Genomic DNA, 57,671 nt, shown 5'->3' with positions numbered 1-57,671 from the left:
TCTCTCACAGGCAGGTGTAACACGGATTGTTGTGGCCGGAGGCGAGACCTCCGGTGCGGTCGTCTCCGGTGTCTCAGCCAACACGCTTGAGGTTGGACCGAGGATTGCGGCCGGTGTGCCCGCGCTCAAGGTTACCGGAAGCGAACTCGTCCTTGCTCTGAAATCGGGCAATTTCGGAGGCCCAGATTTCTTCCGCGAAGCACTGGCGGTGCTGGAGGGGCGCGCATGAGTGAAATCACCACTGTTCGCGACCAGATCGCCTCTTGCGCGAAGTCCATGTTCGACAGGGGCCTTACCCATGGCTCGACGGGCAACATCTCCGCCCGTTTGTCGGACGGTAGCCTGTTGGTGACGCCGACGGGGTCGTCAATGGGATTCCTCGATCCAGGGCGGATCAGTCATCTTTCAGCGAGCGGCGACCTTCTGTCGGGAGACCGTCCCACCAAGGAAATGCCCCTTCACTCTGCCTTTTATGATACCCGCGCAATGACAGGTGCAGTCGTTCACCTGCATTCCTGTCATTCGGTCGCCCTGTCATTGCTACCGGACATCGACCCGGAGAATGTGCTCCCGCCCTTGACGGCCTACGGGATCATGCAACTCGGAAAGGTCCGGCTGCTTCCCTTTTTCGTACCAGGGGATCCAGCCATGGGCGACGCAGTCCGGGGCCTTGCAGGAAAACGGTCGGCAGTCCTGCTGGCCAATCATGGGCCGGTCGTTGCGGGCAAAAGTCTCGAGGCCGCAGTGAATGCGATGGAAGAGCTTGAGGCGACGGCAAGACTTGCAATGCTGTTGCGCGGTGCAAACGCCACCGTATTGAACGCAGATCAGATCGACCGGATTGTTGACCGGTTCGACGTTGACTGGACGTAAGGACTGAAAAAATGAGAATTGCCCTGATCAAAGGCGACGGTATCGGCGTGGATGTTGCGGAGGCAGCAATGGCCGTTGTTGAAGCTGCCCTGCGCAGAACCGGCCAGACACTGCCTCACTATGACAACATTTGTGCAGGAGCCGGACACTACAAGGACACCGGTCTTGATATCGAAGCCGACGGAGAACAGCGCGCCGGGGCCGCTGATGCGATCTTTCTCGGTGCGATCGGTCTTCCCTCGATCCGTCACGATGACGGCACCGAAATTTCCCCTCACCTGCGCTTGCGTGACCGTTTCGGCCTGTATGCCGGTGTCAGACCCGTCAAGGCCTATCCGAATGCCCCGCAACGGCTGGCCGATCCGCGCGCGGCCGGGATCGACCTTGTCATCTTGCGCGAGTCGACGGAGGGCCTGTTCTACTCGGCCGCCACCCACAAGCGCAGCCTCGTGGTGAACGACGACGAAGTTCAGGACATACTCAGGATCACGCGCAAAACCACGACGAAACTGCATCAATTCGCTTTCAATCTCGCTCGCAAGCGTCGCGAAAGGGGCAGTCCCGGCCATCTGACCTGCGTCGACAAGGCGAATGTGTTCACTTCCCTCGCCTTTTTCCGGCAATTGTTCGACGAGGTAAAGGGAGCCTTCCCGGATGTTCCGGTCGGTTACAATTATGTCGACGCCCAGGCCCTCGATCTCGTACGCAAACCCTGGGATTTCGATGTGCTGGTGACCGAAAACATGTTCGGAGACATCCTGTCCGACCTTGCCGGCGGGCTTGTGGGCGGCATGGGCATGGCGGCCTGTGCCGAAATCGGAGATACCACCGGGCTCTTCCAGCCGGCGCATGGCAGTGCGCCCGACATCATGGGACAGGACAAGGCCAATCCACTTGCTGCAATTTTGAGTGGTGCACTGATGCTGGATTACCTGTCGGAAAAACTCGACCGGCCTGTGCTGAGCGAGGCTGCCGAACTCATCAACAGCTCGGTGGAAACCGGCTTTCAGCAAAACAACCTTCGACCCATGGAATTCGGGGGTGACATGGGAACCCGCGATGTGACCCGGCAGGTTCTGTCCTACATTGAGGAAACTGCGGGCGCCCGCGCTTCCATCGGAGCATGAATTCAGACTACTTCCGCTGTCTGGAGACACCGGCACAGCTTTCGCGCACGATCAGATCGCCGTGGAGAAGGTGGCTCCTTGTTTCCAGCAAACGGTTGGCAAGGCGGTTCAGCAGGATGTTCATTGCCTTTTCACCGATGTGATGTCGCGGTTGACGAATGGTCGTCAGGCCGGGCGAAAAGTTACTGGCAAAGGGAATGTCGTCAAAACCAAGCACAGAAAAATCTTCCGGAACCCGGTATCCACGCAACTGCAGCGCTGAAATGACACCGATTGCGGTATTGTCATTGAAACAGAAAAAAGCGGTGGGCAGGTCATCCTTGATAAAGAGGCGTTCAACTGCCGCCCGTCCGCTTTCACTCGTACCGTCTCCTTCCACGCGCCAGTCGCGCAGGTCCTCGGGCGATTCCCGCAGCCCCTGCCTGTAGCCGGAATGGCGCAGATCGCTGCGGATGTCGGAAGGGCCACCCGAAATGAAAGTGATTTTGCGATGACCAAGCGAAATCAGATATTCCGTTGCCATCTTGCATGCAGCAACATCATCCACCCCCACATAGCTGATCTCTCTGTTGGAGACAGGCCGTTCGGTGGCAACGATCGGCGGCAACGTTGTCAATGGCGTCTGGGGCTCACCGGCGACCGGTATGTGTCCGGTCAGAAGAACCAGGCCATCTGCCATCCCCGTTGACAGGAAACGAAGGTAGTTCTGCTCCAGTCCGGTTGTTCCCTCGGTGTTGCCAATCAGGACACCATAGCCACGGTCGTTTGCAGCCTTCTCAAGCCCGGTCAGGAGCCCGGCGAAATTCGGATCAGCGATGGACGAGGCCAGCACAAGAACCATCTTGGACCGCTGCATCCGAAGGTTCTGTGCCATGGCATTGGCCGTGTACCCCGTCCGCGCAATAGCCGCGGTTACCTTCTTGCGCGTGCTTTCCGCCACCTTCTCCGGCGAACGCAATGCCCGGCTGACGGTCGCAATCGAGACACCCGCCAGTTTTGCCACATCTTCAATTGTTGCCGGCTTGTCGACCGGTTCACTCATTTTAAGGCCCCGATCATGCTGCGCTGCGGGCTGCGATTAAGTGCATGAAATTCAATACTCTCCTAGCTGTATAGACTCTGAACTGATTCATGAAAAGGTTTACAAACCTCAATGTAAAGGTTTACATCGATCATGAAAACGTTTACACGAGTTTCATGGCATCAAAGTGACTGAAGCTGATGGTGCCTGGGAGGAACTTCAAATGGATTTTGGGACGTCCGCTCCGGCGGCGATCGTCGAAGCTGTGAACATCAGCAAGTCATTCGGCCCGGTACCTGTCCTGTTCAGCGTGAGCATGGACATCCGACCCGGAGAAGTGCATGCGCTGATCGGCGAGAACGGTGCCGGTAAATCAACATTGATGAAGATCCTTTCGGGTTTCCACGACCCGACTTCAGGCCAGATCCGCCTCGACGGAAAACAGACCACCCTCCCTCCCAACGGTGCGGCCGAGAAACTCGGCATCGTTCTCATCCACCAGGAACTCAATCTCGCGGAGCAAATGACCGTTGAGGAAAATGTGTTTCTAGGACGGGAGGCCAGATCGAACGGCTTTCTGGATCGCAAAGGCATGCGGGAGGCAGTTCAGGGACTGCTGGACGAGATCGGACTTGAGATATCGCCAACAGACCGGATTTCAGACCTCACGATTGCGCAGAAGCAGATGGTCGAAATTGTCAAGGCAGTCAGCCGGAATGCCCGCATCCTGATCATGGACGAACCAACCGCCGTACTCACGGAGGAAGAAACCGAGGTGTTCTTCCGACAGGTTGAAAAATTGAAGGAAAGTGGCGTCGGCATCGTTTTCGTCTCCCACAAGCTGAACGAGGTCAAGGCAATCGCAGACCGGATCACCATCCTTCGCGATGGTCAGTGGATCGATACACGCCTGTCCCGTGACCTGACGCCCGATACGATGGCGCAGATGATGGTCGGTCGCGAACTTTCGGATCTCTATCCGCCCATGCATGAGGCAGATGTCGATGCGGAAATGGTCCTTGAAGTCCAAAACCTCAGGGCGCCCGGCATAGACGATGTCAGTTTCAGCTTGCGCAAGGGAGAGATTCTCGGCTTTTCGGGTCTGATCGGCTCAGGCCGGACTGCCGTCTTCGAAGCCGTTTGTGGCCTTGCTCCAATCGATAGAGGCACGATCAGGCTGTTCGGCAGCGAGACTGCTCCCCTGAGCGTTGCCCGGGCACGCGATGCAGGCCTTGCCTATCTTACCAAGGATCGCAAGGAGAAGGGGTTGCTGCTTGACAAGAAGATGCAGCCAAACCTGACCCTTTTTGCCCTGCCGAAGTTCGTGAAGAACTTTGCCATAGACAAAAAAGCGGAAGAAAGTGCACTTGAGCGCGCTATCCGCCGGTTCGACGTCAGAGCACGCGATCCCGGCATCACCGTCGGCAAACTGTCCGGCGGCAACCAGCAGAAGCTGCTTCTTGCCAAGATCATGGAATGTGATCCGAGGATCGTGATCATCGACGAGCCGACGAGAGGCATCGATGTCGGCACCAAGCAGCAGATCTATCATTTTATCGCCGCGCTCGCCGCGGAAGGGGTTTCTGTGGTCGTCATCTCGTCCGAGATGCCGGAAATCATCGGCATCTGCCACCGGGTGGCAGTAATGCGAGAAGGCCGTATCACCGGCATTCTGACAGGCGACCACATCAACGAAAACGAAATCATGCGCTATGCCGCCGGGCTGAAACGGGAGGACCTCCATTGACCATGATGACCGCATCAGACGACAAAGCGGCCAAGACGGCCAAACGGTTTTCCGTTGATTTCAAGACGCTTGGTCCGGCGCTCGCCCTGCTCCTGCTTTGCATCATCGGGTTTCTGCTCAATCCTGCCTTTGTCAGTGAAGGCAATCTGACCAATCTTCTGACCCGCTCTGCCTTTATCGGCATCATTGCGGTCGGTGCGACATTCGTCATCACGGCGGGTGGCATTGATCTGTCGGTTGGATCCATGGCCGCTGCGATAGCCGGCGTGATGATCATCGTGATGAACAATGCCGTAGAAACGCTCGGCACGGGTGTTCCAACCGTTCTCTTCGGGTGCGGTATCGCCATTCTGCTCGGGATCGGCGCCGGCTGGATCAACGGGGCCCTGACCACCAGGGGCAAGATCGAGGCCTTTATCGTCACGCTCGGCACCATGGGCATCTATCGGTCGCTGGTAACCTATTTCGCAGACGGAGGCACGTTGTCGCTGAATTTCGATATCCGCGGCACGTATCGTCCGGTCTACTATGACGGCTTTCTTGGCCTTCCCTTCCCCGTCTGGGTCTTCATCGGCGTCGCCATCTGTGGCTGGCTGCTGCTCAACCGGACAGCGTTCGGGCGCTATTGCACGGCGATCGGTTCCAACGAGGCGGTAGCCAAGTACAGCGCCATCAATGTCGACAGGGTGAAGACACTTACCTACATCATCCAGGGATTGTGCGTGTCCTTTGCGACGATCATCTATGTGCCGCGTCTCGGCTCGGCCTCCGCATCGACCGGCGTCCTTTGGGAACTGGAGGCGATTGCAGCCGTGATCATCGGGGGCACGGTGCTGAAGGGTGGGTATGGCCGCATAGGAGGCACCATCCTGGGCGCACTCATTCTGACGACAATCGGCAACATCTTGAACTTCACCGATATGATTTCGAATTACCTGAATGGAACAATGCAGGGTCTGATCATCATCGTTGCGGTTCTTCTGCAGCGCAGCGACTGGAAGTTCGGCAGAAACAGCAAGTCGTAATTCGCTGAATTCAAGCTAGAGGGACCCGTCCCCACTTTTGACCGGATCGCACCGGACGGGAAAGGTGCGTCCAATCGACAGCATTGGAGGAGGAAATGATGCTCTGGAAGACAACACTTGGAATGATGGCCGTTACCGGCATGCTGGCTCTTGCCGGTCAGGCATCGGCCGAAGACAAGATCAAGATCGGCGTCAGCTATCCGACACCGACACACGCCTGGGCAGCCGGCATGAACTGGCATGCCGAACAGGCGGAAAAACGACTGGAAAAGCTCTACCCCGACGTGGATCTGATCCTGGTCAATTCTCCTGACCCGGGTGCGCAGGCAAGCGCGCTGGAAGACCTCGTCTCGGTTCACCAGATCGACGCACTTGTTGTGCTGCCGTTCGAATCCGAACCGCTGACCGACCCGGTTCTGAACGTCAAGAAGTCAGGCGCCTGGATCACGGTGGTTGACCGCGGTCTCAGCCAGCCGGGCATCGAGGACCTTTATGTGGCCGGCAACAATCCGGAACTCGGCCGTGTCTCGGCACAATACATGAAAGGCCGCCTGAAAGACGGGGACAACATCGTTGTCCTGCGCGGCATTCCGACCGTGATCGACAATGAACGTTTCGATGCTTTCATGGAAGAAATCGAGGGATCCGGCATCAACGTGCTGGACCACAAGCACGCCAACTGGAACCGCGATGACGGCTTTGAGGTCATGCAGGATTTCCTGTCACGCTTTCCGGATATCGATGCGGTCTGGGCCCAGGATGACGACATTGCGGTCGGTGTTGTGGCTGCGTTGAAACAGGCCGGCCGCGACGGTGATGGCATGTTCGTTGTTGGTGGTGCCGGCATGAAGGAAATCATCAAGGGCATCATGGACGGTGACGAATTGATCCCTGTCGACGTTCTCTATCCGCCGGCAATGATCGCAACCGCCATGGATGCAACAGTCAACGCGTTCAAGTCCAACGGACCGGTTGCCGGCCGCTACATTCTTGGCGCGACCCTGATCACCCGCGAGAATGCCGAGAGCTACTACTTCCCGGATTCGCCGTTCTAATCGTTCAGCGAAAACTGGCCGGGGTCTTTGCGATGGGATCCCGGCCCCTTTTTTTCAGACCTGGCCCCAGTTTCGGAGAAGAGCCATGAAGACCATAAAGGGCCCCGCCCTGTTTCTTGCCCAGTTCGCGGGAGACGAGGCACCGTTTGATTCCTGGGACTCGATCACCAAATGGGCAGCCGATTGCGGTTACCGCGGCGTTCAGGTTCCGAGCTGGGACGGGCGGCTGATCGATCTCGCCAGAGCCGCCAGTTCAATGACCTACTGCCAGGAACTTGCCGGCATCGCCAGGGAGAACGGCATCGAGATCACCGAACTCTCCACCCATCTACAAGGGCAACTTGTCGCCGTGCATCCGGCTTACGATACTGCCTTTGACGGGTTCGCGGCAGCGGAAGTTCGTGGAAATCCTGCAGCCCGTCAGGCATGGGCAGTCGATCAAGTCAAGCTTGCACTTGCAGCCAGCCGCAATCTCGGCATATCCGCGCACGCCACTTTCTCCGGCGCCCTGGCCTGGCCTTACCTCTATCCCTGGCCGCAGCGTCCAGCAGGTCTGGTCGAAACGGCCTTTGACGAACTGGCCAGACGCTGGCGCCCGATCCTCGACTATGCCGACGAAATGGGCGTCGACGTGTGTTATGAAATTCATCCAGGCGAAGATCTCCATGATGGCATCACATTCGAGATGTTTCTGGAACGCCTGAACGGCCACACGCGCTGCAAGATGCTCTACGATCCGTCACACTATGTGCTTCAATGCCTGGACTATCTCGACAATATCGACATCTACAGGGACCGGATCGGCATGTTCCACGTCAAGGACGCCGAATTCAACCCGACCGGTCGACAGGGCGTCTATGGCGGTTATCAGTCCTGGGTGAACCGGGCCGGCAGATTCCGCTCTCTCGGCGACGGTCAGGTCGATTTTGCCGCTGTTTTTTCCAAAATGGCCGCGAATGATTTCGACGGCTGGGCTGTCGTCGAATGGGAGTGCTGCCTGAAGCATCCGGAGGACGGCGCCCGGGAAGGTGCGCAATTTGTCGGCGATCACATCATCCGTGTCACCGAAAAGGCGTTTGACGACTTTGCCGACGGTGGTTCTGATGACGCAGCCAATCGGAAAATGCTGGGGCTCGACCGGGATTGACAGTTCAAGAACACCCAGACGCCCGGTCGCGCCAGATGACGGCCGGAAAAACACGGTACCGTTCTGAAGATGGCAGGTGGGTTCACCCTGAGGACGGGCCACGCGCCCGGGAAACAGAAAGCTTTTGTTCGAAACGGCTTTCAGGTGCTTCCATCGGACCGGGTTTCTCTATAGGAATGTAATCGATTACAGTACTGCACCCCGAGACCGCTGGTGCAAACAGGAGGAGCGATATGGCCATAGAAGGTAAAGACAACCCGCAGACGCGTCCGATCCGTCTCGGCATGGTCGGTGGCGGCAAGGACGCCTTTATCGGAGCGGTGCACCGGATTGCCTCGCGCATTGACGGTCGCTACGAACTGGTCGCAGGCGCGCTTTCGTCAACTCCGGCGAAAGCCGAGGAGTCCGGTCGTGCCCTGGGCCTCGACGAAGACAGGATTTATGCCGATTTCGAGGCGATGGCCAAACGCGAAGCCCGGCTGAAGAACGGCATAGAAGCGGTCGCCATTGTCACGCCGAACCACGTTCACTATCCGGCAGCCAAGGCATTTCTGAAAAGAGGTATCCATGTCATCTGCGACAAGCCGCTGACGTCGACACTCGCCGATGCCAGAAAACTTGCAAAGGCGGCGGACAATTCAGACGCGCTCTTTTTCCTGACGCACAATTACACCGGCTATCCGATGGTCCGGCAGGCGCGGGAGATGGTTCACAACGGTGATCTCGGCACGATCCGGGTGGTCCAGGTGGAATATCCGCAGGACTGGCTGACAGTCGAACAGAGCAACAAGCAGGCCGACTGGCGCACGGACCCGGCCCGCTCCGGTGCCGGTGGTTCAACAGGCGACATTGGCACGCATGCCTACAATCTGGCCTGTTTCATTACCGGCCAGTCTGCAGAAAGCCTTGCCGCCGATCTGCAGTCCTTCGTTCCCGGACGTCAGGTCGACGATAACGGGCACGTCATGTTGAGATATGCCAGCGGTGCGCGGGGCATGCTCTGGTGCTCGCAGGTGGCGCCGGGAAACGAGAACAATCTCAAGATCAGGGTCTATGGCGACAAGGGCGGCCTGGAGTGGCATCAGGAAAATCCGAACTATCTCCATGTCACGCCGTTCGGGGAACCAAAGAGGATCGTCACCCGTGGCGGGGCCGGAATGTCAGACAGCATCGCGCCGGCAACCCGGATCCCTCCCGGACATCCGGAGGGCTACCTGGAGGGCTTTGCAAATCTCTACAAGGACGCAGCCGATGTAATCCGCGCGCACCAGGCAGGCAATGAAATTGCGTCACTCGTCCCGGGGATCAGCGACGGCCTTGCAGGTGTGCAGTTCGTCGACGCCTGCGTGAGATCCTCGGCCCGGAATGCGGCCTGGGTAAAATTGAACGGCTAAAGCAGTCTCACGGGCCTTCCGAAGCGATGGCGGTCGTCTCTGCGGAAGCCAAAGACCATTCAAAACAGCTGCGCGTTGGTCTCAGGACCAATGCGCAGCCTTGATTGTCCGCTCGGCAATCGCGGCATTCTCGCCCGGACACGCAAAAAACGAGCCCGATACACATTCAGGTTCCGTCCGCCTCTTGCAGGGAATTGATGTCGTCCTCACCATTTGCAGATTGCAACCCACCCACAACCTTTTTTTGATTTTCGCAGCTTAACTTTGTGAAAAAGACGCTGAAGAGAAGATTTACGCCTGCATCAGCAACGGCGCCACTGGATTAAGAGTAATTTAAATAACAAATACTCGCCAAATGGTAACTCAAGGAATCCTAGAGATTCAAATTAATGATAAAAATCATGCATTTCGCACTTTTGAGTAAAATTTGACATTTACTTGACTTACTCCAATCAAATTATCATCCAAATATCGTATTTTTTTCGTCTTATTTGCTCCGATTTTTCGTCAAATTGTCGCGAATACATTTAAGGCACAACAACGACTCACCGAAATTAATCGCTTGGACACATAAGTATAAATGCCGAGAAACTTCGGCTTATCAGGCTGAACTGGCCTGACCAGGGGGTACCAAGCATGAAGTCGACCACGTCAACCGCATTGTCCGAACCCGTCTTTGCCATTGCGGGGGAGACGGAGTTCTCCGGAGAGAAGGGCGATTATCTTGATGCGGGCAATGCGGCGGCACTGTCGCTGGCGGCCGGCACCATCGCCATGACCTTCAATGCCGACCATGTCTGGGGAAGCCAGGCACTGTTTTCCAAGGACGGCAGCGGCTATGACGATGGCGGCCACCTCACCGTCTGGCTCAAGGACGGACGGATCTATGTCCGCCAGCAGACCGACGACAGCACCGAATACCTCAAGGTGCCCGATCTGATGATCAGCCAGGACACCGACTATCACCTGGCCGTCTCCTTCGGCGAGGACGGGCTCAATGTCTTTGTCAACGGCAAGCTCTGGGCGTCCGAGCCGGAGATGAAGCAGGGCATGGACATGAACGAGCGCTCCTTCCTGGTCGGAGCCTCCGGAGCCTGGCGCTCAGACGACGGCCACACCGCCCACCAGCAGTTCAACGGCACCATCGCAGACGTCATGGTCTTCGGTGAACAGGTCGAGGGCGAAGACATGGCAGCGCTTGCCGGTGCCGTCGACCCGGCCTTCGAGGCGGACGCCCTGGCCGCCATGGCACAGGACGACCTGATGCCTGCCTTCCAGCAGCTCCATCACGGCTCCGACGAGGCAAAGGCCCTCGCCATGGCCTACGGCTTCAACCACATGGGCCAGATGACCTCCGGAGCGACCTATTCCGAAGGCACAGATGCCGGCGAGACCATCGAGGGAACCAGCGGCGACGATGCCATCAATGCGGGCCTGGGCGACGATACCGTCAACGGCAATGACGGCAACGACATCCTCCAGGGATCCTACGGCAACGACATCCTCAATGGCGGCGACGGCAACGACGTGCTCGACGGAGGGCACGGCGAGGACATCCTCAACGGCGGGGCCGGCAACGACCTCCTGATCTCGCAGTCCGACGGACGCGAGGGCGCCGTTGCCCATGACGCCGACCGCGACGAGGGCGATCCCTATAACGAGCTCACCGGCGGCAAGCTCTATCCGGACCAGCCGCTGCATGCCGACGATGTCATGACAGGCGGCGACGGCGCAGACACCTTCTACTTCCAGACCCTCATCAACGCCAAGGCACGCTTCCTGGAAGAACACACACAAGATGACGGCACCATCCGCTGGCACGGCGTCGCAGGCGAGAACGAGAACATCCACGACCACTGGGTCGATGTCATCGGCAACGACGTCATCACCGACTTCAACAGGGGCGAAGGCGACACCATCCTGATCGAGGGACATACCACCAAGATCAGATCCATCTCCTATGGAGACACAAACGGCGACGGCATCGTCGATCACTCCCTGATCTCCCTCTACTCCGACCAGGGATCGGGCGGCGGGGCCCACAACAACGACGACCTGGGCACCATCACCGTCTATGGCGACCTGATCACGCTCTCCGACATCTCCACGACCGCCAAGCCCGCCTATGGCATCGTCCGCTCGATCGCAGATATCGACGAGGCCATCAAACCCATCGAGATGGGGACAGACAGGGGAGGCATCGAACCACCCGCAGACATCCCGTCACAGGATGACCTCCCCCTCCCCGAAGGCATGACACCCGTCTTTGCCATTGCGGGGGAGACGGAGTTCTCCGGAGAGAAGGGCGATTATCTTGATGCGGGCAATGCGGCGGCGCTGTCGCTGGCGGCCGGCACCATCGCCATGACCTTCAATGCCGACCATGTCTGGGGAAGCCAGGCGCTGTTTTCCAAGGACGGCAGCGGCTATGACGATGGCGGCCACCTCACCGTCTGGCTCAAGGACGGACGGATCTATGTCCGCCAGCAGACCGACGACAGCACCGAATACCTCAAGGTGCCCGATCTGATGATCAGCCAGGACACCGACTATCACCTGGCCGTCTCCTTCGGCGAGGACGGGCTCAATGTCTTTGTCAACGGCAAGCTCTGGGCGTCCGAGCCGGAGATGAAGCAGGGCATGGACATGAACGAGCGCTCCTTCCTTGTCGGGGCCTCCGGAGCCTGGCGCTCAGACGACGGCCACACCGCCCACCAGCAGTTCAACGGCACCATCGCAGACGTCATGGTCTTCGGTGAACAGGTCGAGGGCGAAGACATGGCAGCGCTTGCCGGTGCCGTCGACCCGGCCTTCGAGGCGGACGCCCTGGCCGCCATGGCACAGGACGACCTGATGCCCGCCTTCCAGCAGCTCCATCACGGCTCCGACGAGGCAAAGGCCCTCGCCATGGCCTACGGCTTCAACCACATGGGCCAGATGACCTCCGGAGCGACCTATTCCGAAGGCACCGATGCCGGCGAGACCATCGAGGGAACCAGCGGCGACGATGCCATCAATGCGGGCCTGGGCGACGATACCGTCAACGGCAATGACGGCAACGACATCCTCCAGGGATCCTACGGCAACGACATCCTCAATGGAGGCGACGGCAACGACGTGCTCGACGGAGGGCACGGCGAGGACATCCTCAACGGCGGGGCCGGCAACGACCTCCTGATCTCGCAGTCCGACGGACGCGAGGGCGCCGTTGCCCATGACGCCGACCGCGACGAGGGCGATCCCTATAACGAGCTCACCGGCGGCAAGCTCTATCCGGACCAGCCGCTGCATGCCGACGATGTCATGACAGGCGGCGACGGCGCAGACACCTTCTACTTCCAGACCCTCATCAACGCCAAGGCACGCTTCCTGGAAGAACACACACAAGATGACGGCACCATCCGCTGGCACGGCGTCGCAGGCGAGAACGAGAACATCCACGACCACTGGGTCGATGTCATCGGCAACGACGTCATCACCGACTTCAACAGGGGCGAAGGCGACACCATCCTGATCGAGGGACATACCACCAAGATCAGATCCATCTCCTATGGAGACACAAACGGCGACGGCATCGTCGATCACTCCCTGATCTCCCTCTACTCCGACCAGGGATCGGGCGGCGGGGCCCACAACAACGACGACCTGGGCACCATCACCGTCTATGGCGACCTGATCACGCTCTCCGACATCTCCACGACCGCCAAGCCCGCCTATGGCATCGTCCGCTCGATCGCAGATATCGACGAGGCCATCAAACCCATCGAGATGGGGACAGACAGGGGAGGCATCGAACCACCCGCAGACATCCCGTCACAGGATGACCTCCCCCTCCCCGAAGGCATGACACCCGTCTTTGCCATTGCGGGGGAGACGGAGTTCTCCGGAGAGAAGGGCGATTATCTTGATGCGGGCAATGCGGCGGCGCTGTCGCTGGCGGCCGGCACCATCGCCATGACCTTCAATGCCGACCATGTCTGGGGAAGCCAGGCGCTGTTTTCCAAGGACGGCAGCGGCTATGACGATGGCGGCCACCTCACCGTCTGGCTCAAGGACGGACGGATCTATGTCCGCCAGCAGACCGACGACAGCACCGAATACCTCAAGGTGCCCGATCTGATGATCAGCCAGGACACCGACTATCACCTGGCCGTCTCCTTCGGCGAGGACGGGCTCAATGTCTTTGTCAACGGCAAGCTCTGGGCGTCCGAGCCGGAGATGAAGCAGGGCATGGACATGAACGAGCGCTCCTTCCTTGTCGGAGCCTCCGGAGCCTGGCGCTCAGACGACGGCCACACCGCCCACCAGCAGTTCAACGGCACCATCGCAGACGTCATGGTCTTCGGTGAACAGGTCGAGGGCGAAGACATGGCAGCGCTTGCCGGTGCCGTCGACCCGGCCTTCGAGGCGGACGCCCTGGCCGCCATGGCACAGGACGACCTGATGCCCGCCTTCCAGCAGCTCCATCACGGCTCCGACGAGGCAAAGGCCCTCGCCATGGCCTACGGCTTCAACCACATGGGCCAGATGACCTCCGGAGCGACCTATTCCGAAGGCACCGATGCCGGCGAGACCATCGAGGGAACCAGCGGCGACGATGCCATCAATGCGGGCCTGGGCGACGATACCGTCAACGGCAATGACGGCAACGACATCCTCCAGGGATCCTACGGCAACGACATCCTCAATGGAGGCGACGGCAACGACGTGCTCGACGGAGGGCACGGCGAGGACATCCTCAACGGCGGGGCCGGCAACGACCTCCTGATCTCGCAGTCCGACGGACGCGAGGGCGCCGTTGCCTATGACGCCGACCGCGACGAGGGCGATCCCTATAACGAGCTCACCGGCGGCAAGCTCTATCCGGACCAGCCGCTGCATGCCGACGATGTCATGACAGGCGGCGACGGCGCAGACACCTTCTACTTCCAGACCCTCATCAACGCCAAGGCACGCTTCCTGGAAGAACACACACAAGATGACGGCACCATCCGCTGGCACGGCGTCGCAGGCGAGAACGAGAACATCCACGACCACTGGGTCGATGTCATCGGCAACGACGTCATCACCGACTTCAACAGGGGCGAAGGCGACACCATCCTGATCGAGGGACATACCACCAAGATCAGATCCATCTCCTATGGAGACACAAACGGCGACGGCATCGTCGATCACTCCCTGATCTCCCTCTACTCCGACCAGGGATCGGGCGGCGGGGCCCACAACAACGACGACCTGGGCACCATCACCGTCTATGGCGACCTGATCACGCTCTCCGACATCTCCACGACCGCCAAGCCCGCCTATGGCATCGTCCGCTCGATCGCAGATATCGACGAGGCCATCAAACCCATCGAGATGGGGACAGACAGGGGAGGCATCGAACCACCCGCAGACATCCCGTCACAGGATGACCTCCCCCTCCCCGAAGGCATGACACCCGTCTTTGCCATTGCGGGGGAGACGGAGTTCTCCGGAGAGAAGGGCGATTATCTTGATGCGGGCAATGCGGCGGCGCTGTCGCTGGCGGCCGGCACCATCGCCATGACCTTCAATGCCGACCATGTCTGGGGAAGCCAGGCGCTGTTTTCCAAGGACGGCAGCGGCTATGACGATGGCGGCCACCTCACCGTCTGGCTCAAGGACGGACGGATCTATGTCCGCCAGCAGACCGACGACAGCACCGAATACCTCAAGGTGCCCGATCTGATGATCAGCCAGGACACCGACTATCACCTGGCCGTCTCCTTCGGCGAGGACGGGCTCAATGTCTTTGTCAACGGCAAGCTCTGGGCGTCCGAGCCGGAGATGAAGCAGGGCATGGACATGAACGAGCGCTCCTTCCTTGTCGGGGCCTCCGGAGCCTGGCGCTCAGACGACGGCCACACCGCCCACCAGCAGTTCAACGGCACCATCGCAGACGTCATGGTCTTCGGTGAACAGGTCGAGGGCGAAGACATGGCAGCGCTTGCCGGTGCCGTCGACCCGGCCTTCGAGGCGGACGCCCTGGCCGCCATGGCACAGGACGACCTGATGCCCGCCTTCCAGCAGCTCCATCACGGCTCCGACGAGGCAAAGGCCCTCGCCATGGCCTACGGCTTCAACCACATGGGCCAGATGACCTCCGGAGCGACCTATTCCGAAGGCACCGATGCCGGCGAGACCATCGAGGGAACCAGCGGCGACGATGCCATCAATGCGGGCCTGGGCGACGATACCGTCAACGGCAATGACGGCAACGACATCCTCCAGGGATCCTACGGCAACGACATCCTCAATGGAGGCGACGGCAACGACGTGCTCGACGGAGGGCACGGCGAGGACATCCTCAACGGCGGGGCCGGCAACGACCTCCTGATCTCGCAGTCCGACGGACGCGAGGGCGCCGTTGCCCATGACGCCGACCGCGACGAGGGCGATCCCTATAACGAGCTCACCGGCGGCAAGCTCTATCCGGACCAGCCGCTGCATGCCGACGATGTCATGACAGGCGGCGACGGCGCAGACACCTTCTACTTCCAGACCCTCATCAACGCCAAGGCACGCTTCCTGGAAGAACACACACAAGATGACGGCACCATCCGCTGGCACGGCGTCGCAGGCGAGAACGAGAACATCCACGACCACTGGGTCGATGTCATCGGCAACGACGTCATCACCGACTTCAACAGGGGCGAAGGCGACACCATCCTGATCGAGGGACATACCACCAAGATCAGATCCATCTCCTATGGAGACACAAACGGCGACGGCATCGTCGATCACTCCCTGATCTCCCTCTACTCCGACCAGGGATCGGGCGGCGGGGCCCACAACAACGACGACCTGGGCACCATCACCGTCTATGGCGACCTGATCACGCTCTCCGACATCTCCACGACCGCCAAGCCCGCCTATGGCATCGTCCGCTCGATCGCAGATATCGACGAGGCCATCAAACCCATCGAGATGGGGACAGACAGGGGAGGCATCGAACCACCCGCAGACATCCCGTCACAGGATGACCTCCCCCTCCCCGAAGGCATGACACCCGTCTTTGCCATTGCGGGGGAGACGGAGTTCTCCGGAGAGAAGGGCGATTATCTTGATGCGGGCAATGCGGCGGCGCTGTCGCTGGCGGCCGGCACCATCGCCATGACCTTCAATGCCGACCATGTCTGGGGAAGCCAGGCGCTGTTTTCCAAGGACGGCAGCGGCTATGACGATGGCGGCCACCTCACCGTCTGGCTCAAGGACGGACGGATCTATGTCCGCCAGCAGACCGACGACAGCACCGAATACCTCAAGGTGCCCGATCTGATGATCAGCCAGGACACCGACTATCACCTGGCCGTCTCCTTCGGCGAGGACGGGCTCAATGTCTTTGTCAACGGCAAGCTCTGGGCGTCCGAGCCGGAGATGAAGCAGGGCATGGACATGAACGAGCGCTCCTTCCTTGTCGGAGCCTCCGGAGCCTGGCGCTCAGACGACGGCCACACCGCCCACCAGCAGTTCAACGGCACCATCGCAGACGTCATGGTCTTCGGTGAACAGGTCGAGGGCGAAGACATGGCAGCGCTTGCCGGTGCCGTCGACCCGGCCTTCGAGGCGGACGCCCTGGCCGCCATGGCACAGGACGACCTGATGCCCGCCTTCCAGCAGCTCCATCACGGCTCCGACGAGGCAAAGGCCCTCGCCATGGCCTACGGCTTCAACCACATGGGCCAGATGACCTCCGGAGCGACCTATTCCGAAGGCACCGATGCCGGCGAGACCATCGAGGGAACCAGCGGCGACGATGCCATCAATGCGGGCCTGGGCGACGATACCGTCAACGGCAATGACGGCAACGACATCCTCCAGGGATCCTACGGCAACGACATCCTCAATGGAGGCGACGGCAACGACGTGCTCGACGGAGGGCACGGCGAGGACATCCTCAACGGCGGGGCCGGCAACGACCTCCTGATCTCGCAGTCCGACGGACGCGAGGGCGCCGTTGCCTATGACGCCGACCGCGACGAGGGCGATCCCTATAACGAGCTCACCGGCGGCAAGCTCTATCCGGACCAGCCGCTGCATGCCGACGATGTCATGACAGGCGGCGACGGCGCAGACACCTTCTACTTCCAGACCCTCATCAACGCCAAGGCACGCTTCCTGGAAGAACACACACAAGATGACGGCACCATCCGCTGGCACGGCGTCGCAGGCGAGAACGAGAACATCCACGACCACTGGGTCGATGTCATCGGCAACGACGTCATCACCGACTTCAACAGGGGCGAAGGCGACACCATCCTGATCGAGGGACATACCACCAAGATCAGATCCATCTCCTATGGAGACACAAACGGCGACGGCATCGTCGATCACTCCCTGATCTCCCTCTACTCCGACCAGGGATCGGGCGGCGGGGCCCACAACAACGACGACCTGGGCACCATCACCGTCTATGGCGACCTGATCACGCTCTCCGACATCTCCACGACCGCCAAGCCCGCCTATGGCATCGTCCGCTCGATCGCAGATATCGACGAGGCCATCAAACCCATCGAGATGGGAACAGACAGGGGAGATATCGAACCACCCGCAGACATCCCGTCACAGGATGACCTCCCCCTCCCCGAAGGCATGACACCCGTCTTTGCCATTGCGGGGGATCTGAATCTGGAGGGCAACCGGGACGGACAGATCGCAATTGCTCATACGGATGCAATGGAGATTTCCGAGGGAACGATCGCGTTTTCCTTCAAGGCAGACACGGTTTCAGGTTACGACGCGCTCTTTTCCAAGGACGCCAGCGGCTATGGAACCGGCGGCCATCTGACCGCCTGGGTCACCGGATGCGGTGACGTCAAGGTTCGCTTCCAGGACGAAAACCAATCCCTGTGGCTGAAAGGTGAAGATGTCTTTGAAGTCGGCAAGGAACACGAATTCGCCTTCACCTTCGGTGATGATGGTGCAGCTCTCTTTATCGACGGTGTCGCAGTCGCCAGGGATGACGAGTTTGAAGCCGATTGGCTTGATAACGAGGAATACCTGATGATCGGCGCAAACGGCTGGGGCAGCCCCTCCGGTGAAATCGGCTGGACCAACGATCACTTCGACGGAGTGATCTCGGACTTCACCGTCTTGAACCAGCAGCTTGACCAGGAGCGGATCAGCGACGGATTGTTTGTTTGAAGAAGCGCAATAATCTCCATTCAACCGGGTTCATTTGAACGGTTCCTGGAACCTGACCGTGGGTCAACAACCAGAACTTTTGTTTTGATGCTGTTGATCCGCGGCAGACGTTGTTCGCATGAAGGAAAGACAGCAATTCAACGATGAACCAATCAAAGGAGAAGAATCCGCTCGCAAGACGCATGCGGTTTTTCAGCCGGGTCAACTGCCTGACCGCGCGCTCTTCATGGATGTCATTTCCATCTCGTAACGTTGTTGCGACCGCGCTGCTTCAGCTTCAATCCAGCCCAGAAACGCGGCGATGCGCGGGCGGGATTGAGCTCCGTCCGGGCAGACCAGATAATAAGCTGAGGTTGCGGGACAATGGACGTCAAACAATCGCGTCAGACCTGCCGCGCTCAGGCCGCTGTCCACATGCGCACTGCGGGCAAGCGCAACCCCCTGCCCTGCGACAGCCGCTTGCAACGCCATGTTCGTGTTGGGAAACCGTGACCCTTCGTCAAGCGGCAATTCCGGCACGCCCGCGGCGGAGATCCAGGTTTCCCATTGCGAACTCATTGCGTCGTCATTTACCTGCAGCAGCGGGAATCGTGCCAGATCGATAGGGTGTTCAGGCACGCCCAATCGGTTCAACAGTTGCGTGCTGCAGACAGGAAAAACATATTCATGAAACAAGAGACTGCTGTGCAGACCAGGGTAGTTTCCATTGCCAAATCTGATCCCCAGATCAACGTCCTCAACCGAGAAATCAATCAGATCGTCCTTGGTCGAAATCCACACGTCGATTTCGGGATAGTGTTCATGGAAGTCACCGAGCCGCGGTACCAGCCAGGTTAGGGCAAAGGATTCCAGCGTGCTTATCTTCAGAGGACCCGGCAGATCCTCAACACTGAAGCTCTCAAGCGTGGCTGACAATTTTCCGAAGAAGTCACGTGCAATCGGCACGATTTCCGCGCCGCACTTGCTCAGGGTGAGTGGTCGCGTACCACGCTCAAAAAGCTTGTGCCCCCAGAGGCTTTCCAGGTTGCGGATCTGATGACTGATTGCGCTTTGTGTCACGTTCAACTCGTCCGCAGCACGGGTAAAGCTGCGATGACGGGCAGCAGCTTCAAGCGCGCGCAGCGCTGCAAGTGGCGGCAGGTGACTGGACATGATCAACATGAACGTTAGCTCATGAAGAATATGAAGACAATTCTTTTGTACAGGTCACTTCTGCCAACTATTTTACCATCTCTACATGAACTGAATTCACAAAGCTGAATTTGGAATTTCGGAGGGTAAATTGGCTTGAGTATCGTATTTCTCGTACTCGCATCTGCAACGCTCCACCCCATCTGGAATTTACTTGTCAAAAAAAATGCCGATCCACAGCTCGGGTTTCTCCTGCTCATGGCAGTGGCCGCGGCATGCTCGCTCATTCATGGTCTGATTGCAGGGGTGGATTTTTCCACGGTGTTTACAGTATTGCCCGTCGTTGCACTGTCTGTATGTGGCCAGTTGATCTATGGAACATGCCTGACCGCGACCTTAACGCGTGGCGATCTGTCCACATACTATCCGATCATCCGCGCATCACCTGTTTTCGTCGTAGCAGCCAGTATCTTGCTGTTTGGAAAATCCTATTCGTTGCTCACTTTATTTGGCATCAGCTTGGTCGTTGCCGGCAGTTTTCTACTTCTATACCGACGCGGCAGCCACTATCTTGATGATCCGGTTACACTTCTTTATGCCTTGCTGGCATTGTGCGGCACCGGCATCTACTCACTTGCCGATGCCCATGTCATGCAACATATCGCACCACAGGTGCTGGCGTTTACTGTCGATAGCGCGGTATTGCCGTTTTTTCTGATTCTATGGCTCAGAAAACGCTCCATCACGCGCTTGCAGTCAGATGCGACATTCTCGTTTTCACCGATCTATGTCCTGCTACCAGGTGTTCTTTGCTACCTCTCGTACTACCTGATCCTTGTCGCCTACCAACTTGGCGGAGATGTCGCGGTGGTGACATCGTTGCGACAGGCTTCGATACCAATTTCCGTCGCCTTGGGAGGAATGTTCTTACGAGAAGGTGCCATGACTCGGCGCTTCGTTGCAGCTTCCCTTCTGGCATTGGGGATTGTTGTGATTTCTGTCTATCGATGACGCCGCTGACGCTGCTTTGATCTGGATGCTACAGCCGGCAATACACATTCGCAGAAACCGGCTGACAATTGCATTCCAATCGACGGTTCGTCATCGCTCAAATGATCCGGTGATTGCCGGATCTGCGTTACATGGTCCTTCCTGTCCATGAACAGATCACCATGACCTGAGACCGGAGCGAAGTGTTGTGCCCGACTTCTGGAAAGCACGCCAAAAGAAAGCCGTCGTTCTATTTTTCCCAATGTGGAACCCAATCCCCATCGAGACGCAGAGAAACGCCTGCAGCGTCTTCTTCAAGTTTCACCACATGCAGTTCGCCCTTGTCACCGCCGTATTTTTCGCGCGCCGCTTCAAATTGCGCGTAGACCAGCCGTGTCGCCGGAGCGGCGGTGTCTGCGTCGTTGCAGGCTTCAACGATCAAGCCCAGATCCTTTTTGCACAGATCGAGGGTGAAGGATGGATCGTAGTGCCCGGCAAAAACGGAGGGGGCATCGTGGTGCATGCACCAGCTTTCGCTGGCACCGATCTTGAGCGCGTCCCATGCTCGGGACAGTTCGACGCCGGATTTCACCGCCATCACAAGGGCTTCGCCCATGGCCGTCGCATGGATGGCCCAAAGCTGGTTGCTCGCCAGTTTCGTGATGGACCCGCTGCCGTTGGCACCCATGTAGTGAAGCGGCCCCATCAACTCCATCACGGGACGAATACGCGCAACCGTCGCTTCGTCGCCGCCTGCAAACTGGGTCATATTTCCAGCGCGCGCGCCGTCCACGGCCCCTGTGACCGGTGCATCGATCACCTGCACGCCAATCTCTGCGAAAGTGGCTGCGAGCTCGCGCACATAGGCGGGTTTGTTGGTCGTCATATCCACCCAGACCTGACCGGCGGACATGGCGGACAGCAGCCCGTGATCTCCGCCTACCACCTGCTCGATCTGCCTGGGTCCAAAGACCATGGTGAACACCAATTCCGCACCTTGCGCAGTTGCCGCCGGGCTATCCGCCCAGGTTGCGCCAAGGGAGAGATGCTCCTCCGCCCGCTTTGGATCAAGATCGCAGACAGTGAGTTCATGCCCTCCCCTGATCAGGTTCAAGGCAGCCGGTCCGCCCATGGTGCCAAGCCCGATAAATCCAATCCGCATGTGCGCCGTCCTCAGGTTTATGTGTTTTTCCTAGGCGTTCAGGATGGTGTCGGTGGAGTGTACCGCACCGAACTCACCATGCAGGTTTGCAAGCGTGACAGAGTGTATCTGCTCGGCGCTGTGGCTTACGCCATCCGGCCCAATCGCCTCGTAGGCCCAGACCGCGTCGGAGGCATAGACCATCTCAAAGCCCAGACTGCTTGCCGAGCGTGCGGCGGATTCAGCGCAGTGATTGGCCGTGGCCCCGCAGATGACCACGCGCTCAATATTTTCAGCACGCAGATCCGCCTCAAGCGAGGTTCCCGCAAAGGCGCTGGAGACGTGTTTGATGATCACGGCCTCGTCACCCCGTGGTGCTGCAAAAGGCTGGACTGCCGCACCTGGTGCATCGACGTGAAAAGGATCCTCCGGGTCAAGACCGTGGTGATGTACATGGATGACTTTGTCACCCTTCGTGCGGAACTGGTCCAAAAGCCGACCGATATTGTCAGCGGCCTCCGGGCAAGACCGTACGGCACCGGTGGCATCCTCGTGGGCCAGCGCCATTTGTACATCAATGACGAGAAGAGCGGTTTTCATGGCTTGGTCCTTTATGCGTTGATGCTGGTAGCTGCGCGATCCGCGAGGATCTTTTTGACGCGATCGCCATAGATGCGCATGTTGATGTCGTCGCTGATCACTCGGCCTTCTTGTTCGTCGTAGGTCATGATGGCAGTGACGCGCGGGATCGCCCCTTCGACCTCGGTCACCCCGTGCAAAGAGTAGCCGCCGCGAAACAGAGTGAATGTGCCGGCGCTACGACCGAATGTCTTTGCATGGGACATATCACCGGCAAGCAACCGATCCACAGCCTCGCGGTCTTCGGTTTCAGCGGTGCGCGAGTTCGGCAGAAAAGCGAATTCACCCCCGGTTTCAGCCGCTTGCAGCAGCAGCGTCACGGTGCATTCCGTCGTATCGTAGTGCCAGGCATGCCAACTGCCGGGGTGCAGGGCGACGACATTCAGCGCCTGGAATTCATCGGCACAGCGATGGAGCACCTCTTTCTTTTGCACACGGCGAACGAAATCAGTCAGAATCTCGGACTGATAGAGCCGTTGAATGAGCGTGTCACCCGGCAGTTGATCATCCGCCAGTTGCGTCGCCACATGTGTATATTCCTTCCGGCGCGGGTCATCTTTGGGCAGCGTCGGATCAATCGCGCCTTGATAGATGTTGCGCTTGATGGTCAAAACCTCGGCGCACGGCAACAAAGCGTTGGATTCCCCGGCCAAAGCTTCCAGGGCCTCGGGGCGGACGAACCCGTCCAGATTGCACCACCCGTGCTCCTCCATCTGGTCCTGACAGGCCTTCAGAAACGCAGCGCCTTTGCCTCTTTCCAGGTCCGCGATGGGATAGCGCACCAGGTCCACAAGGCTCAAAACCATGTCGGCATTTGGGTCTCGATTGATCTCCGGCATAGCTTGCTCCTTTGCGTCCGGCCGTCTTCGCCTCGGGTTACTCCTGTGTAGCCGCCGAATGAGATGAAGAAAAACGAAAGAATTTGCCTCCATGCACATAAAAAACTTATGAGTAAGCGATGAAGGGCAATCTCAATCTCAATTGGCTGCGGACCTTTGAAGCCGCCGCACGTCACCTGAGCTTTACCGCCGCCAGTCGAGAGCTAGGGTTGACACAAACGGCTGTCAGCCAGCACATCAAGGCATTGGAAGGTCAGCTTGGGCAGAACCTGTTCATTCGTAAGGCCAAAAGCCTGCAACTGACGGAAATCGGTCGAGCCTATTTGGTTTCGGTTCGGGACTCGTTGGAGCACATCGCATTTTCCACAAACGGGCTGTTCGGGCCGGCACAAGAAACAACAATAGTCGTACGGGCGTCTGCGGCCATGATCATCTGGCTGTCTCCGCAACTTGCGTCCTTTCAGAAAGCTAATCCGAGCATCGGGATAAAACTCGTCACATCGCTTTGGCAGAACGACCGAGAAGGGCATCCGGTGGACGTCGACATCCTGCTGGCCGCGCAATCCCAATCCGACACGCGCATGGTCAAGCTGTCAGATGAATACATCGTACCGGTTTGCGGTCTTCACACTGCAAAAAAGATCGAAATGCCCAAGGATCTCATGACCTGCAACACCATCCACGTGCTGGGATTCGACGACCATTGGGCGCGTTATCTGTCGTCCCATGGCCTTCCGTATGCAGACATATCCTCACGCCTCGTCGTCGATACCTCGGTTGCCGCCTGCGAACTAGTGGCCGCCGAGAACGGCTGCACCATCATGATCGACCGTTTTGCGCAGCAGGCCATCGCGACCGGTCGCCAGATTAGAATTGTCGGTGACCCGGTTGATACAGGTCAGGCCCACTACTTCCTGCAACGCAAAATCCGTTCGGCAGGCTCCCAGGTCTCCACAGCCTTCTGTGACTGGTTGAAAACCTGCTTTTGAAGTCGGCATTCAATAATCGAGCAAACGTAATATGCTTGGCAAGGCCTGATCACGGTCTTGCCAGGAAGTTGATTCAACCGGCAGCATCGGTCACACTGAGCTCAAATCTGACAATTTCTGCAATTGGAACAAGCGGCGGCTTCGCGTCACCAACTCCGATATTCCATGCGTCAGAACATGACCCCCGAAAGCCGACGTCCGTTGGGATCAGGGTGAATTTCTTGGATCTGAAGAAATCTGCTGTTGCGGGTTTTCCGAGTAGAGTTTCACGCTCATTGCAGGACCAGCTCCACTGAGCATTCTGCAGTCACTCAGTCTGATTGAGCTCAAGCTTCTTTTAGCAGGTAGTCGCTCGCGCTCTGTCAGGGTGCGGACCAGTCGCGGTCACAGGAGCATCCTCGTTGAAGAAAGTTTGCATCCTGATGCCAAAAAACCCTTTTCATGACCAAGGCCATCCCTCCGAAATACCGAGCCAAACCTTAAGTAGAGCTTATTTAGCAACACCTCGATCACAGATGTCGTATCTGCAAATCTCGGCGCAACAGTTTGCACACGTAAAAATTGATAAAACTGTGAAACTTACGATCAAAACGATAAAAATGACTTACTTTTATAAATAAACCAAATGAAATCAATAGTTTATAAATTTCGCCTTTGACGAGAGAAAATTCTCTTGACCATCGCAGTAAATATGACTTTATTACTCAACAATTAATTACCTATGCGTGTATATCCCCCAAATCGAAAGAGAGGCTCGGATGCGCGAAGAGACACTTTTGATCGTCGGCAATGGTGTTCTTGCTGGTCATGTTCTTTACATCCTAAGTCATGGCACACGATACAAAAAGATCGTCATAGGATCTCGCGACATAGAACGGGCGAGTCGAAAAGCAAATACACTGCAACAACATGCTTTGAATATTGGCTACGATGTAGACATCGAAGCTATACATCTGGACCTTGACAACATCCATCAAACGGCAGCTTCGATATCCAAGGTATCCCCCGCCGTCATATTCAACACCGCTTCAATGCAGTCGTGGTGGGTGGTCACCACTTTGCCGGACGAAGTAAGGAGCAAGGTTGCCGAAACGCGCTTCGGCCCCTGGCTTCCAATGCACCTGTCCCCCACTCTTTCCCTGATGGAGGCCCTCCGGCAATGCGAGAACGATGCAATTGTCGTGAATGCAGCGTTCCCGGATGCAGTCAATCCTGTTTTGGCACGTAATGGGCTCGGACCCACCGTTGGTATCGGCAATATCGCGAATGTCGTCCCTGCCCTGCGCCTGGCGGTCGCAGAACAGCTCAATGCCAGAGTGCAGGATGTGGATGTGCGCATTTGCGGGCATCACTATGTCAGCTATCGCTTGTCACGCCTTGGTCACCCTGATGGAGCACCGGTCTTTTTTCACGCTTCAGTCAACGGCACGGACGTCACCCGCAGTTTAGATCAAAATGCGGTTTTCAGGTCGCTAACCGAGCGCCATCGCAGAACCGGCGGTGTCGAAGGACAACCTGTGACGGCGTCTTCGGCGGTTGCGGTGCTTGAGGCCCTGCAAGGTCGCACGAGAACGCTTGTTCACGCACCCGGTCCCAACGGACTACCTGGTGGCTATCCTGTTTGGATCAGCAAAGCGGAGTGCGAGGTATCCTTGCCGCAGAACATTTCGCTGGACGAAGCGGTAAGCGTCAATGAAACCGGCCAGATCCATGACGGCATAGAGAGTATCGACAAGCACGGCAACGTCCGGTTCGCCGAGGAGCAGATGGCTGCCATGTACGACCTTTTCGGCCATCAGTGTGACGAACTACGGCTTGCTGATGTTCACGAAGTCGCCAAGGACCTGAGCGGACGATATCAGCACTTCCTTGAGCGAAACGGTTTGGTGCACTGAATTATGGGGCAATGGATGGTTTCGCCGCGACAAGAGTGCGAAAGCACTCCATTGGACCGACTAAAAGACTGTCGCCTGGCCCTGGCCGGGACAGACGAGCAAGGCCGGAAGATTCATCCGGGGATGTTTGACGCGGGAGTGATCTCGCTCGCCCATGGGGACGGGACACGCCGCCCGCCTCCAGGAGCGCTGCGTGCCGGTGTTGAGGCACTGCTCGACCCGGCATTGTGTGCTTTTGACGACTATCTGTTTCTTCAGCGGTTCGAGGCCCTGGAAGACCGCGTTTCGCAGAATTTCAGACAAGCAGGCATTCCGGCGGAGAGCGCAGACAATATTTGCATCGAATGCGGCACAACACGACTGTTCGGTGCTTTCCTGCATTGTGCGGCAGAACAAGGTGACGTGTTCCTGGCAGCGCCGACCTACTATCATTCGTTGCCGGATTGGTGCTCGTGTTTTGGGGCCGAACTGGTCTGCGTACCGACGTCGCCTCATGAAGCCTACAAGCTGACAGTTCCAGCCCTTGAAGCCTGGTTTGAGCAAAACGTGGCGACAGGCCGCCAACGTAAGCCGCGGGGGTTGTTCTTGTTCAATCCGACGCAGACTGGAGGCCTTTACTCATCGGCAGAGTTATCTGATCTGGCCCGGTTCATTGCGGACAACGACCTCATCGTATTGGCGGATCACGTTTTTGCCTCCACAGAGTTCCCTGGTTCTCCACCCGCCGCGTATTTGGCGGCACAAGACGGCATGACTGATCGCGTTGTAACTTTGGGCGGTGTTTCCAAATCACACAACCTTGCAAATATAAGAATTGGCTGGGCTTGCGGCCCCAGGCAACTGATCGAGGAGATGCGGCGGTATTCCGTCAGCACGATCATCTCGGTACCGCGATTGAACAAAATAATGGCCCTGGCGGCGCTGGATGATGATCGCAAATTCCTCAATGAAAACGCAAAGGAATGTCTACGCAGAGTGAAGTTGATTCAGGACTGCATTGCACATTGGAACACTGAACTCCACCGACACGCACCTAACTTCCCGGGATTTAGGCTCGTCCATCGCCCACGAGCCGGTCACTCCCTGCTTCTGTCTTGCGATGCGCTCAAGGGGTGTCATTGGTCGGGAGGCAAGATCCGCAACAATGTCGACGTCACACGGTTCTTTTTGAGCGAGGCACGGGTCGCTGTTTCACCCGCCTTCTCGAGCGGACTCGACGGATGCGAGATAAGGATCTGTTTCGCCTCGGTAGGATTGTCGGAAACCTATTTCTATTCCTCTGAAACAGAGTGCCGTGCCGTTGTGGATGGGGTTCGCAGCCATCTTCGCAAGGAGAGCGCCCTTCCGATTGCAGCCACATCTTTCTCGAACGGAAACAACGCGCCGGAGGCTCCAGTCAACCAGATGTTCTTACACGGCAGAACAATGATCCAAGAGGCAATGATTGAGCGGATGCTGCCCGCAATCTTAAAGGTCGTCGGTCCAAGGGAAAAAAACCACGATCAGGCCACCGTGCATGAAGGTGGCACATGAACAAGTTTTCTGTTTCGAACTCTGCTGCCGCTGGCTCCGTGCACGCTGGCGTCGATTTGATCGCTCCACATTTTGACGCCTTTATCGTAGACGTCTGGGGCGTTGTTTGTGACGGGGTTTCAGCCTTTCCCGCTGCTGTTGATGCGCTCAGGCATCTACGAGCGATAGGCCCGGTCGCACTGCTGTCAAACACCGCAAGACGATCTCATGCACTTGCACGCCACCTTACAGGTCTCGGAATTGATGTTGACTGTTATGATGTGCTCCTTACCGCAGGTGAGGCATGCCATCTCGCCTTGAAGTCCGGGCGATGGAGGGCAGAAGGACAAACCGGCGACGGCGGGGTACTCTATATTGGTCCAGACCGTGACCGGACAATTCTGGCTCAATCCGGTGTGCAAGAGTGCCGTAGTCTCAAAGAGGCGACTGCCATCGTGTGCACCGGCATGCTGGAGACACTAAATTCGGTTGAGGCGCACGACCGCCTCCTGGTCGAGTGGCTTAAGAGGGATTTGCCTTTCATCTGTGCCAATCCTGATCGTATCGTAAGGATCGGCGCGAAGACTGTGCCATGCGCCGGAGCGCTCGCGGAGCGTTATCAATATCTTGGCGGGCGCGTCCTTCAGTTTGGCAAACCAGAACCTGCAATCTACCATGCATGCATCAACAAGCTCCAACAGTTACGGCCATCATTGACGCGCGCCCGCATCCTCGCGATCGGTGATGGGTTGGAAACCGATATTGCGGGCGCCAATCGACAGGGTCTCAATTCTGTTTTGGTGAAGACAGGCATCCACGGATTGCAGGAAACAGAAGGGTTGGTCGAACGAAAATACGCCGGATCACCCCCGGTCCCCGACTATGTCGCAACAGCACTCGACTGGTAGATGTCCGGATAATGAGTATCGCGTCTTTTCTGGTCCTTGGTGCCTCGCTTGCCAGCTGGGCACTGCTGCTTGTGACCAGCCGCGTTATCCTATTCGCATGGCCTGTCGACCCCTGGTTGTTCACACTCATTCAGATGATGGCCGGCGGCATTTTCCTGATTGCCATTGCAGGTCGCGGCAAAGGCTTTGCCGATGCGTTGAGTGACCCGTTTACCTGGCTTTACGGTGGACTGCGGGTGGCCACCGCCGCCTTCTTCACCGCTGCACTGACCTATACATCGACGTATAATGCAGCGTTCCTGGGCATCGTGTCAGTTCCAATCAGCCTGGCTGTGCTTTGGCTGATCTTGTCTCGTCAACCATCCCGGATCGAGTTGCCCGGCCACTGCGCTGTCTTTTTCGGGTTCGTGTTTCTTGCCGGAAGCCTGGATGACGGCTGGCGAAATCCGGCCATTGTTCTGATGATCTTGTCAGAGCTTTGCGTCGTCGCATCGACGCTAATCGCAGAATTTCATCCGCTGAACCAAACCAGTGATACGCGCCAACGCGCCCGCCTTACCGGCATCATGCTTCTTGCAAGTGCCTTTGTCATGCTGATCCTGGCAACAGGTTTTGGCTTCGTCGCACAGTGGTTGCCTGACCTTCGGTCTGGAATTCCCGAAACACTTACCCGGATGACAGATCCTTCGGAGGTGTTCAATCCAGCCTTGTGGATTTCAGCGACCTTGGTTGGCGTCGTGTTGCGGGGGCCATCACTGTTTCTGGCGCTGAAAGCGATCCACCATGTTCGGACAGAAAAATACATTGCCGCCATGGCCGGACTGCCTTTTTTGACCTTTGCAATGGAGACGCTCGCCGTCTCGTTCGGATGGCTCGCTCCAAGTCATTCAACGCATATGACAGTCTTCTGGGGCAGCGTCATGACGTTTGGTTCCCTGAGCGTGCTCATTGCGCGCTCGCGCAAGGAAACGGTCAGACACCCGCATCGCGAAACAGCACCAGAAGCAACCGAAACCAATCGGCATTGATCAATGCGATCTTGCGGATGTGAAAGACGTTGTTCTACCTGAAACGAACTGGCGTGAACAAACCGGTTCCACCGGCAACACCATCGCTTGAAGCAGTTTGGGCGTGCCTGCCGATCACCAACAACAACCGATTTTGGCAACTTGGTTATTCATGCGCATGGGCGTCCTGGAATTCCATCTCTGATCAACCAACAGCAGTACACCGCTCCATTTACATTACCGAAGCCATCGGTTAATTTACGCATGCAAGCAGTGATCTCGACAGGTCCAGCCAGCCTTCCCAAAAAACCAAGACAATCGCGCGGTTACAACTCCCGTAGAGCGTTTCCTGAAAATTGGCGACGTCTATCCAGGGCGTCCATTGCGTTGATTTTTTATCTTTGCAAGACTGAGGAAACCCATTCGATGAAACACTTTTTCCTTGCCGCTGCCGTGACCGGTGCAGTGATATCGTTGACAGCGGCACCAGGTCATGCAGGTCCAGCCGACGACACGATCCGTATTGCGTCACCGTGGAAGATCGGTGCTCTAATCCCTTCCGCCAGTACAGCGCTATCACGCACAGGTGTTGTTGAAACGCTGACAATGCCGACTACCGACGGCGAAATTGTTGGTTTGCTCGCCGAAAGCTGGATCCCAAACGACACGTTGACGGAATGGCGGTTCAAAATTCGCTCGGGTGTCTTATTCCACGATGGCAGCCCTTTAACCGCGGAGACAGTCGCTGCCAATCTGACCAAATTCCAGGAGCAAAGCTCCTTGCGAACCGCCCCAGTTACAAACATCGCTTTCGAAGGTGACGAAGTCGTCGTTAAGCTTGATCGTCCGTATTCCATCTTGCCCACGGTTCTGGCGGACTGGAACACCGGGATTGTTTCTGCAGCGAACCTGACTGATGAGACAGGCGACAGCGTCGCGGGAACCGGACCATTTTCTGTTACCGATGCTTCCGACCCGACAATGCTGAAGCTATCGGCGAATGATGATTACTGGGGCAAGAAGGCGACGATCGGCAAGGTCGAGTATCTGTTCGTTCCCGATGCCCAGGCGCGTCAAGCCATGGCCCAAGCGGGTGAAGTCGAGTTTGCGTTCAGCTTACCGGTCACAGCGACAAAAATGCTTGCAAGCGCGGACAGTGTGCAAGTGCAAATTCAAGCAATCCCGCGCGTTAGGGCACTCAAGCTCAATGGGGGCCTGGCTCCGCTGGACGAAGTCGAGGTGCGTCAGGCCATCAGCTACGCAATTGACCGCAAAGGTATCGCGTCCTCCATTGTCGGCAATCCAGACACGGCGGCATCCCAGTTATTCCCGGCCAGCCTGCCCGCATGGCACGATACATCGCTCGAGCCTTTTTCCCATGATCCTGCAAAAGCCGCAGAATTGCTGGCCAGTGCTGGTTTCACAAAGGGCGATGACGGCATATTGATCCGTGACGGCGACCGTTTTGAAATTGAAATGCGGACATATGACTCGCGCCCGGAGCTTCCCGTCATTGGCGTTGCGATCCAAAGCATGCTCAAGGAAGTCGGCATCGAAGTCACGATGAAACAGGGCGACTGGACCGTCATATCGGACGGGCACACCGATGGAACGCTGGAGGCTGGCATTGTTTCAGACAGCTTCGTGTACGTTCCCGATCCAATCGGAGCCTTGAGCGAGAACTTTTACAAGAGCGGGGGCTTCTGGGGTTCCATGAACTGGAACAACGACGAGTTTGACGCATTGGTCGAGACGTATCAAAGAACGGTTGATCCGGAAAAGCTGGCGCAGCTTCGTACCGATATGGTCGCGATGATCCATGAGGAACATCCCATGGTGACGGTCACCTGGTATGACGATGTTTATGCGGTTTCGAAGAATGTATCGAATTTCACGTTCGACGTTTACGAACGCGATTTCGGCCTTAATCGTCTGACCTGGGCGGAGTAGTCTGCTGAATGACGCTTGCCGCACTTTTGGCGAGGAAGGCGCTGCTCATCCTGACCATCACGTTGCTTGTCGCTTCGTGTTCATTTTGGGCTGTGCATCTCCTTCCGGAAAACATTGCCATCCAGATCGCGGCAGCGAGGTTTTCCGGCACTGAACCAAATCAGCAACTGGCGGAGGTGGTCAGTCAGTCCTATGGGCTGGACCGCCCGATACTGGTTCAATATGCCGATTGGTTGGCCGGAACACTGACACTGGATTTTGGCGTCTCGCTCGTGACCGGGCGAGACGTGGTGCACGATATCGCGCACCACGGTCAGAATTCTTTGCGAACCGTTTTCTGGGGCTTCATCGCAGGTGTCGCCCTGGCGGTTCCAACCGGATATGTCTGCGCGCGTTTTGCAGGCAGCCACCTGGACACGATATTGACGGTCTTTAGTGCCGCCATCTCTACAATTCCGTCTTTCCTCGTTGCTATCGTCATGGCGCAACTTTTCGTGGTCGAACTCGGCCTTGCAACACTCAGCGGCACATCAGGATGGGCACGTCTCTGGGTGCTTGTTCTGACGATTGCCCTGTCGATTTCCGGTTTGCTGAGCCGCGTCGTCAGGACAGCCGTCATTGATGTCCGTTTGCAACCCTTTATGCTGCACGCCTTGATACGCGGCGTTCCGGAGCGAGAGTTGTTCTGGCGGCATGGGTTGAAAAATGCGCTGCGCCCAGTGCTGAATTATCTTCCCGTGGTCTTCATGTTCCTGATTTACGATGTGATCGTTATCGAAACGGTCTTCAACTATCACGGTCTGGGCTGGGCGCTGATCAACGCGGTCAAAGCGCTGGATGTGCCGCTGATGCAGGGTCTCGTTTTGGCGCTCGTGCTGTTTTATCTTTGCTGCACAACACTAAGCGACCTTTTGACGTGGCGTATCTATCACAAGGCCGCGTGATGTCTCAAGTCAGCGAAGCGCGTAGGCCCTGGAAACTAGGCATTGCACTGACGCTCTTGTTCGTCATGACAGCCACTTTCGGGCCGTTGCTATATGCAGTGGACCCCAATGCACAAAACCTGCTCTCGGTTCTTTCACCGCCTGGCGGGCAGCACCCATTGGGCACAGATCAGCTTGGTCGTGACGTCCTTGCAAGGCTGCTTCATGGTGCGCGATATTCAGCCGGCATTGCAATTGCCGTTGTTGTCTTCAGCATTGCCCTGGGGTGCATCTTGGCCGGGATCGCGCAGTGGACTGGCGGAATGATCTCCACCTCACTCGTGATGTTCTCCGATGCGGTCTACGCCCTTCCAGGCCTGTTGGTAACACTTCTCCTGGCAGATGTTCTGGGCGGTGGTGCGATGGTGATCGTTTTTCTACTCTGGATCGTCGCCTGGCCAGAATACTTTCGTTTGTCCTATTCCGTGGGGCAGCAAATTGTGAACAGCGACCATGTGCTTGCATCCCGCCTGGCAGGTGCCAGCGGGGGGACAATTTTCCGCCTGCAGGTTCTGCCCGTGATCCTGCCTTACCTCTTGTCACTGGGGGCAATCTCCGTCGGGCGCATCGTTCTGGCGATTGCCACTCTTGGATTTCTCGGCGTCGGAATTGCACCACCCCAGGCGGAATGGGGCATGATGATCAATGATCTTCGCGTCTACTGGCAAATTTCACCCGTTCAATTGGCAGCACCGGTGTTCGCGATAGTCTGGGTAGTGCTTGCCTTGCTTATCCTGTCGCAATCAATGCCCAAAGCCAAACCGGGCTTGAATTGATGCATTGTCTTGAGGCCCGCAATCTCAAACTGTCTGCAGGACAATTGTCGCTGGATGTTCCACACCTGCGTTTCAAGCAGGGGAAAACCTGTTGTGTTGTCGGGCGGTCAGGTTCGGGAAAGTCACTCCTTGCAGCTGCACTTTCAGGATTGCCGGTTCCCGGGATGGCCATGACCGGAGATGTTTGTCTCAATGGCTCCCCCGCAGACGGGCCACTTTGGAAAGACCATGTCTTTGTCCTTCCGCAAGAACCGGCACTTGCACTCAATCCAACCATGCCTGTCGGCAAACAGTTGGCTGAAGTGTTCCGTTGGCGAGGCGACCCTGCGTGTTCCTGCAAGTCGCCCGGCGCGATCAGCGCGGAGGTTGGTCTCGACCAGGATGATCTGAAAAAGATCCCCGGCCAGCTTTCCGGCGGAATGCAACAGCGTATCATGATCGCCATGGCACTTGTCGCGCGTGCCAGTTTTGTCATCGCCGATGAGCCGACAAAGGGGCTCGACGGTGGCAACAAGAAGCGGATTATCGACTTGTTTGGCCGGTTCAGGACGTCCGGTCGCGGCCTGATTGTCATTACCCACGATCTTGAGGTGGCAAGTGCTCTGGCCGACGACATCATCGTTTTGGGGGATGGCCTGATTGCCGAACAGGGGCTGGCCAGTCAGGTGCTCACCAACCCGCGAAGTGAGGCAACGCGTGAATTGATCCGCAGCGCACCGCAAAACTGGCCAACGGCTCCCGCAACACCGCAAAAACCACATTGCCCCGTCGTGCGTCTGGAAGATGTCACTTTTGGCTATCGGCGCACCACCCCAATCCTCAGTGAAGCAACGATGGAGATCGATGGCGGCGAAATCGTCGGTCTACTGGGTCCGAGCGGTTCCGGGAAATCCACCTTTGGAGACCTCTGTCTCGCACTGCAAAAACCGCAGTCGGGGACAGTGCAATGGTTTGGCTCAGACCTGAATTCCGCGTTGATCCGGAAGCGACGCACAAAGTTTCAGAAGCTGTTTCAAAACCCCGTAACGTCCTTTCCACCAAACCTTGTTTTGCGGGACGTGTTCGACAAACTCACGCCGCAAAGTGCCGGAGCCAATATCAGAACCGAATTGATGTCGAGGCTTGGATTGACGGATGATTTGCTCCTGCGGCGGCCGGATCAAGTGAGTGGTGGAGAGTTGCAGCGTCTTGCGATCATACGCGTGCTATTGGCTCAACCAAGTTTTCTAGTCTGTGACGAACCCTCTTCACGCCTCGATATGTCCATACAACGGCTCGCAATCGACGTCATAGCTGAATATTCGTCACAATTTTCTTCTGCTGTTCTGCTGATTTCTCACAACGAAACCGTTTTGCGCAAACGCGCGAATCGTGTTTTTGAAATCTCGCATGAGGGTCGTCTATCGCTCAAAAGCTATGATTAGCGTCTCTCGTCTCCACGAAAACCAGCCCGAAGCCTGGTTCGTTTCACGAGTCAGATTTTGTCTGCAGGCTCCACATTGGAAATTGAAAGCCAATGGCTCATTCCGGGCCCACAAGTTGTTTCCGGATGACATCAACTTGTTCCGACACCGCCGCATGTCAAAGCTGAACAGTGAGCTACTCACCAATCACGTGACAAGTTTATCGTAAATTGAACTGCTCCTTGTTTCCGCTGTCCTGGTTGGATTTCATTCTTTCGCAGCCTATGGACCGCTGCTGAAAGCCGGCCGCCAAGAGCGGAATGGGGGCGTTTAAGATTGTAGAACTCCATCCATCGATATGCGTATGAAGTTTCGGCGCAGACGATCCGTCCAGACAAAGGACATGGACTGACTGCGCTCGACACCCGTCCAAGAGCCAAGTGGCGATCTGGCTTTGAACTCCGGGCAATGCTGATTCCGTTTCGACATCGCCAATCTCCCTGGTGATGAAGATCAGCAGACAGAAAATGGCAAACTAAGTGAGTGTCCGCATTCCTGGGGGTACTTCAGCGCCGACACTACCCAAATCCTTTTGCAAGGCTGGAGCGATCTCAACCAAGCGATTCTAGAGCGCATCCATTGAATGTTGGTTCGTTTGATGCCGGAAAGCAGGTCACTCGGCAAGGCGCGTCACGAAGGGCGATGTGGTGCATCGGTCAAGTGGCGCAACGCTGCCGATGCGCTGCTTTCCGGCACCCGAAGGGCCGGGCTCTTTCTCCCGATGACTGCGTTGGCTTGCGCTTGTGGTGGGGTACACCGCTGCACACAAGCCGCCTGGGCAGCCGAAGAAAGCGCGCCGGTCAAATGATCCAACATTCAATGGATGCGCTCTAGACTGGCACTCCAGTCTGTTGGCCTGTGATCGAACCATCAAGGGATGCGGTGGAAGCAGCGCCGGCAACTGACGCAGTTACGCTATTTGCAGGTCGCTCGTGGACGGTTTCGGGCTTCGGGGCATGCTGGCGCAATATGCGCCTCGCGCTGCAAGCGGACAGCTGAGTGCAACCCGACCTGAAGCTTTCTGGCTTGCGACACGTCTTGGCGACAAAACTCAGGGAAACCGGGTTGGACGAACGCGCTGCCGTAGACGGACCTGGACAGACGACTGAAGCAAAGGACGCGCACTCCTGAAGGAGCGCGGATCTGAGGCGTAAAATGGCCAGCTTTGGGAAGATCTTTGGGGCAGAAGTGAACAACCGACGAGCCAAAACTGTCAAACCAATAGGCTTGAACAGTGCACGCAAACAAAAAGGCAAGGAAATTCAGAAAGTTGAGTGGTGCCCAGAGGCGGAATCGAACCACCGACACGCGGATTTTCAATCCGCTGCTCTACCAACTGAGCTATCTGGGCGCGCTTTGCTTGGGTCGGGAAAAGCCCCCGTTCGCTGAAAGCCCGGTCCTTATAGAGGCTGGTTCAGACCTTGTCCAGCACTCTGGCAAAGTTTTTTGCCCGCTCCTGCCAGCAGGGTTGGGGAAAACCACAGTTCAGTTCAAGATGCTGAAAACACGTATTTTTTTGCGACATGGCGAAATTCGAGCGGGATGAGGTGATTGCATGGATGCACATCACGAGATTGTCGTGCGCGCGCGTCAACAGCGCCGGGTGCCTATCCGTTCCGGCACATGCAATATCAGGGCATTTACACCCGGTCAGGGGTAATCGGTGCGCACAGAACTTCGTTCTGCCGGTGCCGGGTTGAACAGGCTTCGTTTCTCGAAACGCCAAACACCGAAAAAAAAACGCGCCGGCATGCGGCGCGTTTCAATTGGCGTTCGGGGGAACACTTTACTGTTCGGTGATCCTGCCATCGGTGTAGGGCGCATAGCCGTTGCGCGCTGCGAGGTAGTCGGCAACCACCGCCTCCAGTCCGGGCCCGAAGTCATATGCATTCATGCCGTTTTCGGCAAAGACTTTGTAGCCGTCACCGCCACCGCGCATGTAGTTGTTGGAGACGACACCATAGACCTTTTCCGGATCAAGCGGCACCCAATTGCCGTCTTCCATGACTTCGACAACGAGGACACGCCCGGCGCCAGGATCCTTCTTGCGCGTCCAGGAGTATTTCAGACCGGCAACCTGAGGGAAGCGGCCCGCGCCATCCTCGACCTGGGAGACACCGTTTTCCAGCGCCGTTACGACGTCCGCTCCCTTGAGCTGAAAAGTGGACAGGGTGTTCTGGAACGGCAGAACCGTCAGGACCTCACCCATGGTGACTTCACCGCCATCAATGGAGGCGCGCAAACCGCCACCGTTCTGAATTGCGATCTGGACACCCTGGTCCATGACACGGTCAAGCATGGCGTCGGCAACGAGATTGCCCATCTGGCACTCGCCAGCGCGGCAGGAGCCGCGGTCACCGTCGATGACATCTTCACTGGATCCGATGACCTTGCCCTTCAGTTCCTCGATCGGCGCAGCCAATTCGGCAACCCGGCCCGCGAAGCCTTCATCCGGTGTCACGGACGCATCCAGCAGGATCGGTTCGCCCTCGGCCTTGAGGAGATTGCCGTCATCGTCCCAGGTGACATCAAGTTCGCCGAGGAACTTTCCGTAGGCATACGCCTGAACGATGGGCACTTCCTTGCCTTCCGGATTTGTAACAAGAACCGGATAGGGACCTGACGCACCTTCCTGCGTGTTGGAAAGTAGCGTGTGAGAATGTCCTCCGACGATCACGTCAATTCCGGGAACGGCCGCAGCAATTTCCATATCCCGTGGCAGTCCCATGTGAGTGACTGCAATGATCTTGTTGACACCGGCAGCCTCGAGACCCTCGACGGCACCTTTCAGATAGTCTTCGGCCTGAATGAAGCGGACACCATCGCCCGGTGAGGATGTATCGACCGTGTCTTCGGCCAAAGCGGACACGATACCGATTTTTTCGCCACCCCTTTCCAGGATGACGATGCCGGGAACCTTGCCTTTCAGCAGCGGCTCGGCGCTGACCTCGATATTACCGGAAATGATCGGAAACGTCGCCTTGCCGATGAAATTGGCGAGACCCTCCGGGCCATCGTCGAATTCGTGATTGCCGACCGCCATGGCGTCAATATTCATTTCGTTCAGGAATTCGACCGCCGCGTCGCCCTTGTACGTCGTATAGAACAGCGAACCCTGGAACTGATCACCTGCGTCTACGACAATGACATTCCTGCCATCTGCTTCGAGCGCATTGCGGCGTTCGTCGAGTTTCGTCTTGATACGGGCAATACCACCGAAACATTTTCCTTCCGCTTCGTCCTCCGCGTCGCATGTGGAATCGTACTTGTTTATCGACTCAATACGTGAATGCAGGTCGTTCAAATGCAGTATCGACAGTGAATAATCAGCATATGCAGCCGAAGACAGCGCCGTCGAGAGAGACAACACTGCAGCGGTAAGAAATCGGTTCTTCATCGGACCCTCGCCCTGGATTCTGGTTGTTTTTCGGTTCCGCGCAAAAGGCGGGCATCGCACCTGCCGAGCTCGATATTCCGATTGGTCACAGGAGCGCATGAATTCACAGCGCCATAACCTCCTGTCACTACCGGGAAATCGGGCCGGGTCAGCCGGTGCCCGAAATCTTTGAACAGATTTGTTGCCACCGCAAGTGGACGGCGCGAGATAAAGAAAAATTAATTTAACCGGAGAAGCTTCGCGCACCAACTCGACGCGAGAATTCGGTAAAATGTCTGACGTGGGAATTCCGGACTGCGCTCCCGATGCGGAGATCCGGACAGTCCGGCTTGTGTCCGGAAAGTCAGTCTTCGGGAATATTGCTCTCGTCGATGTCGTCGGTTTCGACCACAGGGATCGTATAACCCTCTGAAAACCAGCGGTTCAGATCCACCTTGGCGCAGCGGTCCGAGCAAAAGGGGTAGTCTTCCCTTGTCGACAGTTTCGAACAGATCGGACAAGGACGCATGCGCCGAACCGATGTCTCGTTGTCATTTACGGTCATCATGCCTCGCAGTGTTTGGCCGGGTTGCCCCTATCTGCCATCAGGCGGCAGCTGTCGCCCAGCCCTGATGAACCGGATAGCCGGCTGCACTCAGAAGGTTCGCCGTCTCGACCAGAGGCAGTCCGACAACAGAGGGATAAGATCCCACCAGTTTGACGACGAAACTGCCGGCAAGGCCCTGGATCGCATAGCCACCCGCCTTGCCTCGCCATTCTCCTGACGCAATATAGTCATCGACATCCATGCGGGACAGGCGCTTGAACCGGACACGTGTTTCAACCAGCTTGGAGCGAACCTTGCCGTTGGCTTCTGCAACGGCGACACCGGTGAAGACCCGATGCCCCCTGCCGGAAAGAAGCGACAGGCACATCAGTGCCTGCTCGGTCAGCTCCGCCTTCGGCAGCGCACGACGGCCGACAGCGACGACCGTGTCAGCTGCAAGCACGATACCCCCTTTGAGCTCCGGTGAGGCATCCGCCGACTGGCGAACGGCCTCGGCCTTGGTGCGGGCAAGCCTCAGTGCAAGACTGCGGGGCGTTTCATGCTTCCTGGGCGTCTCGTCAATGTCGGCGGGCATGAGGTGATCGGGATCGAGCCCGATCTGCTGCAGCAGCGCGAGGCGGCGCGGCGAAGCTGATGCCAGAATGAGCGGAGAATCATCGGTCATGGGAGAAAGAGCCTTGCAGCCGGAACCACCTTGAAAAGACCGCTACTTGAAGCGGTAGGTGATCCGCCCCTTGGTGAGATCGTAAGGGGTCATTTCGACAAGAACCTTGTCGCCCGCCAGAACGCGGATTCGGTTCTTGCGCATGCGCCCTGCCGTGTGAGCGATAATTTCGTGATCGTTTTCCAGTTTTACGCGGAACGTCGCATTCGGCAAGAGTTCTGTTACGACGCCCGGAAACTCCAGAGCTTCTTCTTTAGCCATTTGATATCCTGAATAAAGCGGGTCCTGCCCGCGGGTGCCGGGGAAACTAACGGATTACTGTCAGAATGTGAACAGTTCTTTCCGATCCTTACAAAAAAGAAAACTCAGTCGGCCGCCGATGGCGACCAGTCGAAGCGTTTCTTGATTCGCATCATCAGCTGGTCGCGCACGGTCCGGTATTCGTTCAGGATCTGTTCGCGACTCCCCGTTGCAAGTGTCGGATCCATGGTTGGCCAGTATTCCACGTCCATCGCATCCGTCCTGGTCATCTCGAGAGCCTTGTGGTGGGCCTCGGGTGCCAGGGTGACAATCAGGTCGAATCCAGATTCGTCCAGATCTTCGAAGGTCTTTGGCCGATGTTTGCCCATATCGACACCGATCTCGGCCATTACCGCATCCACGAAGGGGTCGACCTTGCCTTGCCGGACACCGGCAGAGCGCACGTAGATCCGGCCGGGGAACAGTTTCTGCATCAGACCTTCGGCCATCGGGGAGCGAACGGAATTCATCCCGCAGGCGAACAGAACCGCAGTCGGACGAAGGCCCGGCCCGGTCACTTGTCTCAGCCTTTCCAGTGCAAGGCGTAGACCAGCGTGAACAAGCGTCTCGCTGTCTGCATGTCAACCGCGATCTTTCCTTCCAGCCGTTCCATCAAGATAACCGATCCTTCATTGTGAACTCCGCGCCGCCCCATATCGATCGCCTCGATCTGGCTGGGCGTCGCATGGCGGATGGCTTCATAATAGCTTTCGCAGATCAGGTCATAATCCTTGACGATCTTGCGAAGCGGCGACAGTGACAGGACATGAGTGACGACCTCACGCTCGTCATCTGTTCTTATGCGAAACACCAGTTTCTTTTCGACAACCGCAAGGTCGAGAACATATTTCGCGGGTGGGTGCCCCACTGGCTGGAAACTGTTTTCCTCGATCAGATCGTAGATCGCGACTGCCCGGTCATGCTCGACTTCCGGGGTGGAACGCGCAATGGAGGCTTCGTCCAAAACGATATCCACCAGCCGACTGCCGGCGGATTGCGAACTGGTTTCCGGTTGCGTATCGCTCATGTGCGAGAAGCCTCCTAGAATCTCCGTTACATGTTCAACCTGATGGAAACAGAGCGCGCGTGCGCCGACAACCCCTCAGATTCGCCCAGTGTGATTGCCGCCGGGCCAAGAGCCCGCAGATTATCCGCATTGCACTTCAGGATCGAGGTGCGCTTGACGAATTCCAGAACGGAGAGACCTGAGGAAAACCGCGCAGACCGCGCCGTGGGCAACACGTGATTGGAGCCACCGACATAATCACCAATCGCTTCCGGCGTATAGTGCCCGAGAAAAACTGCCCCCGCATTGCGCACCTTTTTCAAGAGATCTTCCGGATCGGCAACAGCCAGCTCCAGGTGTTCGGGTGCGATCCGGTTGGCCAGCGGCATTGCGGCCTCAAGGTTCTCCACCCGAATGATCGCACCGAAATCCTGCCAGCTGGCCCTTGCCACCTGCTCGCGCGGCAACGTCTTCAGCTGCGCTTCCACTGCTCTTTCCACCTGAACGGCCAGATCTTCGCTATCTGTCATCAGAATGGACTGGGCGGCCGTATCGTGCTCGGCCTGAGCCAGCAGATCGGCGGCAATCCAGTCGGGATTGTTGTCGCCATCCGCAACGATCAGGACTTCGGAAGGCCCGGCAATCATGTCGATGCCGACGGTGCCAAACACCCGGCGCTTTGCAGCAGCAACAAAGGCATTGCCGGGACCGACGATCTTGGCAACCGGAGAAATGGTTTCAGTACCGAAGGCAAGAGCGGCGACGGCCTGGGCACCGCCAATACGGTAAATCTCGGTGACGCCGGCAACACTGGCGGCCGCTAGAACGAGCGGGTTCAGAACACCGTCCGGGCTTGGCACGACCATCACGATGCGATCGACACCGGCAACACGCGCCGGAACGACGTTCATCAGCACCGAACTCGGATAGTTTGCCAGACCGCCAGGCACGTAGACGCCAACAGCCTCAATCGCTGTCCAGAGCGACCCCAGTTCCACACCGATGTCATCAGTATAACGTTCGTCCCTGGGCACCTGGCGAGAATGATGCGCATGAATCCGGTCATGAGCGAATTGCAGGGCCTCCAGCGTTTCCGCCGGCACTTCCTTCACTGCTTTCTCAATTTCCTGCCTGGAGACTGTGAGCTCCGCCATGCCGGCTGCATCGAGCCGGTCAAATTTTGCGGTATAGTCCAGTACGGCCCTGTCGCCGTTCGCGCGAACATCTTCGATTATGTCGCGAACCACCTGGTCGACATTTTCCGAGACTTCCCTCTTGCCCGCCAGAAGGTCCTGGAACCGTTCCTCAAATCCCGTTTCGGTGCTGTCTAGGCGTAGAACCACGCGCATCTCCATCACAAACGGTGCCAGGCACCGAATTAGTCCCGATCATCGGTCAGCTGAGGTCGTGTTGCGGCAGGTTGGGGGTCGACCAGGCGGCACCGAGGTCGGAAAGCTGCGCCTCTATGCACTCCACGTCCAGCGCAATGCTGGCACCACCGGCAAAAGCGAGCTGGATTTTGCCTGAAGGCTCATCTGCTGCCTCAAACGTGACAGCCAGTAATTCCAGCACCACGCCCTTGGCTTCCTGCCGGATGTTCTGCACCTTCATGCCTGTCACCTGCCCGACAGCAAGGGCGGATCTGCGACGCTCGTGTTCCCTCGTACGCTTGTCCGCCTCCTTGTCCCAAACGAAGCGGTTCACGATGAAGACCGCCTTTTTCTCCTTCGGCAGAAAGCGGATGTCCGCCACCGTCATTACGGCGTCCTGCAAGTGGGTGGAAAGAACCTGCAGGTCTTCCTGGTCGAGGGCGGCAAGTTTCAGCTGATCCATAGCGGTCTGATTCTGATCCGGTTAGTCTTGTTTTCGGCAGACCGCATATAGGGCGTGTCTGGCATTATCCCAAGGGAGATGACCTAAAGCGGAAATCAGCGTTTTGCAACGCCGAATAACTTCGACAGGGCGGGTCAGGGGCCGTCATCCACGCGCTGACGCAGATCCTGCCTGATTTCATCGAGTGTTGCGATGCGCTTGAACACCCTGCGACCAAGCCAGAGACCGAACACCAGAAGAAAAAAACCAAGTGTCGGTCCGAAGGGCGAAGCGACAAACACAACCGCCAGCAATCCAGCCAAGGCAAAACAAACCTGGATCAGGAACCTGATTGTCTGTGCACCCATGTATTCCCTCGCTCTTCGCCAGATTGTCTGCCCGATGATGGCCGCGCCAATATCGCTGGCCGCGCTGGCTTGCAATCGCTGCAAGCATCTAGGACAGTGCGTTCAGGTCAAAATACCCTTCGCTGTCAGGAATGCCATGTTCAAATCGCTGTCCGGCCTCTTTTTCAGTCTTGCTGTTTTGTGGACAGCTGCCGCGTCAGCACAGGACGTCACCGAAAAGGTTCTTGGCGAAACGATCTATGTGCCTGCCTATTCCAGGATCTTCTCCTATCCGAACCGTTCTGACCTGCTCGCAACTACGCTTGCGGTGCATAATGTCGATCCGGATACGACCCTGACACTGACCAGGGTCGATTACCACGGTGAAGACGGAAAGTTGCTGCGCAGCCTGCTTGAAGCTCCGTTCGAACTTGCGCCGCTGCAGTCAAAGACCGTGCTTATTCCGATCAACGATACCAGCGGTGGCGTCGGGGCAAATTTCATAGTGGTCTGGACGGCCGGCAAACCCACTCTCGGCCCGATTGCCGAGGCGATCATGACAAGCGGCAGCGGCGGTCCCGGTCCCTCCTTTACCTCAAGGGGCCGTGTAATCGCACGTCAGCAGGCGGAATAACCGGTTCGCCTGCCCCTCAAGTGTAGCCGCCGGCGGATCAAGTTCAGGATCGCAGCCCGGTATCTGTCTTAACCGGAAATCCGCTCGATCTGCGCGCCACAGCGGGTGAGCTTGTCTTCCAGGCGCTCAAAACCACGATCGAGATGGTAGACCCTGTTGACGGTTGTTTCGCCCTCGGCTGCCAGTCCTGCAATCACGAGCGAAACGGAAGCCCTGAGATCGGTTGCCATGACGGGTGCGCCGCGCAATGTTGACACGCCGTCGACCGTCGCGGTGCGGCCGTCGACCTGGATCTGGGCGCCGAGACGGGCAAGTTCCTGGACATGCATGAAACGGTTTTCGAAAATGGTTTCGGTGATCTGGCTGGTGCCGCCTGCCTTGGTCATCAGCGCCATGAACTGGGCTTGCAGATCGGTCGGGAAGCCCGGGAAAGGTTCCGTGGTGACATCGACCGGCTGAATACCGTTGCCATTGCGATAGACCTTGATGCCATCCGGTGTCTGGGTGATGTCGGCTCCGGTCTGGCGCAGCGTGTCCAAAGCTGCCTCCAACAAATCCGTGCGAGCGCCCTGAAGAAGCACATCACCGCCTGTCATGGCCACCGCCATGGCGTAGGTTCCCGTCTCGATCCGGTCAGGAACAACGGCATGGTGAGCACCGTGAAGACGCGGAACCCCCTGGATCCGGATGGTCGATGTCCCCTCCCCCTCAATCCTGGCGCCCATGGCCTTAAGGCAACGGGCCAGATCGACAACTTCCGGTTCGCGCGCGGCATTGACGATTTCCGTCTCACCGTGTGCGAGGGTCGCCGCCATCATGACGGTGTGCGTTGCACCCACGGAAACCTTGGGAAACTCGACACGCGCTCCCTTCAGGCCACCTGGTGCCCTGACCACAACATAACCACCCTCGATCTCGATCTCGGCACCGAGCGCCGCCAGTCCGTCGATAAAGAAATCGACCGGGCGCGTTCCGATTGCACAACCACCGGGAAGCGAAACACGCGCCTCGTGCATGCGCGCAACCAGCGGGCCGATAACCCAGAAGCTGGCCCGCATCTTGGAGACCAGTTCGTAAGGGGCCGTCGTGTCGACGATTTCACGGGCGGTCAGGTTAAGCGTCTGGCCTGCCAGGTTGTCCTGACCGCTGCGCTTGCCGTTGACGGAATAGTCGACGCCGTGGTTGGAGAGAATCTGCATCAACTGTGCGACATCGCGCAATCGCGGTACATTTGAAAGCGTCAGGGTTTCGTCTGTCAGAAGCGAAGCTATCATGAGCGGCAATGCCGCATTCTTTGCCCCGGAAATCGGGATGATACCGTTCAGCTCCGCGCCGCCGACGACCTTGATGCTATCCATATGAACCCCGAACCCGGCCGCTTTCCCCGGCGGCCATCCCTTAGAACAATCTCTCACCAAACCTGCGGTCTACACACAAGTTGTGACCCATGCAAGGCGGCGATTGGCCGGACATCGGGCGTTTTCGTGACAGCTCACAAGCTCCCGATCCCGATCTCCAGCACTTCAGTCCTGCTTGCGGGCCCTGGCTGCACTTTTGCGGCGGCGCAGATTTGCTCTCAGGGCCTCGGCAAGTCGGTCGTCCCGTGAAGGTGAGCCAGGCTTTGCCTTGGAGACATCACTGTCTTCCGGGGAATTTGCGCCGCTATCGTCAACCGATTGGCCTTTTTGATCTTTTTCACTCATGGGCGTTGTGAACGTCCTTTCTGGTCCCTCGTCTTCTATCAACAGGCAGGCGCCAGGGAAAGTCGGCCTGAACTTGCGGCATGAAACAGCACGCCGGTTCAATATCGTCCCGCTTGCGCTTCTTCCCGGTTGCAAACAGGATGCGACAGCCTGTTGAATACACCCCGAAAACGCGTCTTTACAGACTATATCCACAAGCAGGTTTTACACTGTTTTTCAGCCGGGATTCAGAACGAAATTGCATTTGAGATTCGCGCCCCAATTTCCAAGGCGACCCTTGCCAAAAAAAATCCAAATGACGACTTGCCTCCAGCAGGCTCTTATGGCACAAGCCCCCTCATTCCGGGCGGCACCGCTGGTCGGGAACAGCATTCGCGTCTCAATGCCCGGGCTTTTTACCATCTTCGGCAACGCGGGGCTCTTCAAGGCGCCTTCATATGCTGCCGTAGCTCAGGGGTAGAGCACTCCCTTGGTAAGGGAGAGGTCGAGAGTTCAAATCTCTCCGGCAGCACCATTTTGCAGGCACTGCGTCATGTTACCCCCTAAGACATTGAATGGTAATGAATATTTAGTGCCCAACACCCCTTTCGCGACAGTAATTCGGAAGGTCAATACACCATTCCAAGCACCATTTTCTGCAAGTCTGCCCTGCAAGACCGCCATAAACTGCCGTATTGTTCAGTTTCATGTAACGCTATTGCAGGTAGTGTAACGGCGCGTAAATCGCCGTACCTAAGAGACAACAAAAATTCAACTTTTGCCAAATCCAAAACGGTTTCTGTATTCTTTCGGTGAGATTCCGAGGACACGTTGCATGGCACGTCGCAAGCGTTCGTCGTCCTCGAAGCCGGTTCGTTGCGCAATCGTCGCGACAGGAAGTGCGGTGTCTTCGAGCAGGTCGCGCGCTGCTGCAACGCGAAACAGTTCGATGGTTTTGGCAGGCGTTCGACCAGTGGTTGCCCGATAGACCCTGGTGAAATTGCGTTCACTCATTCCTGCTTGCTCAGCCAATCGGTCTACGCGCAAATCTCCTTTCAAATTTTCCCCGATCCAGGTGTGAAGCGCATCGAACCGACCGCTGGCATCATTGATTTGACCGAGAAGAGCAGAGCTGAACTGAGTCTGGCCACCGGGGCGGATCATATACACGACCAGTGTTTGTGCGAGACGAACGGCAACTTTTCTCCCCGAGTCTTCTGCCACCATGGCAAGAGCCATATCGATGCCCGCGGTCACTCCTGCCGAAGTCCATACATTTCCATCTTTCACGAACATGCGGTCCGGCTCTACCTTCACCTTCGGATGCTGACAGGCAAGATCGTCGCAGGAATACCAATGTGTTACCGCGCGATGGCCATCCAGCAGACCACTTGCCGCGAGAACGAACGCGCCTGTGCAAACAGAGCCTATGCGCGCGGATTGATCGGCCAGAAGAACCGTATCTTCCAGAAGTTTCGGATCTTGCGCTGCCGCTCTCGCACCCCAGCCGCCCGAAATCAGGAGAGTATGGAGCTTTCTGTCGCGCCATCGTTCCATGGGTTCCGTGCTGATTTCAACCCCCGTGTCCATCAGCTGAACTCCGCCTTCCGCAGACACAAGCACGATCTCGTAGTCTTCACCTCCACATACTTTTGCATCGGCGAAAACCTGCATTGGACCGGTGATATCCAGCAGTTTGGCGTCTGGAAAGACGACAATTACAACAACCGGGCGCGATTTGGCGGAAAATGAGGGCATATTGTCGGTTATGCCAAAAAACTAACAGTTAGTCTATTTCTGAAGCATTGAAGTTTTTTTAAGTATAGTATTGGGGAAATCTCATGAAAAGAATACTACTAACTGCAGCTGCAAGCCTTGCATTGATTTCCTCGGCTGCAGCTGCACCATTCCAATGGTCTGCCGGATCCGGAGGCAACGATCACTGGTATGAATTTGTCGTGCTCGGGTCCGGAGATCCGTCATTGATGGCAACACAGGCAGAAGCGCTTGCCGGGTCATCTTCCTTCATGGGTCTGGGTGGCTATCTTGCGACGATAACGTCTGCAACCGAACAGACATTTCTCAATTCGCACTGGCCTGGTGCAGGCAGCGTGACGGGCCAGTTCCTGGACTACAGCTTCTTCCTGATTGGCGCGACGGACCGCAACACAGAAGGTTCGTTCGAATGGCTGGACGGGCCTGAAGGTGGAAATCCTTTGGCGTATACCAACTGGAAGCCGGGAGAACCGAACAACTCAGGTGGTGAGGACTATGTTGTCGCCTGGTGGGAAGACAGCGCCACCGGTCGCTGGAACGACATACCAAACAACGCGAATGTTCGTGCCTATCTCGTTGAGTATAGCGTCACGCCGGTTCCCGTACCGGCTGCCTTTCCGCTTCTGATTGGAGGGCTTGGGTTGCTGGGGTATGCCGCGCGCCGCAAACGCAGTTCAACAGAAGCCTGATCTGTAAACACGGATTAGCAAACTTGGCCCGCCGTTTTGGCGGGCTTTTTTTGTGCTGGTGTGCAGACCACGCGTCCTTCGAAGTCGGGTAACCCCGCCCGTCGCAAGCGCAAATGCGATGTCGTAATCTTCACCTCCACAAGTTTTCGCATCGGTGAAAACTTGCATTGAACCCGTAATATCCAGCAATTCGGCGTCCTGAAATTCGCCAATAACAACAACCGGGCATGATTTGGCGGAAAATGAGGTCTTATTGTCGGTTTTACCAAAAAATTAACTGTTAGTCTTACGACAAGCGATACTGAGTGGTTGATCGGTATTGTTTACCGCGTTCATAACAAAAGCGGCAACAGTTTCTGAGAAAGTTGAAAACCACTCCCCTCCGGCAAAAATTCCGTAGTTGATTGCCGGTTGTTCGATCTCGCTTTGCTGAGGAGCAACCATGTCGATTCTTTCTGCCAACTAACAGGGAGAGAGATCTAGAGAATCAAGAACTACATATTCGGACCAGGTGCGATGGTTTCCTCGGCAGCAGCTGCACCATTCCAATGGTCGTCTGGGTTTATGGTTTGGAGGTTTGAAATGAAAAAATTTCTTATCGGCGCGTGCGCTGCTCTCGGGTGGATTACCAGTGCTCAAGCTGCGCCAGTCACATTCGCAGGTCTCACATTCGACGATACCGCTTTTGTCGATGTGTCAAATGCGGTTCAGGGAACTTTTGATCCGACCGGTGTTATCGGTGGTAATTTTGCGACAGGCATTAACTTGCAAGAGCCTCCGGGAAGCATCCCACGTGTAGCGGAACTGAGCTTTACCGACAATACACTGGTGAACGGCTCTGGCGACGACCTGGCTCTGTTTGTGCCAAGTTTCGTGTTTAACCTTGGCGTTGCGACCGAGTTTCCGGGACCGACAGGTGGACCCACACCATTTCAAGGCCGGAACGGCATTTCGACCGGCGGTGGCATGATAGCGTTCCTGTATGACCTGTCTGACTACGGTATTGCTGATGGCGGTTCCGTGAGTTCCTTCTTTTTGACCAGACTTGGCGATGTTGAAGCATTCACTTTTGCAGCGGCCGCTTTGAATGGTGGTCCGATTATTGACCCACCCGTCGCTGTACCATTGCCTGCCGCTTTGCCATTGCTTGTGGGAGGCCTGGGTTTACTCGGTATTGTCAGAACTCGCCGCAAACGAGGCGCGATGCAGGACTAGCCTGATCTTTGAAAACGGATCAACAAACCTGGCCTGCCGTGATGGCAGGCCTTTTTGTACCGTCTAGCGGAAGGTCACTGAACTCCCAACGAACAGACAGGCATTCAGAAGTTAAAAGATCCAATAAGTCAGATATTTATACACAGAACAGGGCAAATCTGCTTTCCTTTTCCGCTCGGTGTCGAGCAGCACCTGCTGCTGTATTTTCCTGGTTGAAAACATGCTGCGAACTGGTGAGGGGCATGAGACCAGCGGTGGAGGGAACCATGGCGCTGAATTATTTTAATGCCCCCCAAGATTTGTAGACGCCTTCTTCCCAAATCTTGGTGCAGGAAGGTCAAGACGGGCGCGAGCGTGAGCGCACATGCGCTCCATGCCCGGAAGAAGACGTTCTCCAAGTCTCCCGTTCCCGTTGGGCTTGTTCCGGACTTCTTCACGCGAGAACAACCGGATTCGGGTTTTCAAAAACCGCCCTGACTTGATGATCCCTTCCGCTCGCCCCTTGTGCATTTGATGAGCTCGGTGAACGCGTTGCAGTTTCCGCTCAAAACACGGCTGTGCAACCGTTCCGAGCAGCTTCCGGAACGGGGCATTCGTTACGCGGCACACAGCCGTCCGGGATGCAGTCGAAACTGACATTGAGCGGTTCTGTTGATATCCTGCTTTCGCAGCGGAGGATATTGCATGACCGTCAAGCGCATCGTGTTCGACATCGCGACAAGTTCAGTCGATGAAGTTCGAGAATTCTACGCCGAACTTTTTGATCTTGAAACGATCATGGATCAGGGCTGGATTGCTACCATGGCTTCAGATGCGACCGCCAGGGTTCAAGTCAGTATTGCTTCCGAGGGTGGCTCAGGGACGCCTGTTCCCGACGCATCCATCGAGGTCGATGACGTTGACAAGGTCTATCGCCGTGCGAAAGAACTTGGTCACAAAATCGAGTACGAATTGACAAACGAACCCTGGGGTGTCCGGCGTTTCTACGTGAACGACCCTGCCGGAAAGCTTCTCAACGTCCTGTCCCATCTTTAGGTCGGCATCGTCAATTTAGGCCCCCAGGCGAACCTGGTACAATTGAACCGGTCAGCAGTTTCGGCGCTTCAGATTGAACTGCGCTCGTGCAAATTCAATCTGGCTGAAATCCTCAGTCACAGAGAACCCGGTGGCTGCCGCGATATCGTGGTGCGTTGCCTCCCGGTCTAGCGCAAGGCTGCAATGACGGATGCCGTATCGGTGACATTTGCGACGTTCTGCATGCCAAAATTAATCGAAGCCCGGTGCCAGTCCGCATTCATGGTTGAACAGGCATCTTCCGGAACGATGACCTGGAATCCTTTGTCCGCAGCCGTGCGGGCCGTGTGTTCAACGCTCATGTTGGTCCAGGAACCGGTGTTGATGATCGTGTCGATGCCTGCGTGGTTGAGGTAGCTTTCAAGGCGCGACGTCTCCCAACCGCTCATCGACATCTTTTCACACACGAGATCTTCCGGCCGAGGCTCGAGCCCCGGCACAGGGGCAACACCCCACGTACCCCGGACGAGGGCATTCTCCCCTTTCAATCCCTGAAAGAGAGGAGCATGCTGGGAGAGAAGCGGATGCCCCGGTTCGCAGACCATCCATATATGGATGACGGGCATGCCGTTTCGGCGCGCGGCTTCCGCAATCGCAATGGCGTTGGACACCACATTCTGGTCACGCGCGTGCTGCGGCGACCCGGTTTCGGCAAACGCACCACCGTCCATCATGACATCGTTCTGAAGATCCTGAATGAGCAGTGCCGTTTTCTTCGGGTCAAGAACGGGGCAAGCGGCAATCTGCAGCCCCTTGGAGGACGCATTCATGGAAGCACCGACGTTTGCCGCCTGTTCGAGTGAAGGACCTTGGACCGGTTTCGGCGACATGAAGGGTTCGGACCGCGGCCGGATTTTGGTCTTTATCGTGTAGACAGAAGTGCATGCGCACATGAAGAGGGTTTGCCAGTCTTCACCACCCCAGTGAAGGTTGGCCACCATCTCGGGTACTTCGATCTTGCCGATCAGCATCCCCTCGAAGGAATAGACCCAAACGCCACCGGGTGCGGTGACCCAGACGTTGCCGTTGGCATCGGCCTTCATGCCGTCCGGCACGCCCGCCTTGACGCTGTCCTTGATGCCTGAGGCAAACATCCGGCTGTTTTTCAGTCTGCCGTCTCCACCGACATCGAACATGCGAATGTTCGCCTGCTCGGTATCATTGACCCACATCCAGCGTTCACACGGTGAAAAACACAGTCCATTGGGCTGTGTGAACATGTAGCGGTCGGAGACAAGCACGGCTTCATCGCCGGGTTTGTGGTCCGGCGGAAGCATGTAGACACCCTGGAACCCCAGTTGAAGCGGGCGAGGCACACCAAAGTGTTCCAAACGCCCGTAGGTCGGATCCGTGAAATAGATCGCCCCGTCGGATTTGACGACAATGTCGTTCGGCGAATTGAGTTCCTGCCCCTCGAAGTGGGATGCAAGAAGTTCCCGCGATCCGTCCGGGCGAAAGCGGGCGACCGAACTCGTTGCATGTTCACAGACGAGGAGATTGAGCTCCGCGTCATAAGTCATGCCGTTGCCCTTGTTCGACGGGCGAAGCTGTTCCGTTACGCCGGATTGCCGGGTCCATTTGCGCCGAACATCGCCGGGCATATCGGAGAACAGCAGATACTGGTCTACCGGATGCCAGATCGGACCTTCGGTGAAGACGAAACCGGTGCCGATACGCTCAACGGCAGCATGCTCGTCCACCAGGTCTGTAAATTTCGGGTCAACAACTGTATGGCCCACGGATCCCTCCCAGTCTTTCGTCAAACGGGAAGCAACAACTTCCCGGAATACATCAAGTTACATCGGGAACCACTGCCGCTCGGGCACCGTTTCGGACATCGGACCGGGAACGGTCATGGCAAGCCTGCCAACCACTTGCTGGTTCTGGATTTTTGCAGGCCGGTCATGAACAGGAAGCAGGAACGTGTAATTGTTCAAAAGCTTCTTGATCGCGCCCTTTTCTTCCCGTTTCGAGCCGGAATGGTTCCCCGTCACGCGCGGTTCCATCCAATTGTTGGTGTGGACGTGGTTCACGATCTGGTCGTTGAAATCGTAAATGACGTCACCGCAGATGCAGGCAAGGCCCTCCGCCGTTTCCACGATCACATTCATCGACCCTTCAGTATGTGCGCCGGCCGCTTCACACCACACGCCCGGAATGATTTCTTCCGCGCCGGTAATCTCAAGATCCAGGAAACGCATGGCTTCGGGTTCATAGATCCGCTCTACCAGATGCATGATGTCGGGTTTCGGATATTGCGGGTACATGATCCCGGACACGGAAAACTCCATCTCCCTGCGGTTCAGGACCACGGTCGTATTCATCGGGAACTTGTCGTCCTTGCCTGCGTGATCGATGTGAAGATGCGTGTGCAGGATGTAACGAATATCGCCGAGCTTCAGACCATGTTTGGCAAGCTGGTTCTCGATCATGTTGTCGTGGAACTGCAGTCCCCGCATCCCGAGACTTTCCATGATCGCGTTGTCCCGGTACCCAGTATCGACGAGAACGGGATGCGTGCCACCTAGGATCAGGAACCCGTAGACGGGTACGCGGCGGATCCGGCCGCATTCGTGACCGAGCACGAGAAAAGATGTCTCAAGTTCAATGTCGCCATAGTCCAGAACGTGTATGGTAAGGGCCATTTATTTTACTCCCATGGAAAGAATGAGCTGCGACAGAGCATTGGCTAAAGCCGATAGATCCGCTCAGCCGTATCGTTGAAAATTGACTGCCTTTTCACCTTGGTCAGACCCTTTGCCCCCTCCTGAAAGGCGCCAAAGAGATCCGCGTAGGTCGTCCAGAGTTTTTCGATCGGGAAATTGGAACCGAACATGCACCTGTCTGCACCGAAAAGGCTGACGGTCTGCTTGATCATGAAGGCGACAAACTCGGGATCATTCCTGTGAATGAAGGTTCCGAAAGCAGACAGCTTGGTCGCAACGTTGTTGCATTCAGCCAAACGGCGCATGCCCTTGCGCCAAAGTTTGACACCGTCGGCACTGGTTTCTTCCAGCATGCCGGCATGCATAAGCACAAATTGCACGTCCGGACAGCTTCGAGCCAGCTCCGCGGCATATTCCATTTGTGAAGGAAACACCTGCAAATCAAAACTCCAGCCATACTCGGCCAGGTATGCGATATTCTTGCGAACAAGCGGATCGGCAGGCAGGTCAGGTCTGGCTGCAAATCTGTAAAGCGGGTTTTCGTGCCAGTGAAACTGCTGACGCAGCCCACGCATGAGCGGGTAGCGTTTCAGCCTGTCGAGTTGCGGCCTGACATCTTCGCTGGTGAAATCGGCAAAGCCGACAATGCCATGAGGCCAACCCGACGTGTCCGCAACCGATTGCACCCACGCAACTTCATCTTCGAACCAGTTCGGAGCCCAGTTTGCCTGCACATAAACGGACTTGATGATCCCGGTTTCCCCGAGATCCTCTCGAAACTCGTCAATGAGGTAATCACGTTTTATTGAGGCATAAGGACCGAAAATCCGTGGCTGCTCCGGTCCGAGAAGCCACGGAAGATCCTTTTGCCGCCAGATATGATGATGCGCGTCGATCATGAGGGCCTCGAAAGACTGAGAACATGTGTGCAGAGAGCCTCGATCCTGTCTCCCGGCACGAGACTGTCGAGAAACGGAAGGCAAGCCGACAATGCTTCGGTTCGCGGCTCATATCCCGGATCGGCTGCAAGGGGGGTGAGCCAGTCCAGTCGCCAGCACAGACGGGCCAGTTTCCGGATGGCCTCGACAAGCGTCGCCGGCTCACCGCGTTCCAGACCGTCGGACAGGATCAGGACAGCAGCGCCTCGGGCCTGGCCGGCGAAACGCGGAACCGCAAGAAAGGCCTGAAGGGCATCACCTATGCGCGTTCCACCGTCAAAATCCGCAACAGTGGCCCCGACACTCTCCAGGGCCTGATCGATGTTCTTGATCCGAAGGGAGTTGGAGACCCGCGTCAACCGCGTTCCGAAAGTGAACGTTTCCACGCGTTCGGCCGCTTGCGTAAGCTTGTGTGCAAACCGCATTGTTGCGACGCTCTGGTCTGTCATCGATCCGGATACATCGACCAGCAGCAGGATCCGTCGCTGTCTCGTTTTTCTGCGGGTAACCGGCAAGTCGAATACTTCCCCATCCTGTCGCAATGCCTGTTTAAGAGCTTTCCGCAGATCAATCCGGTTTCCGCGTTGCGAAAACGCGCGCCGGTATGACAGGCGTCGCGGCAGGTCCTTTTCCGCCCGGCGCGCGAGGTGCCTGAGGGCACCACTTTCGTCAGCGGGTACAAATTGCCGGCGCCTCAGAATTTCAGCAGAGGTCGCAAGGTCGCCGGTTTCGTCTTCCTCCATCCCCTCTTCAACATCCACCTGGGCCCCTGTCGGCTCGTAAGCCTGGACATCATCATCTTCGTCATCGTCTTCAATTGACGCCGCAAGTCCCTGACCCAGGAAATAAGCCTTGAAAAGCGCATCGAATTCCGTTTGCCGGTCCCTCGGGACCGACAGCATGGCAATCGCAGCGCTACGGATATCGCGCATGTCCCTTGGCCCCAGCAGCCCGACGGCTTCCACAAACCCCATTGTCTGATCCGGAGCGACGGGAAAACCGTGTGCCCGAAGAATTGCGGGAAACTCGACAAAGGGTCGTGTCGCGGCAGGAAGCGTCATGCGGCCTCCTGCGGCATGAAACTGTCGAGACGGCCTTCCAGAAAATCCAGATCGTCATGGTCCTTGAGCGCAACACCGATGGCACGTCGGAACGCTTCCGGCCAGGTCGCCCCCTGATCGTGGAGCAACGTTGCGGCCTCGGCCCATTCCACCGTTTCGGCGACTCCCGGCGGTTTGGCAAGCGGCTCGGTCCTGAGTTTCGCAACGGCCCCGGCAACAGCGGCGGCAGTGGCTTGCGCCACGGTGCTGGCCCGCGCCATCACGATCCGCGATTCCAGATGGATGTCCGGATAGTCGATCCAATGATAGACACAGCGCCGTCGCAGCGCTTCGTGCAGATCTCGTGTCCGGTTCGAAGTCAGAACCACGACAGGCGGCCGCACGGCTCGCACTGTTCCCGTTTCGGGAATGGAGATGGCGAAATCCGAAAGAAACTCCAGCAGAAACGCTTCGAATTCCTGGTCGGACCGATCAATCTCGTCAATCAGCAGCACGCAGTCATCGGGAGAGCGAAGCGCTTCCAGCATGGGCCTTTGCAGCAGAAACTGGTCGTCGTAGATGTTGATGTAGTCATCACCGGCTTGTCGAATGGCAAGCATTTGACGTGTGTAGTTCCATTCATAAAGTGCTGATGCGGCGTCAATGCCTTCAAAGCACTGCAGCCGTACAAGGCGACGGCCAAGCACTGACGCAATGGCCTTGGCGGCCTCCGTCTTGCCGACACCGGGTGCGCCTTCGAGCAACAGCGGTTTGCCGAGCGCCAACGCCAGATACGCTGCTGTCGAAAGTTCATCGCCTGCAATATACTGGGCAGCGATCAGCGCATCCCTCAAGCGATCAGGGCGATCAATTCCAACGATGGACGGCTTCACCGGCATGGATCAGCGCACTCCCTGTGGCCTGGCGCCACCATTCGCGAGCAATCCGCGCAGAACTCTTTCCGGCGTGATCGGCAGCGTGTCGCAGCGAACGCCAACAGCGTTGTAGACCGCATTCGCTATTGCGGGAAGAACAGGATTGGCGCACATTTCGCCGGGACCCTTGCCGCCAAAGGGCGCGTCTTCGGCAGGCCGTTCGAGCACGGCGATGTTGTGATCAACAACCTCACCGGGACCGGGCATCAGATAGGCATTGAAGTCTTCCGGCCCATGGTTCCGGTCGGGATAGTAGGGCTCCGTCGTTTCATAGAGTGCATGCGAAACCCCCATCCAGGCACCACCAATCAGCTGCTGTTCGACAAGGCGCGGGTTTAGCGCTCGACCAACTTCATACGCAGAATTGATTTCATTGACGGTGACCTCGCCAGTCTCGTCATCCACTTCCAGATCCACGACCAGAGCCGCATGGGCGAAACAGGAAACCGGCGTCATCTCGCCGGTATCCGGATCGACGTCCGACGGCGGGATCAGGAAAATCCCTCTGCCCGACAGTGTCCTGCCCTGCTTGAATTGCGCCGCGATTGCCGTGTCGGCGACCGTGATTGTCCGTGTTGGCGCTCCCTTTACGTGAATGTTCCCCTGTCCGTCTGTTTCCAGGTCTGCTGCATTGACTTCGAGCTCTTCCGCCGCAGCCTCGAGCAACGCCTTTCGCGCTTCTGTCGCCGCGCGAATGACCGCGTTTCCAACCCGGTGTGTCCCGCGGGAGGCGAACGAACCCATGCAATGCGGACCAGTATCGCTGTCTGCGGTATCGACGTAGACGTCGGCAACTGGAACCCCGAGCGTTTCTGCCGCGATCTGGCGGGTTACCGACTTCATGCCCTGCCCCAGATCAATGGACGACAAGGACACCATGAACTTTCCATCCGGCGTTGAATGAACCAGCGCCTGGCTCGGATCACCACCAAGGTTCATGCCTATCGGGTAGTTGATGCAGGCAAAGCCGCGCCCCTTGTGGACAGTCATGATCAACGCCTCCTTGAACCGGACAAGAACCTGGACACGCCAGGCCGATTGACACCTCGGGAAAAGGGTTTTTCGGGTTTGTACGGCTGAGATGCAGCATCTGGAGCTGGCGGCTGCGGCGCCGTGGCTGGCGGCTCGGGCGACGCCTGCGGTGCCGGTGGCGACAGTGCGGGTTGCAGGGCGGGTTGCAGGACTTGCGAGCTGCCGGATGGCGCGACAGGACCTGGGCGGGCTGCCGGAGGTGGTGGCGACGCAGGCGCGGCTGCTTGAGGACGCGTATCGGTCGCAATCGCGGCTTCAGGTATCCTGGTGGGCGTGGACGAAGGCCCTCTGTAGCCGGTGCGGGACGGATCCATGATCATGTCTTCGTCCTGGGGGGCCGCGGCAACGATTGGAATACCCTGTGTTCCGGCCGGCACGTTCCCCCTGGCAGACGCGCCTTCACCTGGCGCAGTCGGGATTACCGAGCGCCTCCGCTCCCCTATCTGCCCGGCCATGTCCGTGACCGTTTCGGGAATTTCAGCCCTTGGACCACCGCCCCCCAGAAGAGAGGATTGACGCGCTGCCTCGGCGCCAATGCTCCAACCGGATTTTTGCGCGGCGACCTGGCAACATTCAATCAGCGCGGTATTTTTTGCCAAGCGTCGGTGCGGCTTCATATCCCCGTCCCGATAGGCATTCAGGATCCGCAGTTCGATCGGGTTCAGTCCAACGGCTTCTGCGACCTTGTCCATGTGACACTCAATGGCAAAATCGACGCCCGTGATGCCGAAACCACGCATTGCGGTTGCCGGCGTGCGATTGGTGAAAACGCAAAAGACATTCGCGGCGACGTTGGGGATTGTGTAGGGGCCAGGCAGATGGGCCGAACACTTGATGATCGCGTAAGAAGACAACCGGGTATAGGCACCAGCGTCAAAAAAACCGGTAAAGGCCCGTGCCAGAATGCGTCCATCGCGCGCAACGCCGTCCTTTATGCGCCAGCGTTCGGCACCGCGTGGTGCCCCGACCTGCATTTCCTCTGTACGATCCCACATGAATTTCACCGGGCGCCCGGCAAGCACCGCACCGAGAACCGAGAGCGGCTCCACAATGCTATCGACCTTGCCGCCGAAGCCGCCGCCGACTGTTCCGCCTATGAAATGAAGCCGTGAAGACGGCATATCCAGCAACTTGGCCGTG

At 57.2% G+C, this 57,671-nt stretch carries 48 protein-coding genes, 2 tRNA genes and 1 pseudogene (2 of these 51 only partly in view); 25 read left to right on the top strand and 26 right to left on the bottom strand.

The features are described from left to right. The 3 genes in view from otnK to ACO6TI_RS14455 are tightly spaced (at most 11 nt apart) and all read left to right on the top strand, a layout consistent with a single transcriptional unit that may run on beyond the window. On the top strand, positions 1-229 hold the final stretch of the coding sequence (otnK, locus tag ACO6TI_RS14465) for a 3-oxo-tetronate kinase (RefSeq protein WP_055111788.1). 1,004 nt of this gene lie to the left of the window's left edge; 229 of the gene's 1,233 nt are visible here — the last part of the coding sequence; its start codon lies off the left edge, out of view; the stop codon is at positions 227-229. Beyond that, positions 226-873 (top strand): 3-oxo-tetronate 4-phosphate decarboxylase, encoded by a 648-nt coding sequence (gene otnC / locus ACO6TI_RS14460; RefSeq protein WP_055111786.1) that lies wholly within the window; start codon positions 226-228, stop codon positions 871-873. Before otnK ends, otnC begins: the two co-directional genes overlap by 4 nt. Positions 874-884: 11 nt before the next feature. Beyond that, positions 885-2,000 carry an isocitrate/isopropylmalate dehydrogenase family protein gene (locus ACO6TI_RS14455; RefSeq protein ID WP_055111784.1) on the top strand — a complete coding sequence of 372 codons (1,116 nt, stop codon included), beginning with the start codon at positions 885-887 and terminating at the stop codon, positions 1,998-2,000. Positions 2,001-2,007: 7 nt separating this feature from the next. On the opposite strand, the gene ACO6TI_RS14450 is transcribed toward ACO6TI_RS14455, so the two are convergent. After that, positions 2,008-3,042, bottom strand: coding sequence for a LacI family DNA-binding transcriptional regulator (locus ACO6TI_RS14450; RefSeq protein WP_055111782.1), 1,035 nt, complete (start codon positions 3,040-3,042; stop codon positions 2,008-2,010). 202 nt (positions 3,043-3,244) lie between these two features. Between ACO6TI_RS14450 and ACO6TI_RS14445 the strand changes: the two genes are divergently transcribed. From ACO6TI_RS14445 to ACO6TI_RS14420, 6 genes are all read left to right on the top strand, one after another. Continuing rightward, positions 3,245-4,768, top strand: coding sequence for a sugar ABC transporter ATP-binding protein (locus ACO6TI_RS14445; protein ID WP_422385164.1), 1,524 nt, complete (start codon positions 3,245-3,247; stop codon positions 4,766-4,768). Between the two features lie 2 nt (positions 4,769-4,770). Continuing rightward, positions 4,771-5,793, top strand: coding sequence for an ABC transporter permease (locus ACO6TI_RS14440; RefSeq protein ID WP_172670756.1), 1,023 nt, complete (start codon positions 4,771-4,773; stop codon positions 5,791-5,793). 98 nt (positions 5,794-5,891) lie between these two features. Further along, complete coding sequence (locus ACO6TI_RS14435; RefSeq protein WP_055111780.1) at positions 5,892-6,848, top strand: substrate-binding domain-containing protein; 957 nt, start codon at positions 5,892-5,894, stop codon at positions 6,846-6,848. A gap of 85 nt (positions 6,849-6,933) precedes the next feature. Next, positions 6,934-7,995: a sugar phosphate isomerase/epimerase family protein gene (locus ACO6TI_RS14430; protein ID WP_422385163.1), complete on the top strand. Its 1,062-nt coding sequence runs from the start codon at positions 6,934-6,936 to the stop codon at positions 7,993-7,995. A 233-nt stretch (positions 7,996-8,228) separates the two neighbouring features. Next, complete coding sequence (locus tag ACO6TI_RS14425; RefSeq protein ID WP_422385162.1) at positions 8,229-9,389, top strand: Gfo/Idh/MocA family protein; 1,161 nt, start codon at positions 8,229-8,231, stop codon at positions 9,387-9,389. A gap of 636 nt (positions 9,390-10,025) precedes the next feature. After that, complete coding sequence (locus tag ACO6TI_RS14420; RefSeq protein WP_422385161.1) at positions 10,026-18,554, top strand: LamG-like jellyroll fold domain-containing protein; 8,529 nt, start codon at positions 10,026-10,028, stop codon at positions 18,552-18,554. Here the strand turns inward: ACO6TI_RS14420 and ACO6TI_RS14415 are convergent. Both ACO6TI_RS14415 and gcvA read right to left on the bottom strand, forming a co-directional pair. Continuing rightward, a complete protein-coding gene (locus ACO6TI_RS14415) occupies positions 18,532-18,759 on the bottom strand; it encodes a hypothetical protein (protein WP_422385160.1) in 228 nt (75 codons plus the stop codon). The genes ACO6TI_RS14420 and ACO6TI_RS14415 overlap by 23 nt on opposite strands. Then, positions 18,756-19,715 carry a transcriptional regulator GcvA gene (gene gcvA, locus ACO6TI_RS14410; protein ID WP_196890748.1) on the bottom strand — a complete coding sequence of 320 codons (960 nt, stop codon included), beginning with the start codon at positions 19,713-19,715 and terminating at the stop codon, positions 18,756-18,758. The genes ACO6TI_RS14415 and gcvA overlap by 4 nt, the downstream gene beginning before the upstream one ends. Before the next feature lie 126 nt (positions 19,716-19,841). Between gcvA and ACO6TI_RS14405 the strand changes: the two genes are divergently transcribed. Continuing rightward, the gene (locus tag ACO6TI_RS14405; protein WP_422385159.1) at positions 19,842-20,696 is read left to right on the top strand and encodes an EamA family transporter; all 855 of its coding nucleotides are present in this window, start codon (positions 19,842-19,844) and stop codon (positions 20,694-20,696) included. A 229-nt stretch (positions 20,697-20,925) separates the two neighbouring features. Here the strand turns inward: ACO6TI_RS14405 and ACO6TI_RS14400 are convergent, their stop codons facing one another. From ACO6TI_RS14400 to ACO6TI_RS14390, 3 genes are read right to left on the bottom strand one after another with little or no spacing between them, the layout of a single operon-like run. Then, positions 20,926-21,837: an NAD(P)-dependent oxidoreductase gene (locus tag ACO6TI_RS14400; protein WP_422385158.1), complete on the bottom strand. Its 912-nt coding sequence runs from the start codon at positions 21,835-21,837 to the stop codon at positions 20,926-20,928. Positions 21,838-21,867: 30 nt separating this feature from the next. Continuing rightward, complete coding sequence (locus ACO6TI_RS14395; protein ID WP_104703321.1) at positions 21,868-22,416, bottom strand: isochorismatase family protein; 549 nt, start codon at positions 22,414-22,416, stop codon at positions 21,868-21,870. An 11-nt stretch (positions 22,417-22,427) separates the two neighbouring features. Next, a complete protein-coding gene (locus tag ACO6TI_RS14390) occupies positions 22,428-23,294 on the bottom strand; it encodes a HalD/BesD family halogenase (protein WP_422385157.1) in 867 nt (288 codons plus the stop codon). A 119-nt stretch (positions 23,295-23,413) separates the two neighbouring features. Here ACO6TI_RS14390 and ACO6TI_RS14385 point away from each other — a divergent pair, with 119 nt between their 5' ends. From ACO6TI_RS14385 to ACO6TI_RS14340, 10 genes are all read left to right on the top strand, one after another. Beyond that, positions 23,414-24,283: a LysR family transcriptional regulator gene (locus ACO6TI_RS14385; protein WP_108874472.1), complete on the top strand. Its 870-nt coding sequence runs from the start codon at positions 23,414-23,416 to the stop codon at positions 24,281-24,283. A 758-nt stretch (positions 24,284-25,041) separates the two neighbouring features. Then, a complete protein-coding gene (locus ACO6TI_RS14380) occupies positions 25,042-26,178 on the top strand; it encodes a hypothetical protein (RefSeq protein WP_422385156.1) in 1,137 nt (378 codons plus the stop codon). Positions 26,179-26,301: 123 nt separating this feature from the next. Next, complete coding sequence (locus ACO6TI_RS14375; protein ID WP_422385155.1) at positions 26,302-27,711, top strand: aminotransferase class I/II-fold pyridoxal phosphate-dependent enzyme; 1,410 nt, start codon at positions 26,302-26,304, stop codon at positions 27,709-27,711. Beyond that, complete coding sequence (locus tag ACO6TI_RS14370; RefSeq protein WP_196877761.1) at positions 27,708-28,598, top strand: TIGR01459 family HAD-type hydrolase; 891 nt, start codon at positions 27,708-27,710, stop codon at positions 28,596-28,598. The genes ACO6TI_RS14375 and ACO6TI_RS14370 overlap by 4 nt, the downstream gene beginning before the upstream one ends. Positions 28,599-28,609: 11 nt before the next feature. Further along, positions 28,610-29,626, top strand: a complete 1,017-nt coding sequence (locus tag ACO6TI_RS14365) for a translation-associated GTPase (RefSeq protein ID WP_422385154.1) — start codon at positions 28,610-28,612, stop codon at positions 29,624-29,626. Positions 29,627-29,713: 87 nt separating this feature from the next. Further along, entirely contained in the window at positions 29,714-31,555 is a 1,842-nt protein-coding gene (locus ACO6TI_RS14360; protein WP_422385153.1) for an ABC transporter substrate-binding protein, read from the top strand. A gap of 8 nt (positions 31,556-31,563) precedes the next feature. Further along, positions 31,564-32,499 (top strand): ABC transporter permease, encoded by a 936-nt coding sequence (locus ACO6TI_RS14355; RefSeq protein ID WP_422385152.1) that lies wholly within the window; start codon positions 31,564-31,566, stop codon positions 32,497-32,499. Further along, positions 32,499-33,314, top strand: coding sequence for an ABC transporter permease (locus ACO6TI_RS14350; protein WP_422385151.1), 816 nt, complete (start codon positions 32,499-32,501; stop codon positions 33,312-33,314). Before ACO6TI_RS14355 ends, ACO6TI_RS14350 begins: the two co-directional genes overlap by 1 nt. Beyond that, positions 33,314-34,738, top strand: a complete 1,425-nt coding sequence (locus ACO6TI_RS14345; protein WP_422385150.1) for an ABC transporter ATP-binding protein — start codon at positions 33,314-33,316, stop codon at positions 34,736-34,738. The genes ACO6TI_RS14350 and ACO6TI_RS14345 overlap by 1 nt, the downstream gene beginning before the upstream one ends. A 622-nt stretch (positions 34,739-35,360) precedes the next feature. Further along, on the top strand, positions 35,361-35,585 hold the full coding sequence (locus tag ACO6TI_RS14340; RefSeq protein ID WP_422385149.1) for a hypothetical protein: 225 nt from the start codon (positions 35,361-35,363) through the stop codon (positions 35,583-35,585). Positions 35,586-36,052: 467 nt separating this feature from the next. On the opposite strand, the gene ACO6TI_RS14335 is transcribed toward ACO6TI_RS14340, so the two are convergent. The 10 genes from ACO6TI_RS14335 to ACO6TI_RS14290 form a co-directional block, all read right to left on the bottom strand. Beyond that, positions 36,053-36,128 (bottom strand) — tRNA-Phe (locus ACO6TI_RS14335). Between the two features lie 435 nt (positions 36,129-36,563). Then, entirely contained in the window at positions 36,564-38,174 is a 1,611-nt protein-coding gene (locus ACO6TI_RS14330; protein ID WP_422385148.1) for a bifunctional metallophosphatase/5'-nucleotidase, read from the bottom strand. A 343-nt stretch (positions 38,175-38,517) separates the two neighbouring features. Further along, positions 38,518-38,718 carry a DNA gyrase inhibitor YacG gene (gene yacG / locus ACO6TI_RS14325; RefSeq protein WP_055112699.1) on the bottom strand — a complete coding sequence of 67 codons (201 nt, stop codon included), beginning with the start codon at positions 38,716-38,718 and terminating at the stop codon, positions 38,518-38,520. 40 nt (positions 38,719-38,758) lie between these two features. Beyond that, complete coding sequence (locus ACO6TI_RS14320; protein ID WP_029064071.1) at positions 38,759-39,385, bottom strand: Maf-like protein; 627 nt, start codon at positions 39,383-39,385, stop codon at positions 38,759-38,761. Between the two features lie 42 nt (positions 39,386-39,427). Then, positions 39,428-39,646 (bottom strand): translation initiation factor IF-1, encoded by a 219-nt coding sequence (gene infA, locus ACO6TI_RS14315; RefSeq protein ID WP_006939340.1) that lies wholly within the window; start codon positions 39,644-39,646, stop codon positions 39,428-39,430. Positions 39,647-39,750: 104 nt separating this feature from the next. Beyond that, a complete protein-coding gene (locus ACO6TI_RS14310) occupies positions 39,751-40,203 on the bottom strand; it encodes a low molecular weight phosphatase family protein (RefSeq protein WP_029064072.1) in 453 nt (150 codons plus the stop codon). Between the two features lie 5 nt (positions 40,204-40,208). Further along, positions 40,209-40,712: a UPF0262 family protein gene (locus tag ACO6TI_RS14305; RefSeq protein ID WP_104703332.1), complete on the bottom strand. Its 504-nt coding sequence runs from the start codon at positions 40,710-40,712 to the stop codon at positions 40,209-40,211. A gap of 26 nt (positions 40,713-40,738) precedes the next feature. Further along, positions 40,739-42,040 carry a histidinol dehydrogenase gene (hisD, locus tag ACO6TI_RS14300; protein ID WP_422385147.1) on the bottom strand — a complete coding sequence of 434 codons (1,302 nt, stop codon included), beginning with the start codon at positions 42,038-42,040 and terminating at the stop codon, positions 40,739-40,741. A gap of 46 nt (positions 42,041-42,086) precedes the next feature. Next, positions 42,087-42,524: a DUF2948 family protein gene (locus tag ACO6TI_RS14295; RefSeq protein ID WP_055111733.1), complete on the bottom strand. Its 438-nt coding sequence runs from the start codon at positions 42,522-42,524 to the stop codon at positions 42,087-42,089. 134 nt (positions 42,525-42,658) lie between these two features. Further along, entirely contained in the window at positions 42,659-42,871 is a 213-nt protein-coding gene (locus ACO6TI_RS14290; RefSeq protein WP_055111731.1) for a hypothetical protein, read from the bottom strand. Here ACO6TI_RS14290 and ACO6TI_RS14285 point away from each other — a divergent pair. Next, positions 42,870-43,484: a DUF3124 domain-containing protein gene (locus tag ACO6TI_RS14285; protein ID WP_422385146.1), complete on the top strand. Its 615-nt coding sequence runs from the start codon at positions 42,870-42,872 to the stop codon at positions 43,482-43,484. The two genes, ACO6TI_RS14290 and ACO6TI_RS14285, sit on opposite strands and share 2 nt — an antisense overlap. Before the next feature lie 68 nt (positions 43,485-43,552). Here ACO6TI_RS14285 and murA read toward each other — a convergent pair whose 3' ends face one another. Both murA and ACO6TI_RS14275 read right to left on the bottom strand, forming a co-directional pair. After that, complete coding sequence (gene murA / locus ACO6TI_RS14280; protein ID WP_196877752.1) at positions 43,553-44,842, bottom strand: UDP-N-acetylglucosamine 1-carboxyvinyltransferase; 1,290 nt, start codon at positions 44,840-44,842, stop codon at positions 43,553-43,555. A gap of 165 nt (positions 44,843-45,007) precedes the next feature. Next, positions 45,008-45,187 carry a hypothetical protein gene (locus ACO6TI_RS14275; RefSeq protein WP_196890782.1) on the bottom strand — a complete coding sequence of 60 codons (180 nt, stop codon included), beginning with the start codon at positions 45,185-45,187 and terminating at the stop codon, positions 45,008-45,010. A gap of 439 nt (positions 45,188-45,626) precedes the next feature. Between ACO6TI_RS14275 and ACO6TI_RS14270 the strand changes: the two genes are divergently transcribed. Continuing rightward, positions 45,627-45,701 (top strand) — tRNA-Thr (locus ACO6TI_RS14270). Positions 45,702-45,937: 236 nt separating this feature from the next. Here ACO6TI_RS14270 and ACO6TI_RS14265 read toward each other — a convergent pair. Next, entirely contained in the window at positions 45,938-46,924 is a 987-nt protein-coding gene (locus tag ACO6TI_RS14265; protein WP_104703335.1) for a helix-turn-helix domain-containing protein, read from the bottom strand. 83 nt (positions 46,925-47,007) lie between these two features. Here ACO6TI_RS14265 and ACO6TI_RS14260 point away from each other — a divergent pair, with 83 nt between their 5' ends. The 3 genes from ACO6TI_RS14260 to ACO6TI_RS14250 all read left to right on the top strand — a co-directional run bounded on the left by ACO6TI_RS14260 (position 47,008) and on the right by ACO6TI_RS14250 (position 49,881). Then, a complete protein-coding gene (locus ACO6TI_RS14260; protein ID WP_422385145.1) occupies positions 47,008-47,631 on the top strand; it encodes a lectin-like protein in 624 nt (207 codons plus the stop codon). Positions 47,632-48,213: 582 nt separating this feature from the next. Then, on the top strand, positions 48,214-48,846 hold the full coding sequence (locus tag ACO6TI_RS14255; RefSeq protein ID WP_422385144.1) for a hypothetical protein: 633 nt from the start codon (positions 48,214-48,216) through the stop codon (positions 48,844-48,846). Positions 48,847-49,530: 684 nt separating this feature from the next. Continuing rightward, positions 49,531-49,881, top strand: a complete 351-nt coding sequence (locus ACO6TI_RS14250; protein WP_422385143.1) for a VOC family protein — start codon at positions 49,531-49,533, stop codon at positions 49,879-49,881. Positions 49,882-50,048: 167 nt separating this feature from the next. On the opposite strand, the gene ACO6TI_RS14245 is transcribed toward ACO6TI_RS14250, so the two are convergent. The 7 genes and pseudogenes from ACO6TI_RS14245 to ACO6TI_RS14215 form a co-directional block, all read right to left on the bottom strand. Continuing rightward, positions 50,049-51,659 (bottom strand): isochorismatase family protein, encoded by a 1,611-nt coding sequence (locus tag ACO6TI_RS14245; protein WP_422385142.1) that lies wholly within the window; start codon positions 51,657-51,659, stop codon positions 50,049-50,051. 57 nt (positions 51,660-51,716) lie between these two features. After that, positions 51,717-52,565 carry an N-acyl homoserine lactonase family protein gene (locus ACO6TI_RS14240; RefSeq protein ID WP_055111715.1) on the bottom strand — a complete coding sequence of 283 codons (849 nt, stop codon included), beginning with the start codon at positions 52,563-52,565 and terminating at the stop codon, positions 51,717-51,719. A gap of 44 nt (positions 52,566-52,609) precedes the next feature. Next, the gene (locus ACO6TI_RS14235) at positions 52,610-53,485 is read right to left on the bottom strand and encodes an amidohydrolase family protein (RefSeq protein WP_104703338.1); all 876 of its coding nucleotides are present in this window, start codon (positions 53,483-53,485) and stop codon (positions 52,610-52,612) included. Then, complete coding sequence (locus ACO6TI_RS14230; RefSeq protein ID WP_104703339.1) at positions 53,482-54,585, bottom strand: VWA domain-containing protein; 1,104 nt, start codon at positions 54,583-54,585, stop codon at positions 53,482-53,484. Before ACO6TI_RS14230 ends, ACO6TI_RS14235 begins: the two co-directional genes overlap by 4 nt. After that, positions 54,582-55,463: an AAA family ATPase gene (locus ACO6TI_RS14225; protein WP_055111710.1), complete on the bottom strand. Its 882-nt coding sequence runs from the start codon at positions 55,461-55,463 to the stop codon at positions 54,582-54,584. Before ACO6TI_RS14225 ends, ACO6TI_RS14230 begins: the two co-directional genes overlap by 4 nt. Positions 55,464-55,466: 3 nt before the next feature. Further along, positions 55,467-56,489 carry a xanthine dehydrogenase family protein molybdopterin-binding subunit gene (locus ACO6TI_RS14220; protein WP_055111708.1) on the bottom strand — a complete coding sequence of 341 codons (1,023 nt, stop codon included), beginning with the start codon at positions 56,487-56,489 and terminating at the stop codon, positions 55,467-55,469. A 491-nt stretch (positions 56,490-56,980) separates the two neighbouring features. Further along, a pseudogene (locus ACO6TI_RS14215) lies at positions 56,981-57,671 on the bottom strand (xanthine dehydrogenase family protein molybdopterin-binding subunit) (its annotated part continues 728 nt past the right edge of the window); the annotation flags it as partial.

The sequence above is a fragment of the Roseibium album genome, assembly GCF_965233825.1.
Taxonomy (GTDB): domain Bacteria; phylum Pseudomonadota; class Alphaproteobacteria; order Rhizobiales; family Stappiaceae; genus Roseibium; species Roseibium album.
This window is presented reverse-complemented; position numbering and strand designations above follow the sequence as displayed.

Excerpts from the sequence above, each read along its gene's own strand:
- ACO6TI_RS14445 (WP_422385164.1), top strand. The coding sequence starts at position 3,245 with ATGGATTTTGGGACGTCCGCTCCGGCGGCGATCGTCGAAGCTGTGAAC.
- ACO6TI_RS14250 (WP_422385143.1), top strand. The coding sequence starts at position 49,531 with ATGACCGTCAAGCGCATCGTGTTCGACATCGCGACAAGTTCAGTCGAT.
- ACO6TI_RS14395 (WP_104703321.1), bottom strand. The coding sequence starts at position 22,416 with ATGAAAACCGCTCTTCTCGTCATTGATGTACAAATGGCGCTGGCCCAC.
- ACO6TI_RS14225 (WP_055111710.1), bottom strand. The coding sequence starts at position 55,463 with ATGCCGGTGAAGCCGTCCATCGTTGGAATTGATCGCCCTGATCGCTTG.
- ACO6TI_RS14375 (WP_422385155.1), top strand. The coding sequence starts at position 26,302 with ATGTTTGACGCGGGAGTGATCTCGCTCGCCCATGGGGACGGGACACGC.
- ACO6TI_RS14355 (WP_422385152.1), top strand. The coding sequence starts at position 31,564 with ATGACGCTTGCCGCACTTTTGGCGAGGAAGGCGCTGCTCATCCTGACC.
- ACO6TI_RS14400 (WP_422385158.1), bottom strand. The coding sequence starts at position 21,837 with ATGCGGATTGGATTTATCGGGCTTGGCACCATGGGCGGACCGGCTGCC.
- ACO6TI_RS14260 (WP_422385145.1), top strand. The coding sequence starts at position 47,008 with ATGAAAAGAATACTACTAACTGCAGCTGCAAGCCTTGCATTGATTTCC.
- gcvA (WP_196890748.1), bottom strand. The coding sequence starts at position 19,715 with ATGTTGATCATGTCCAGTCACCTGCCGCCACTTGCAGCGCTGCGCGCG.
- ACO6TI_RS14380 (WP_422385156.1), top strand. The coding sequence starts at position 25,042 with ATGCGCGAAGAGACACTTTTGATCGTCGGCAATGGTGTTCTTGCTGGT.
- ACO6TI_RS14430 (WP_422385163.1), top strand. The coding sequence starts at position 6,934 with ATGAAGACCATAAAGGGCCCCGCCCTGTTTCTTGCCCAGTTCGCGGGA.
- yacG (WP_055112699.1), bottom strand. The coding sequence starts at position 38,718 with ATGACCGTAAATGACAACGAGACATCGGTTCGGCGCATGCGTCCTTGT.
- ACO6TI_RS14290 (WP_055111731.1), bottom strand. The coding sequence starts at position 42,871 with ATGGGTGCACAGACAATCAGGTTCCTGATCCAGGTTTGTTTTGCCTTG.
- ACO6TI_RS14425 (WP_422385162.1), top strand. The coding sequence starts at position 8,229 with ATGGCCATAGAAGGTAAAGACAACCCGCAGACGCGTCCGATCCGTCTC.
- ACO6TI_RS14390 (WP_422385157.1), bottom strand. The coding sequence starts at position 23,294 with ATGCCGGAGATCAATCGAGACCCAAATGCCGACATGGTTTTGAGCCTT.
- ACO6TI_RS14275 (WP_196890782.1), bottom strand. The coding sequence starts at position 45,187 with ATGAGTGAAAAAGATCAAAAAGGCCAATCGGTTGACGATAGCGGCGCA.
- ACO6TI_RS14385 (WP_108874472.1), top strand. The coding sequence starts at position 23,414 with ATGAAGGGCAATCTCAATCTCAATTGGCTGCGGACCTTTGAAGCCGCC.
- otnC (WP_055111786.1), top strand. The coding sequence starts at position 226 with ATGAGTGAAATCACCACTGTTCGCGACCAGATCGCCTCTTGCGCGAAG.
- hisD (WP_422385147.1), bottom strand. The coding sequence starts at position 42,040 with ATGCGCGTGGTTCTACGCCTAGACAGCACCGAAACGGGATTTGAGGAA.
- ACO6TI_RS14295 (WP_055111733.1), bottom strand. The coding sequence starts at position 42,524 with ATGGATCAGCTGAAACTTGCCGCCCTCGACCAGGAAGACCTGCAGGTT.
- ACO6TI_RS14220 (WP_055111708.1), bottom strand. The coding sequence starts at position 56,489 with ATGACTGTCCACAAGGGGCGCGGCTTTGCCTGCATCAACTACCCGATA.
- ACO6TI_RS14370 (WP_196877761.1), top strand. The coding sequence starts at position 27,708 with ATGAACAAGTTTTCTGTTTCGAACTCTGCTGCCGCTGGCTCCGTGCAC.
- ACO6TI_RS14450 (WP_055111782.1), bottom strand. The coding sequence starts at position 3,042 with ATGAGTGAACCGGTCGACAAGCCGGCAACAATTGAAGATGTGGCAAAA.
- ACO6TI_RS14320 (WP_029064071.1), bottom strand. The coding sequence starts at position 39,385 with ATGACCGATGATTCTCCGCTCATTCTGGCATCAGCTTCGCCGCGCCGC.
- ACO6TI_RS14285 (WP_422385146.1), top strand. The coding sequence starts at position 42,870 with ATGTATTCCCTCGCTCTTCGCCAGATTGTCTGCCCGATGATGGCCGCG.
- ACO6TI_RS14350 (WP_422385151.1), top strand. The coding sequence starts at position 32,499 with ATGTCTCAAGTCAGCGAAGCGCGTAGGCCCTGGAAACTAGGCATTGCA.
- ACO6TI_RS14330 (WP_422385148.1), bottom strand. The coding sequence starts at position 38,174 with ATGAAGAACCGATTTCTTACCGCTGCAGTGTTGTCTCTCTCGACGGCG.
- ACO6TI_RS14420 (WP_422385161.1), top strand. The coding sequence starts at position 10,026 with ATGAAGTCGACCACGTCAACCGCATTGTCCGAACCCGTCTTTGCCATT.
- ACO6TI_RS14455 (WP_055111784.1), top strand. The coding sequence starts at position 885 with ATGAGAATTGCCCTGATCAAAGGCGACGGTATCGGCGTGGATGTTGCG.
- ACO6TI_RS14255 (WP_422385144.1), top strand. The coding sequence starts at position 48,214 with ATGAAAAAATTTCTTATCGGCGCGTGCGCTGCTCTCGGGTGGATTACC.
- ACO6TI_RS14365 (WP_422385154.1), top strand. The coding sequence starts at position 28,610 with ATGAGTATCGCGTCTTTTCTGGTCCTTGGTGCCTCGCTTGCCAGCTGG.
- ACO6TI_RS14435 (WP_055111780.1), top strand. The coding sequence starts at position 5,892 with ATGCTCTGGAAGACAACACTTGGAATGATGGCCGTTACCGGCATGCTG.
- ACO6TI_RS14305 (WP_104703332.1), bottom strand. The coding sequence starts at position 40,712 with ATGAGCGATACGCAACCGGAAACCAGTTCGCAATCCGCCGGCAGTCGG.
- ACO6TI_RS14440 (WP_172670756.1), top strand. The coding sequence starts at position 4,771 with ATGATGACCGCATCAGACGACAAAGCGGCCAAGACGGCCAAACGGTTT.
- murA (WP_196877752.1), bottom strand. The coding sequence starts at position 44,842 with ATGGATAGCATCAAGGTCGTCGGCGGCGCGGAGCTGAACGGTATCATC.
- ACO6TI_RS14235 (WP_104703338.1), bottom strand. The coding sequence starts at position 53,485 with ATGATCGACGCGCATCATCATATCTGGCGGCAAAAGGATCTTCCGTGG.
- ACO6TI_RS14230 (WP_104703339.1), bottom strand. The coding sequence starts at position 54,585 with ATGACGCTTCCTGCCGCGACACGACCCTTTGTCGAGTTTCCCGCAATT.
- ACO6TI_RS14345 (WP_422385150.1), top strand. The coding sequence starts at position 33,314 with ATGCATTGTCTTGAGGCCCGCAATCTCAAACTGTCTGCAGGACAATTG.
- ACO6TI_RS14340 (WP_422385149.1), top strand. The coding sequence starts at position 35,361 with ATGTTGGTTCGTTTGATGCCGGAAAGCAGGTCACTCGGCAAGGCGCGT.
- ACO6TI_RS14265 (WP_104703335.1), bottom strand. The coding sequence starts at position 46,924 with ATGCCCTCATTTTCCGCCAAATCGCGCCCGGTTGTTGTAATTGTCGTC.
- infA (WP_006939340.1), bottom strand. The coding sequence starts at position 39,646 with ATGGCTAAAGAAGAAGCTCTGGAGTTTCCGGGCGTCGTAACAGAACTC.
- ACO6TI_RS14240 (WP_055111715.1), bottom strand. The coding sequence starts at position 52,565 with ATGGCCCTTACCATACACGTTCTGGACTATGGCGACATTGAACTTGAG.